The organism is Wolbachia endosymbiont (group A) of Pherbina coryleti (assembly GCF_964026875.1).
Classification (GTDB): Bacteria; Pseudomonadota; Alphaproteobacteria; order Rickettsiales; family Anaplasmataceae; genus Wolbachia; species Wolbachia pipientis.
In genome coordinates this window covers 576,715-634,385 of sequence record NZ_OZ034706.1, presented here as the reverse complement: position 1 = coordinate 634,385, position 57,671 = coordinate 576,715, and the positions used below count along the sequence as shown (strand labels likewise).

The 57,671-nt window shown below is 34.7% G+C and carries 44 protein-coding genes and 14 pseudogenes (1 of these 58 running past the window's edge); 26 read left to right on the top strand and 32 right to left on the bottom strand.

All coding sequences use genetic code 11. The features are described from left to right. The 3 genes from AAGD87_RS03235 to purE all read right to left on the bottom strand — a co-directional run. Positions 1–1,729 carry the 5' portion of a 2-oxoglutarate dehydrogenase E1 component gene (locus AAGD87_RS03235; protein ID WP_341817756.1) on the bottom strand. 926 nt of this gene lie to the left of the window's left edge, so the window shows 1,729 of its 2,655 coding nt (coding positions 1–1,729); it begins with the start codon at positions 1,727–1,729; its stop codon lies beyond the left edge, outside the window. Between the two features lie 891 nt (positions 1,730–2,620). After that, the gene (gene mutL / locus AAGD87_RS03230) at positions 2,621–4,438 is read right to left on the bottom strand and encodes a DNA mismatch repair endonuclease MutL (protein ID WP_341817755.1); all 1,818 of its coding nucleotides are present in this window, start codon (positions 4,436–4,438) and stop codon (positions 2,621–2,623) included. Between the two features lie 7 nt (positions 4,439–4,445). Beyond that, entirely contained in the window at positions 4,446–4,937 is a 492-nt protein-coding gene (gene purE, locus AAGD87_RS03225) for a 5-(carboxyamino)imidazole ribonucleotide mutase (RefSeq protein ID WP_174515715.1), read from the bottom strand. Between the two features lie 436 nt (positions 4,938–5,373). On the opposite strand from purE, the gene AAGD87_RS03220 reads away from it, so the two are divergent. From AAGD87_RS03220 to AAGD87_RS03180, 9 genes are all read left to right on the top strand, one after another. Further along, a complete protein-coding gene (locus tag AAGD87_RS03220; RefSeq protein WP_010081926.1) occupies positions 5,374–5,670 on the top strand; it encodes a helix-turn-helix domain-containing protein in 297 nt (98 codons plus the stop codon). Positions 5,671–5,730: 60 nt separating this feature from the next. Beyond that, entirely contained in the window at positions 5,731–6,138 is a 408-nt protein-coding gene (gene rpoZ, locus AAGD87_RS03215; protein ID WP_007548528.1) for a DNA-directed RNA polymerase subunit omega, read from the top strand. A 28-nt stretch (positions 6,139–6,166) separates the two neighbouring features. After that, positions 6,167–6,412, top strand: a complete 246-nt coding sequence (locus tag AAGD87_RS03210; protein WP_007548527.1) for a monovalent cation/H+ antiporter complex subunit F — start codon at positions 6,167–6,169, stop codon at positions 6,410–6,412. A gap of 6 nt (positions 6,413–6,418) precedes the next feature. Next, on the top strand, positions 6,419–6,706 hold the full coding sequence (gene mnhG / locus AAGD87_RS03205) for a monovalent cation/H(+) antiporter subunit G (RefSeq protein WP_155969497.1): 288 nt from the start codon (positions 6,419–6,421) through the stop codon (positions 6,704–6,706). Between the two features lies 1 nt (position 6,707). After that, the gene (locus AAGD87_RS03200; protein ID WP_015589497.1) at positions 6,708–7,235 is read left to right on the top strand and encodes a DUF4040 domain-containing protein; all 528 of its coding nucleotides are present in this window, start codon (positions 6,708–6,710) and stop codon (positions 7,233–7,235) included. Beyond that, positions 7,228–7,647, top strand: coding sequence for a Na(+)/H(+) antiporter subunit B (locus AAGD87_RS03195; protein WP_006279705.1), 420 nt, complete (start codon positions 7,228–7,230; stop codon positions 7,645–7,647). The genes AAGD87_RS03200 and AAGD87_RS03195 overlap by 8 nt, the downstream gene beginning before the upstream one ends. Next, positions 7,644–7,955: a cation:proton antiporter subunit C gene (locus tag AAGD87_RS03190; protein ID WP_006279706.1), complete on the top strand. Its 312-nt coding sequence runs from the start codon at positions 7,644–7,646 to the stop codon at positions 7,953–7,955. The genes AAGD87_RS03195 and AAGD87_RS03190 overlap by 4 nt, the downstream gene beginning before the upstream one ends. Positions 7,956–8,093: 138 nt before the next feature. Then, complete coding sequence (gene rpoD, locus AAGD87_RS03185; protein ID WP_264339220.1) at positions 8,094–10,046, top strand: RNA polymerase sigma factor RpoD; 1,953 nt, start codon at positions 8,094–8,096, stop codon at positions 10,044–10,046. Between the two features lie 140 nt (positions 10,047–10,186). Continuing rightward, positions 10,187–11,167, top strand: a complete 981-nt coding sequence (locus AAGD87_RS03180) for an SGNH/GDSL hydrolase family protein (protein ID WP_010082050.1) — start codon at positions 10,187–10,189, stop codon at positions 11,165–11,167. A 174-nt stretch (positions 11,168–11,341) separates the two neighbouring features. Here AAGD87_RS03180 and AAGD87_RS03175 read toward each other — a convergent pair whose 3' ends face one another. The 3 genes from AAGD87_RS03175 to carB all read right to left on the bottom strand — a co-directional run bounded on the left by AAGD87_RS03175 (position 11,342) and on the right by carB (position 15,768). Beyond that, the gene (locus tag AAGD87_RS03175) at positions 11,342–11,602 is read right to left on the bottom strand and encodes a hypothetical protein (RefSeq protein ID WP_007548520.1); all 261 of its coding nucleotides are present in this window, start codon (positions 11,600–11,602) and stop codon (positions 11,342–11,344) included. Between the two features lie 73 nt (positions 11,603–11,675). After that, positions 11,676–11,936, bottom strand: coding sequence for an IS110 family transposase (locus tag AAGD87_RS03170; RefSeq protein WP_010082049.1), 261 nt, complete (start codon positions 11,934–11,936; stop codon positions 11,676–11,678). Positions 11,937–12,312: 376 nt separating this feature from the next. After that, positions 12,313–15,768, bottom strand: coding sequence for a carbamoyl-phosphate synthase large subunit (carB, locus tag AAGD87_RS03165; RefSeq protein WP_341817754.1), 3,456 nt, complete (start codon positions 15,766–15,768; stop codon positions 12,313–12,315). 138 nt (positions 15,769–15,906) lie between these two features. Here carB and AAGD87_RS03160 point away from each other — a divergent pair, with 138 nt between their 5' ends. Beyond that, positions 15,907–16,068 (top strand): hypothetical protein, encoded by a 162-nt coding sequence (locus AAGD87_RS03160; protein ID WP_238514577.1) that lies wholly within the window; start codon positions 15,907–15,909, stop codon positions 16,066–16,068. A gap of 685 nt (positions 16,069–16,753) precedes the next feature. On the opposite strand, the gene AAGD87_RS03155 is transcribed toward AAGD87_RS03160, so the two are convergent. The 3 genes from AAGD87_RS03155 to AAGD87_RS03145 all read right to left on the bottom strand — a co-directional run bounded on the left by AAGD87_RS03155 (position 16,754) and on the right by AAGD87_RS03145 (position 19,521). Then, positions 16,754–17,698 carry an IS110 family transposase gene (locus tag AAGD87_RS03155; protein WP_264336326.1) on the bottom strand — a complete coding sequence of 315 codons (945 nt, stop codon included), beginning with the start codon at positions 17,696–17,698 and terminating at the stop codon, positions 16,754–16,756. Between the two features lie 265 nt (positions 17,699–17,963). Beyond that, positions 17,964–18,719, bottom strand: a complete 756-nt coding sequence (locus AAGD87_RS03150; protein ID WP_012673418.1) for an SDR family oxidoreductase — start codon at positions 18,717–18,719, stop codon at positions 17,964–17,966. Further along, positions 18,706–19,521 (bottom strand): YihY/virulence factor BrkB family protein, encoded by an 816-nt coding sequence (locus AAGD87_RS03145; protein WP_341817753.1) that lies wholly within the window; start codon positions 19,519–19,521, stop codon positions 18,706–18,708. Before AAGD87_RS03145 ends, AAGD87_RS03150 begins: the two co-directional genes overlap by 14 nt. Before the next feature lie 136 nt (positions 19,522–19,657). On the opposite strand from AAGD87_RS03145, the gene AAGD87_RS03140 reads away from it, so the two are divergent. From AAGD87_RS03140 to AAGD87_RS03130, 3 genes are all read left to right on the top strand, one after another. Beyond that, a complete protein-coding gene (locus AAGD87_RS03140) occupies positions 19,658–19,984 on the top strand; it encodes a TrbC/VirB2 family protein (protein ID WP_264339217.1) in 327 nt (108 codons plus the stop codon). A 17-nt stretch (positions 19,985–20,001) separates the two neighbouring features. After that, positions 20,002–20,358 carry a TrbC/VirB2 family protein gene (locus AAGD87_RS03135; protein ID WP_250295293.1) on the top strand — a complete coding sequence of 119 codons (357 nt, stop codon included), beginning with the start codon at positions 20,002–20,004 and terminating at the stop codon, positions 20,356–20,358. 216 nt (positions 20,359–20,574) lie between these two features. Beyond that, positions 20,575–20,919 (top strand): TrbC/VirB2 family protein, encoded by a 345-nt coding sequence (locus AAGD87_RS03130; RefSeq protein ID WP_264339216.1) that lies wholly within the window; start codon positions 20,575–20,577, stop codon positions 20,917–20,919. Between the two features lie 770 nt (positions 20,920–21,689). Here the strand turns inward: AAGD87_RS03130 and recF are convergent. From recF to AAGD87_RS03115, 3 genes are all read right to left on the bottom strand, one after another. Next, positions 21,690–22,787, bottom strand: coding sequence for a DNA replication/repair protein RecF (gene recF / locus AAGD87_RS03125; protein ID WP_182309709.1), 1,098 nt, complete (start codon positions 22,785–22,787; stop codon positions 21,690–21,692). A gap of 16 nt (positions 22,788–22,803) precedes the next feature. After that, entirely contained in the window at positions 22,804–23,271 is a 468-nt protein-coding gene (gene bcp, locus AAGD87_RS03120; RefSeq protein WP_341817751.1) for a thioredoxin-dependent thiol peroxidase, read from the bottom strand. 189 nt (positions 23,272–23,460) lie between these two features. Further along, positions 23,461–24,888 carry a sensor histidine kinase gene (locus tag AAGD87_RS03115; RefSeq protein ID WP_265044050.1) on the bottom strand — a complete coding sequence of 476 codons (1,428 nt, stop codon included), beginning with the start codon at positions 24,886–24,888 and terminating at the stop codon, positions 23,461–23,463. A 66-nt stretch (positions 24,889–24,954) separates the two neighbouring features. On the opposite strand from AAGD87_RS03115, the gene AAGD87_RS03110 reads away from it, so the two are divergent. The 4 genes from AAGD87_RS03110 to AAGD87_RS03095 all read left to right on the top strand — a co-directional run bounded on the left by AAGD87_RS03110 (position 24,955) and on the right by AAGD87_RS03095 (position 27,985). After that, positions 24,955–26,130, top strand: a complete 1,176-nt coding sequence (locus AAGD87_RS03110; RefSeq protein WP_264339213.1) for an aspartate aminotransferase family protein — start codon at positions 24,955–24,957, stop codon at positions 26,128–26,130. A gap of 15 nt (positions 26,131–26,145) precedes the next feature. Further along, positions 26,146–26,652 (top strand): ribosome maturation factor RimM, encoded by a 507-nt coding sequence (rimM, locus tag AAGD87_RS03105; protein ID WP_182309759.1) that lies wholly within the window; start codon positions 26,146–26,148, stop codon positions 26,650–26,652. 62 nt (positions 26,653–26,714) lie between these two features. After that, complete coding sequence (gene efp / locus AAGD87_RS03100; RefSeq protein ID WP_341817749.1) at positions 26,715–27,281, top strand: elongation factor P; 567 nt, start codon at positions 26,715–26,717, stop codon at positions 27,279–27,281. Between the two features lie 8 nt (positions 27,282–27,289). Further along, on the top strand, positions 27,290–27,985 hold the full coding sequence (locus AAGD87_RS03095) for an inositol monophosphatase family protein (RefSeq protein WP_012673414.1): 696 nt from the start codon (positions 27,290–27,292) through the stop codon (positions 27,983–27,985). 148 nt (positions 27,986–28,133) lie between these two features. Here the strand turns inward: AAGD87_RS03095 and AAGD87_RS03090 are convergent. Next, positions 28,134–28,277 (bottom strand): annotated as a pseudogene (locus tag AAGD87_RS03090) (IS4 family transposase); the annotation flags it as partial. A 104-nt stretch (positions 28,278–28,381) separates the two neighbouring features. Continuing rightward, positions 28,382–29,547: pseudogene (locus AAGD87_RS03085) on the bottom strand (IS4 family transposase); the annotation flags it as partial. 91 nt (positions 29,548–29,638) lie between these two features. Between AAGD87_RS03085 and AAGD87_RS03080 the strand changes: the two are divergent. After that, positions 29,639–30,229, top strand: a pseudogene (locus AAGD87_RS03080) (aminotransferase class I/II-fold pyridoxal phosphate-dependent enzyme); the annotation flags it as partial. 57 nt (positions 30,230–30,286) lie between these two features. Further along, a pseudogene (locus AAGD87_RS03075) lies at positions 30,287–31,596 on the top strand (IS4 family transposase). A 17-nt stretch (positions 31,597–31,613) separates the two neighbouring features. Here AAGD87_RS03075 and AAGD87_RS03070 read toward each other — a convergent pair. From AAGD87_RS03070 to AAGD87_RS03050, 5 genes and pseudogenes are all read right to left on the bottom strand, one after another. After that, positions 31,614–32,264, bottom strand: a pseudogene (locus tag AAGD87_RS03070) (aminotransferase class I/II-fold pyridoxal phosphate-dependent enzyme); the annotation flags it as partial. A gap of 71 nt (positions 32,265–32,335) precedes the next feature. After that, complete coding sequence (locus tag AAGD87_RS03065; protein ID WP_341817748.1) at positions 32,336–36,082, bottom strand: hypothetical protein; 3,747 nt, start codon at positions 36,080–36,082, stop codon at positions 32,336–32,338. Positions 36,083–36,120: 38 nt separating this feature from the next. After that, positions 36,121–38,016 (bottom strand): molecular chaperone HtpG, encoded by a 1,896-nt coding sequence (gene htpG, locus AAGD87_RS03060; RefSeq protein ID WP_182309722.1) that lies wholly within the window; start codon positions 38,014–38,016, stop codon positions 36,121–36,123. 110 nt (positions 38,017–38,126) lie between these two features. Continuing rightward, positions 38,127–38,888 (bottom strand): annotated as a pseudogene (locus AAGD87_RS03055) (recombinase zinc beta ribbon domain-containing protein); the annotation flags it as partial. An 18-nt stretch (positions 38,889–38,906) separates the two neighbouring features. Further along, positions 38,907–39,404, bottom strand: a pseudogene (locus AAGD87_RS03050) (helix-turn-helix domain-containing protein); the annotation flags it as partial. A gap of 113 nt (positions 39,405–39,517) precedes the next feature. Between AAGD87_RS03050 and AAGD87_RS03045 the strand changes: the two are divergent. Beyond that, a complete protein-coding gene (locus AAGD87_RS03045; RefSeq protein WP_341817747.1) occupies positions 39,518–40,414 on the top strand; it encodes an Rpn family recombination-promoting nuclease/putative transposase in 897 nt (298 codons plus the stop codon). Between the two features lie 20 nt (positions 40,415–40,434). Next, positions 40,435–40,974 (top strand): pyrimidine dimer DNA glycosylase/endonuclease V, encoded by a 540-nt coding sequence (locus tag AAGD87_RS03040; RefSeq protein WP_182309724.1) that lies wholly within the window; start codon positions 40,435–40,437, stop codon positions 40,972–40,974. A 184-nt stretch (positions 40,975–41,158) separates the two neighbouring features. On the opposite strand, the gene AAGD87_RS03035 is transcribed toward AAGD87_RS03040, so the two are convergent. Further along, positions 41,159–41,317, bottom strand: a complete 159-nt coding sequence (locus tag AAGD87_RS03035; protein WP_341817746.1) for a hypothetical protein — start codon at positions 41,315–41,317, stop codon at positions 41,159–41,161. 448 nt (positions 41,318–41,765) lie between these two features. Next, complete coding sequence (locus tag AAGD87_RS03030) at positions 41,766–44,054, bottom strand: hypothetical protein (protein WP_341817744.1); 2,289 nt, start codon at positions 44,052–44,054, stop codon at positions 41,766–41,768. Positions 44,055–44,430: 376 nt separating this feature from the next. On the opposite strand from AAGD87_RS03030, the gene AAGD87_RS03025 reads away from it, so the two are divergent. Next, positions 44,431–45,942 carry a cytoplasmic incompatibility factor CifA gene (locus tag AAGD87_RS03025; protein WP_341817743.1) on the top strand — a complete coding sequence of 504 codons (1,512 nt, stop codon included), beginning with the start codon at positions 44,431–44,433 and terminating at the stop codon, positions 45,940–45,942. 62 nt (positions 45,943–46,004) lie between these two features. Next, positions 46,005–46,865, top strand: coding sequence for a hypothetical protein (locus tag AAGD87_RS03020; RefSeq protein ID WP_341817742.1), 861 nt, complete (start codon positions 46,005–46,007; stop codon positions 46,863–46,865). Here the strand turns inward: AAGD87_RS03020 and AAGD87_RS07790 are convergent. Beyond that, positions 46,852–47,187, bottom strand: a pseudogene (locus AAGD87_RS07790) (IS4 family transposase); the annotation flags it as partial. The gene AAGD87_RS03020 and the pseudogene AAGD87_RS07790 sit on opposite strands and share 14 nt — an antisense overlap. Here AAGD87_RS07790 and AAGD87_RS07785 point away from each other — a divergent pair. Next, positions 47,170–47,325, top strand: a complete 156-nt coding sequence (locus AAGD87_RS07785; RefSeq protein WP_410541886.1) for a hypothetical protein — start codon at positions 47,170–47,172, stop codon at positions 47,323–47,325. The pseudogene AAGD87_RS07790 and the gene AAGD87_RS07785 sit on opposite strands and share 18 nt — an antisense overlap. Here the strand turns inward: AAGD87_RS07785 and AAGD87_RS03015 are convergent. The 7 genes and pseudogenes from AAGD87_RS03015 to AAGD87_RS02985 all read right to left on the bottom strand — a co-directional run. Next, positions 47,292–48,265 (bottom strand): annotated as a pseudogene (locus AAGD87_RS03015) (IS4 family transposase); the annotation flags it as partial. The gene AAGD87_RS07785 and the pseudogene AAGD87_RS03015 overlap by 34 nt on opposite strands. A gap of 220 nt (positions 48,266–48,485) precedes the next feature. Beyond that, positions 48,486–48,767, bottom strand: a complete 282-nt coding sequence (locus AAGD87_RS03010) for a type II toxin-antitoxin system RelE family toxin (protein ID WP_010082215.1) — start codon at positions 48,765–48,767, stop codon at positions 48,486–48,488. Then, positions 48,751–48,951 (bottom strand): hypothetical protein, encoded by a 201-nt coding sequence (locus AAGD87_RS03005; RefSeq protein ID WP_007303020.1) that lies wholly within the window; start codon positions 48,949–48,951, stop codon positions 48,751–48,753. Before AAGD87_RS03005 ends, AAGD87_RS03010 begins: the two co-directional genes overlap by 17 nt. A gap of 61 nt (positions 48,952–49,012) precedes the next feature. Then, complete coding sequence (locus AAGD87_RS03000; protein WP_010082216.1) at positions 49,013–49,510, bottom strand: phage major tail tube protein; 498 nt, start codon at positions 49,508–49,510, stop codon at positions 49,013–49,015. Between the two features lie 11 nt (positions 49,511–49,521). Further along, on the bottom strand, positions 49,522–50,709 hold the full coding sequence (locus AAGD87_RS02995) for a phage tail sheath subtilisin-like domain-containing protein (RefSeq protein WP_174515985.1): 1,188 nt from the start codon (positions 50,707–50,709) through the stop codon (positions 49,522–49,524). Continuing rightward, the gene (locus AAGD87_RS02990) at positions 50,702–51,262 is read right to left on the bottom strand and encodes a hypothetical protein (protein WP_155968663.1); all 561 of its coding nucleotides are present in this window, start codon (positions 51,260–51,262) and stop codon (positions 50,702–50,704) included. The genes AAGD87_RS02995 and AAGD87_RS02990 overlap by 8 nt, the downstream gene beginning before the upstream one ends. Before the next feature lie 6 nt (positions 51,263–51,268). Next, positions 51,269–52,162 (bottom strand): annotated as a pseudogene (locus AAGD87_RS02985) (hypothetical protein); the annotation flags it as partial. 90 nt (positions 52,163–52,252) lie between these two features. Between AAGD87_RS02985 and AAGD87_RS02980 the strand changes: the two are divergent. Continuing rightward, positions 52,253–53,562, top strand: a pseudogene (locus AAGD87_RS02980) (IS4 family transposase). A gap of 9 nt (positions 53,563–53,571) precedes the next feature. Here the strand turns inward: AAGD87_RS02980 and AAGD87_RS02975 are convergent. After that, a pseudogene (locus tag AAGD87_RS02975) lies at positions 53,572–54,534 on the bottom strand (hypothetical protein); the annotation flags it as partial. A 156-nt stretch (positions 54,535–54,690) separates the two neighbouring features. Next, positions 54,691–55,098, bottom strand: a pseudogene (locus AAGD87_RS02970) (IS4 family transposase); the annotation flags it as partial. 216 nt (positions 55,099–55,314) lie between these two features. On the opposite strand from AAGD87_RS02970, the gene AAGD87_RS02965 reads away from it, so the two are divergent. After that, the gene (locus AAGD87_RS02965; protein WP_209472550.1) at positions 55,315–56,262 is read left to right on the top strand and encodes an IS110 family transposase; all 948 of its coding nucleotides are present in this window, start codon (positions 55,315–55,317) and stop codon (positions 56,260–56,262) included. Positions 56,263–56,455: 193 nt separating this feature from the next. Here the strand turns inward: AAGD87_RS02965 and AAGD87_RS02960 are convergent. Then, positions 56,456–57,438: pseudogene (locus tag AAGD87_RS02960) on the bottom strand (IS4 family transposase); the annotation flags it as partial. Positions 57,439–57,671 lie beyond the last annotated feature (233 nt).

The window sequence follows — 57,671 nt, the reverse complement described above, 5'->3', positions numbered from 1 at the left end:
GACGGTGCGAGAAAGTTCCACGACCAGAGTCTTGTCCTGATAAACGCACTCCTATTCTTTCTGTGAGCAGTGATACAAACGCAAGACTTTCGGCAGTTGCCCAGTCTATATTACTACCAAAATTTATGCTGTCTATTCTGCCATCGAGTATTTTTCTAACCTTATTGTTAATGTTAAAGTTACTTGGGATATTGCTATTTATACGCACACCTAATTTTTTCAGCTCATCTGGCGGAACACCAGAATCCGTGTAGTATTCGCTCAAATCGTTCAGCTTTGCTCTTCTTAATTTTGACCACACTCCACCGAACCAGTCAGCTTTTTTTGGAGTGTAAGCCGCTGATTCAGCAAGACTTTTATCTAATTTTGCCCTGAATTCACTGCGCAATTTATTTACTTCATCGCCATCTAATACTTTCTCTGCAGTCAATTTTTCTTCATACAATGTTCCAGGAGTTTTATGCTTTGATATCGCCTTATACATAAGTGGCTGAGTGAAATTCGGTTCATCACCTTCATTATGGCCATATTTGCGGTAGCACATTATGTCAATTACTACGTCCTTTTTAAATTTCTGCCTATATTCCATCGCCAGACTTGTAGCAAAACTCACAGCTTCCGGGTTATCTCCATTGACGTGAAACACTGGAGCTTCTATTGATTTTGCTATATCAGTGCAATAAAAAGAGGATCGTGCGCAACATGGGTTAGCAGTAAAACCAACTTGGTTATTAATGACAATGTGCACAATGCCATCCACTTTATAGCCTTCAATATTGCTTAAGGTTAAAGTTTCAGCAACCACTCCTTGACCGATGAAAGCCGCATCACCATGAATTGATATGCCAAGCACAGATCTTATATTCTGTTTTGCTCTTATTCTTCCAGCCAAAACCGGATTTACCGCTTCAAGGTGAGATGGATTAGGGCATAAACTTAAATGTATTTTTTTGCCACCTGAAAGTGCTCGATCAGAAGAGTAACCAAGGTGATATTTAACATCACCGGACACCTCAAGACCACTTGGGTATGCAAGATTGCCTTGAAATTCAGACAGCATTGCCGCATATTCTTTCCCCATCACTTTGGTTAGAACATTGAGTCGTCCGCGGTGAGCCATGCCAAGGACTATTTCTTCAATACCAAAAACCGTAGAATCACTAATGATTTTTTCAATTGCAACGATAGCTGACTCTCCACCTTCGATAGAGAAACGCTTATACCCAGGAAATTTCATATGGAGAAATTGTTCGAACATCTCAGATTCGATCAAGTGCCTCAGTATTTCTTTTTTGTCTTGTGAGCTCAGCGTATAGGTTTGATTTTCGATCTTTTCCTGCAGCCACATTTTCTCTTCATAAGAGGAGATATGCATAAATTCAAAGCCAATATTCTTGCAGTAAATATCTCTATAGATTCTAGTATCATCCGTAGGAGATAGATTCGAATATTTCTGATAATCTATTTCTTTATTTCCACTTGGCGATAATGGATCAAGGTCTGCAAAAAGATGACCATAAGATCTGAAGAAATTTGCCAAATCAGAAGCCGAATCATCCACCTTAGTTGCATGTTGTGCACCGCAAGTCTCTGCTTTATTAACTTCTAAATTGCTTGAAAAAACTCTGTGCCAATCCTTCCCGATTGATTTATCGCCCTGCAGATAACGGCTATACATTTCTTCCACAAATTCTGCATTATCACCATAAAGGCAGCTTAAACTCGACATAATTACTATAAAAAGTATCAAATACTTATAAGTATAACTTAAGTTTTTTAAAAAAGAACTTTTTTAGTTTCTATACGTCATACCGCGATTCATTCGCGGTATCTCTTAACATAGATCCCGCTAACACGTAGCGGGATGACGATTGTCAGGGTGTCATTCCAGCGCGTGACGCTGGAATCCAGTTTTTATTTGCAGCCTACTTGACTCGAAGCTAAGTTTTCTGGATCCAAATAGTCAAGGCACTGGGATGACAAAAAAAGGAGCACTGGAATGACAAAGCTATAGGTTGCAAGCGAGACGTCATACCGCCGCGGCGCTAACAAGAGATCCCGCTAACACGTAGCGGGATGACGGTTGTCGTTTAGCTATAAACATTAAGAAATTTACTAAGCGAAAAAAAAGGCAAAAGAAGCCCCGTGGTGGTTGGCTATTTACCATGTACTAAAATATCGGCGTTTTTTTTATTCTAAAACGCTTGATTAAGAGCGATTTAGCTGCTTTTAACTTGCAACTAACCTACACCGCAAGTGTTTAAGAAATTTACCAAGCAGGAAAAAAGGCAAAGAAACCCTAGGGTAGCTAGTATTCAAATTCTCCCTTGTCAATTTGACGTTTTTTGCTGTCTTAAACGCTTTGTAAGCGCGTTTCGGCTTATATAGGTAAAAACCCAGAAATTTTTAAAGACATGCGATGCACGTAGTGCGAAAAATTAAACATGAGACGCCAAATACCCTAAGTTTTTTGTCATTAACCTGCACAGATTGCGAAGATAAATAAATAGCTTCACTTCCATGATAAGGGGGCTGACGGAGTTTGTCAAGGAAGTTTTTTCGTTTCTATGAGCTACTTGGATGACGAGAAAGGAGCACTTACATATTTATGGCAACCTCATTACCTACGCTCAAAAAGTTTTTCAATATCACTGAGTTTCATTTCTATATAAGTTGGTCTTCCGTGGTTGCATTGCCCGGAATATGGGGTTTTTTCCATTTGTCTAAGCAGCACATTCATTTCTTCTAATCTCATTTTTCTACCCGCTCTAATTGATCCATAACAAGCGATAGTGGCCAATATTTTGTTCACTTTATCTTCTACTGGCAATGTATCTTCTATTTCCGTTAATCTATCAATTATGTTAATTAGCATCTCTTTCACATCTATTGCTCCCAAAATTGCAGGGATTTCTTTTACTATCACTTTATTTTCTGGTTTGATCTCAATATCAAAACCCATTTCAAATAACTTATCTTTATAGACTTCAATCATCTCCATTCCGGCTTGATTTTTGATTTCAACCGTTTCAGGAAGAAGTAGTTTTTGTCTTTTTACACTTGATTTTTGTTTTAAGCATTCATATACTAGCCTTTCGTGGGCTGCATGCTGGTCGACTATAATCAATTTGTCTCTTACCTCGGCAATAATGTAAGTATTATAGACCTGACAGCGTGCAAACCCGAGCGGGTGGCTCTCTATCAAATCAACTTGCTCTAACACCTTTTTTTCTAGAACCATAGCCTCCGCTTGTGCTGGGAATTTCTGTATGCCGGTATAATCAAACGATTTTGACTGTTCTGATAAGCCTTTTGCTTTTTCATTTGGAGAAGCAAATTCTTTTATTAGTTGATTTTCAAAAGGACTTGGCCTTCTTTCATTTTGAACATTAGGTTTATCAAAAGGATCTGGCAATGTTGAATCCATTTTCTGGTCATGCGCTGGAAAGGTGCCTATCCTTCTTGACAATGCTTTAATTAATCCTCTTGTCATTATCTCATATATGAGCTTTTTATTCTGAAACCTTACTTCTGACTTATTTGGATGCACGTTTACATCTACTTGATCATAAGGTATCTCTAAATGTAACGCTGCAAAAGGATACCTATCGCTTGGAATAAAATCATGATATGCATACCTAACTGCGCCAATAAGTAAATTATCTTTAATTGGCCTTCCATTAACAAACGTATAGATCTGAGTGGACTTACCACGATTGACGGTCGGCTTACAGATGTGTCCCGTAAGTTTAATGTCGTCGTCTTCTTCATTGACCTCCAAAGAATTGCCCTGAAATTCTTCTTCTACTTCACACAATCTATGAAATAACGAAGTCTGCTTAGCGTATTTTAAGAGCTTTTTATTACCTGAAGTGAGAGTAAACCCTATATGATAGTTAATCATTGCTAGGTTGTTTACAATATCAACAATGCTTTGAGTTTCTGCTCTTTCGGTTTTTAGAAATTTTAGTCTATTTGGGGTAGCGAAAAACAAATCTCGTACTTCAATATGTGTCCCTTGTGATAAAGAGTAAGGAGTTTGCTCCCCTATTTTCTCTCCACCCTCATAACTTATAGACCATGCTTCACTTGCTTCTCTTGCCTTAGACGATAATTTTATCCTACTTACTGCTGCTATTGAAGGCAGAGCTTCTCCTCTAAAGCCAAGATGCTTGATTTCTATCAACTCATTGTCGCTCAATTTTGAAGTAGCATGGCGCATAAACGCAAGTTCTAAATCGTTTTTTTCTACTCCGTTACCATCATCTGTCACAATAATAAGGTTACGCCCACCACTTTCTATTTTAATCTCTATTTCTAAACTTCCAGCATCTATTGCATTTTCCACTAATTCCTTTACTACACTTGCTGGCCTTTCTATCACCTCCCCCGCTGCTATACGGTTTATGGTTTTTGTGTCTAAAAGAATTATTGCCATAGATTTATTATGAAACTGGTTTTTCTTTTACTTCTTTGGTCTGTTTCTCTCTCCACTTTTTTAACCTACCTGCAATTTCACTGTTGGAAATTGACAATATAGATACGGCAGTAATGGCAGCATTATATGCTCCATTTTCTCCTATAGACATGGTTGCAACTGGAACACCCTTTGGCATTTGAACTATAGAGAGTAGACTGTCCAGCCCATTTAATTGTTTACTATGCACAGGAACACCGATAACTGGTAAACAAGTTAGTGACGCAACCATACCAGGTAAATGAGCTGCACCTCCTGCACCAGCTATAATAACCTTAAAACCTTCTTCTTGTGCAGATTTAGCAAAATTGAAGAGCCTTTCTGGCGTTCTATGTGCAGATATTATGAATATGTCATGTGAAGCTTCTAATGCTTTTAACATATCAACGGTATGGACCATAGTGGTGTAATCTGACTCACTTCCCATAATAACAGCAATATCTTTTTTTATTTTTGTCATATTCAACACAATTTTACTTACTAACTAAATAATGTTCCAGCTAAAAAGCAACAAATATTTAAATTATATTATAAATATAATATATAGAATTCTCGTTAAAATAGAAATTTTAAAAATTTAAACAAATATTTATATTAAGATATAGAGATATAAACTTCTTATGTAAGATAAATTTATAAAATAATTATTTTTGTATTTCAAGCTTTGTAATCTTAGCTTATTCTTTCTATAAATGGTTTTTTCAGATAGACTGATGGTAAAATGGTAATTTAAAATTACTAGAAATTTGATAAAAATATTAATATATAATCAACTTAAAGTTTTAAATATTGATATCATATAATTATTGACAAGTTACATGATATTAATATCTTGGTATATTAAATATTATGTTATAATATTTAATAAAGTTAATTGATATGTGAGTGTAAGAATTATGGAAATAATATCGTTAAATAACTTAGACAGTGCAGGAATAAAAACAAAGTTGCTTTATATAATAAATAAAATTATAGAAAAAAATGCTTGGACTCAGGCTTTTGCAGCTGAGAAACTTGGTATTGATCAGCCAAAGGTATCGCAAATTAAAAATGGTAAAATAGATGGTTTTTCTTTAGAGCGATTGTTAGGATTTCTAAAAAAACTTGATCATGAGATAACAATCACGATGACAGAAAGCCAAGAAATAAAATCTGAGGCAGAAAAAGTAAAACATGAAGTTGAATCGCAATAGATACAAAGTTGACAACTTGTTTTTTGTGATATAGTATAAAACTTATTAAGGTAGTATCTTATGGCTGAGTCTATTGTAGAAAAGTGTATAGAACGGGTAAGTAACCGTTTCAAATTGGTTCTGTTGGCAAGTCAAAGAACACATGATTTAAATACAGGGGCAAGTAATCCAATTCAAGCAGCTAAGTTTAAAGGTCATAAAAATACCATAGTTTCCTTACATGAAATAGCAGGAAAACAGGTGGATACTCATGAGCTGTTTAGCCTTTTGGTAGGTAGATGCAAGGAATACATGAAAGGAAATATGAATAATGTTTACAGCAGTAATACAAGTAAGCTAGCGAATTTATTAAATTTTTCTGATAACACAGATCTTGATGCAAGTCAAGAAAGCCAAGATTATGAAGTGGATGGTGAAATAGATGATGAAATAAATGATCAAGATGGCGATGAAGAAGTATCCGTTTAGAAATCTACTGAAGTCACATAGTCTTTAAATGATTTGCATTGCTATCTATACACTGTTGTTCTGTATGAGTGTAATGTTGTGTTGCATAGTGTCTAAGTCAAATGATGTGTACAATAAGGTTTTAGCGTTCAATAATTTCTCAACGCAAGTAGTTGTACTTATAACAGCAATATCAATCATTCTGAATAATTTTTTTTTAATTGATATAGCATTGTTGTATGCTAGCGTTAGCTTTATATCAACTATAGCACTAATGAGATTAATGTTGTTTTGATAATTTATGATAGGATCCATTTTCATATTTTTAGGTATTTGTTTGATAATTATTTCAAATATAGGGGTGATCAGATTTCCTGATTTCTATACTAGGTTAAATGCAGCAGGTATTACAGATTCTAGCGGTGCAACGTTATTGTTAATTGGTTTTGCTTTGCAGAATGGATTTTCAATCAATACTGTTAAAATAGTATTATTAATTTTTATAATATGGGTAGCTAACTCAACTAATAGCTATATTTTAGCGCGCACTCATTATAAAGTTAAGAAAAAAACTGTTAAAGAAGGCTAAGGTGTTAGAAATATTAAATGTAGTGTTACTTTTGTTGTTACTAACAGTTACGGTTTTTATAGTTTTCTCGCGACATTTAGTCGTAAGTGCTGTTCTAATGTGTGTATTTAGTTCACTGATTGCGCTTATATACTTAATTATGAATGCACCTGATGTTGCAATTACTGAAGCTTCTGTTGGTGCGGGGCTCAGTACAGTTTTTACGTTTGCAGCACTCTCCTTGATAAAGAATCATAAAGTAAATCTATCTCATAACCCTATAACGCTTTTTTTTATGTTATTTCTGGCTGTATGTTTGTCATATTTTATGATTCAATTGCCAGATTTTGGCAGCCACAATGCTCCGATCCACTTGCATGTTGCTCCTTATTATGTGGAAAATACCGAAAAAGCTACCGGTATTCCTAATATAGTGACAGCTATTTTGGCAAGCTTTCGTGGTTATGACACGTTTGGAGAAACTATAGTAGTTTTTACTGCTGCGCTTTGTATAACGTTGATATTAAAAGAAGAAAAAGAAAATGATTAAAGATCCGATATTAAATGCAGTAACATTTTTGATGATACCTTTTATCATTTTATTTGGTTTATACATACAATTTCACGGTGATTACACTCCGGGTGGAGGTTTTCAAGCAGGAATAATTATTGCCTCCGGGATAATATTATATTCAATGCTATTTGGTGTATCTACAACTCTAAAAGCAATACCTTATTCTGTGATTAGATTGACTAACGTGTTAGGTATTTTAATTTATGGAGGAACGGGCGTTGCAACAACTTTACTTGGCCAAAATTTTTTATCTTATGATATCTTGTTAACCAATAATAGAACCGGTCAAAAATTAGGTATTTTTTTGGTGGAATTAGGTGTAGCATTTACTGTCTGCTCCTCTATGTTAATTATATATATAAATTTTGCTCGTAGGAAAAAACAATGACTTTATATAATTATACGATTATTATTGTATTAATGGTGCTAGGTTTATATATTATTATAAACGATAAAAATTTAATCAAGAAAATGATAGGGGTAAGCGTCTTCCAAGCATCTGTTTTGTTATTTTACATATCTCTAGGATATATAAAAAGTTCCTTGCCTCCTATATTGGTTTCAAATTTTTATTCATATAGCAATCCTATACCCCATGTTTTAATGCTTACTGCTATAGTGGTTGGAATTGCAACATTTTCAGTTGGATTATCCATAGCAGTAAAAATGGAAGAAAAGTATGGAACAATCGATTAAGACAAGTGTACATAAATTAACAGTATCTTAAACTATATGAAGTAACAAATAGCCACAAGTTAAAAGTAAAATTATAGACTTGCTCGTTGTAAGTTTGTTTGTTAATAAGAAATAAAATTATAAACTATAAAGGTAATGATGTCAACTATTAATGATGCAGAAGATAAGAAAAAAATTATCAAAGATCTGGTAACTAAGAGTATAAAAAAGGGTGGTTTTATCACCTTTGATGATATAAATGATAAATTATCAGATGAAAATTTTTCGTCTGACTTTATAGATGATGCTATATCTTTATTGCAGGATTCCGGAATTAATGTGCTTGAAAGTAGCGAAGATGAAGAAGATATTCCTTCCAACAGTGATGATAGTAAACTTGATGATGATGACACATCGCCAAATGTTACTGCAACTTTAGTACAAAATGATGATCCAGTGAGGATTTATTTACAAGACATGAGCTCCGTAAAGCTTTTATCAAGGGCAGATGAAATCGAGATAGCAAAAAAAATTGAATCTGAAAAGCATAACATGTTACGTGCAATAATTGAAACATCAGTAACATTAAAGGTGATAAAAGTATGGCGTGATGATTTAAGTAATGGAGCTCTCTTACTGAGAGAAATTATAGATCTGGATGCAATTTATAACTCTGATTTTAATGTGGTACCCAAAGAAGAAAGTGAAGAGAGTGAAGAAAGTGCTGAAGATGTTGAGGATTCTGAGGATGTTTCTGAAGATGCTGAGTACTGTAGTGATGATGAGAAAGATAGTAAAAAAAGTGATGATGAGAAAGACGGTAATAATGAAGATATAAGTTCAGTCAATTTAAATGTTTCTATTCTTGAAATGGAAAGTGACTTATTGCCAAAGGTCATAGTTGCATTGGATGAGATAATTACTTTAACAAATGAAGCGTTGATATTAAGAAAAAATTCTAAAAATTTCTCTAATGAGCTAGAAAATTTGTATAATCAAATATGGTCTATAGCATTACAAATTAAGTTAAGTGATGCTGCTGTTGCCAGAATTACACAAGAACTTTATAAGATAAATAGATCCATTACGCTTGAAGAGGCTAATCTTATTGCTGAGGCTAGAAAATACGATATCGATAGAGAAAGTTTCTATAAAGTTTATGATGACGTGCTTTTAAAGCACGAATTGAAAAAGATAAGTCTTTTAAAGATCAATGAAAATCAGTCCTCTTTTACAGGTGAATTAAAAAACAAATTTTTAAGGTTTATAGACAATAACTCTGAACATATAGCTAGTACCTTGAACGGTATTAAGCAGCATATACAGGAAGATAACGTACAAGAATTTAAGGAGCTAATCAAGAGAATACAAAAACACGAACGAGAAGTCTCTGAAGCAAAGCAAGAAATGATTAAGGCTAACTTAAGGCTAGTAGTTTCCATTGCTAAGAAGTATTCAAAAAGAGGCCTTGATCTGCTTGATTTGATACAAGAAGGCAATATTGGTCTTATGAAGGCCGTGGATAAGTTTGATTACAAACGTGGATATAAATTTTCAACTTATGGCACTTGGTGGGTAAGACAATCAATCACTAGAGCAATACCTGAGCAGTCTAAAGTAGTTAGAATACCAGTTCATATGGTGGAAATTATCAGTAAAATCAACAGAGCATTAAGAAAGATGACTCATGAGATGGGAAGAGAGCCGACGTTAGAGGAATTGAGTGTAGAACTGACAATGCCACTGGAAAGAATACGCAAAGTTATGAAAATAGCAAGGGATCCAGTAAGTCTTGAAGCTCCAACAGGAAAAGATGATAGTAGTACCTTTGGTGATTGTATAGAAGACAAGCGAGTCTCCAGGCCAGAGGATGCTGCAATACTTGCTGACTTGCGTGGCATTACAACCAATGTTCTTGCAACTTTAACACCAAAGGAAGAAAGAATTTTAAGAATGCGTTTTGGCCTTGGTAAAGATGGGAAGGAACATACCTTAGAAGAAGTAGGAAAAATTTTTAATGTAACACGTGAGAGAATTAGGCAAATAGAGGCAAAAGCACTGCGCAAGTTGAAACATCCAAGCCGTGCTAGAAAACTTAGAGGGTTCTTTTAAGTATACGTGTCAAGTTAAGAAGAAGCTGATTTTGCCCGGAAAAAGTGGAGAGCAAGTTAGGCCAAAGTTGTATAATTTCACCGCTATTTTTCTTTTTCTATGAATCTAATGAAACAACATGCTAATCTACGGTAAATATTATGACAAACAAAAATGACAATTCTAATTCAAAGTATAGAAATTTTTATGTTCTGGGTGATAGCTTATCCGATAATGGCGCAATCATTGGAATTTTAAATAATTTATCCTTTGCAAAAAGCGTAAAATTTGATGATCCTTTTTATCAAGGAAGATCTTTTAGCAATGGCCCTACTGCTGTTGAATATATAGCAAAATATTTAGATTTAGATGAATTTAAACCTGGGTGGAGTTATTCATTTTTTGGGAGATGCCACGAACAGCAAGGTCAGAATTACGCAGTTTCATATGCAACAGCATCTGAAATTTTTGACCCTATTTTTTCTTATTTCTTCAATAAATTTCGTTTAGCTAACCAGCTAGATGCAGTAATTAAACATCATCCAGATATAGGTAAAGAAGATTTATTTTGCATCATAATCGGCGGAAATGATGTTATGGTTGCCACTGCTTATGACGATACTAAAGCGGAAGAAGTGTTGGAACAAGCAGTGAGTGAAATATGTAATGCACTTAAGGTTCTAAATGAACATGGTGTTAAGCATGTAGTTGTTGCAAATGCACCTGAAGTTGGCTCAATACCAGCTTTTAATAGAGATGAAGAAGCAAGGGAATTAGCTACAAAGCTCACGGAGAGTTTCAATGCAAAACTGGCTAAAGGCTTAGATTATATGAAGAAAAGTACAAATCTTGAAATAAAAGCATTTGATCTTAATTCTAAAATGAGAAGTATGTTTAGCGAATACAAGAGCAAAGGTTTAAATTGTCAAGATGCATGCACATCGAACATTGCAGACCAAGTTGGGAGATTTAAAGAAAATATAAAAATACTCTTAAAGTTGATATTTAAAGGGGAACTTGACGTTCACTATAACCCTGGGTGTAGCAAAGAAACACTAAAGGATTATTTCTTTTTTGATTATTTCCATCCAACTGCGGAACTTCATCATGAAGTTGGTAATGAAGTGTATGAGTTGATTTGACACAGTTTTTTGAACATATCCTTTTAAATAGTAACCAGACTGCATTCTGTGATTTTTAGCAAAACACGATCTTTCATTTGAGCTTTCTTCAATTTAAAATAAATACAGAAAATTGCTGCCTATAGCTAAACTGACTTAGATTTACCGATAATTTGAAAAACCGTCATCCCGCTACTATATAGTTATTGATATATATTTTCTTTTAAGCTCTTGGTTTTGATCGATAAATGTAATCATTTCATCTTCTAAAGTTTTAATTTGATTACGTAAAATTGCAAGAAGTTCCTCTATTTGTTTGATTATAGATGTATCAGTTACCTGTTGGATTTGGGTTTTTTGTATTTTTGCTATTTCTACAAGTTGGTTTCTACGAGATAATTTTTGTTTCAAGCAATCAATATTACCATTACTAACTGTTAAAGGAGTAACACGCATATCTGTATTATTAATATAACGTGAGATGATACTGCAGTCTATTTTATCAGTTTTTGTAGTAATACCAAGGCTTTTAGCATAGTCTCTCCCACCTTGGTTGAATGACGTACACCTCAAAACCATTGCTTAGTAAAGTATAGGCACATAATTTTTCGTATCCACCAGTTGCCTCAAGACCAATTTTGGTTACATTATGCAAACGTAAAAAGTCCAGCATTTCATCAATGGATTGTACATTGTTTTCAAATATTTTATAATGCTCAAGTGGGTGAATGTGGAGATCTAATTTACTTTTGCTAACATCAATGCCAGCAATAATGTTTGATGAATTCATAATTCCTCCGTAATAATAACATATACTGCATTTTCCAGCCTTATATACGAGCCTAAAAGCTCAATCAGTTGTTCGGAACTTTCAGTATAATAAACCAGAGAAGAGAACCTTGCTGAACAACGATTCTTATAATCAAGGGGCGTGACGGTTCCTCTTCTCTGTGTGTCTTTAATATCACTACTTTGATATTTATAAAGACTTGTTCTTAACATATAAGGGAAGTGTCCTCTAGGTAAGATTGTGGAGTATTCGTTGCAGCATTTGGCTGTTCAATTACGCTAGTTGATTCTTTAGGTATACTATTTCCTTCAAAATTTCCATCTTTTTATTATGTTCTCTTTAGCATTTTGAGAGTGAATTATTCTAGTTTTGATATTTAACCGTTTTGTATCTGCTGTAATGATTTCACTTCCAATTTGCTATTCTTTACATATTGAATTGCAAGCACTAACGCTTTACTCCCAGAAGCTGTGGTACTGTAAGCTATATTTTGCAAAATAGCAGTTCTCCTGATATCTTTGCTATCTGAAACTGATTTCACACCTTTTGAGGTATTGATCACTAGATTTATTTTTCCATCTTTGAGCATATCAACTATGTGGGGTCTGCCTTCTCTCACTTTATTTACAGTTTGTGCAGCAATGCCATTATTATTCAGATAAGAAGCTGTACCTTTGGTTGCATATATTTCAAAACTCAGTTCTTTCAACATTCGTACAACAGGCAATATATACTCTTTATCATCATCTTTTACTGAAACCAGAGCTGTTCCTTCTGTTGGTAACTTGTATCCTGCAGCCATGTGCATTTTTGCAAGTGCAGCTTCAAATGATGAGTCAATTCCCATCACTTCTCCTGTTGATTTCATTTCAGGACCAAGTAGAGTATCAATTCCCGAAAAACGCGTGAATGGAAAAACAGCAGCTTTAACTGCAAAATGATTGAAAGGCTTGTTTTCCTGATTCAATTTTTTACCCAAAATAACCTGAGTGGCAAGCTTTGCAATAGGAATATTGATTACCTTGGAAATAAAAGGAACGGTTCGACTAGCCCTTAAATTCACTTCAAGTATGTATACATCACTAGACCTCTTGCATAACTCGATTTCTGAAGGCAATTTTGTCGTCAAAGCTTGTCTGCGCTCCTCAAATACATTCGAGTATTCTGTGGTGCTCATCTGCACTTTTCCTAAAGATTTCTCATCACAAACAGGTTCTGCAAGAGGTCTATTCTCTTGAACAGCAAACTGAATGTTTATCAGACCTTTCACTTTTAATGCTAATGCTATTCTCTCAGTTTGGAGCTCGATCTCTTTTATTACTTCGTCACTCAATGTATTTGTCGGTATTGAGCATGTTGAATCACCAGAGTGGATACCAGCTTCTTCAATATGCTCCATGACCGCTGCAATGAAAACTTTTTCCCCATCACATACAGCATCAACGTCAACCTCAACTGCATTGACTAAAAATTTATCAAGAAGCAGCGAACCATGCTCAAAGATTTTAGTTTGATCTAAGACGTACTCTTTAAAGCTCTGAGTATCGTGTCTAATCGACATAGACTGACCGCCGAGGACATATGATGGCCTGACTACTAGTGGAAACCCCACCTTTTCTGCGTTGGTTAACGCTTCTTCTACTGAATGGCAGATAGAACTTTCAGGTTGTTTTAAATTAAGTTGCAAAGCAAGGTTTTTAAATCTCATGCGATCTTCTGCAAGGTCAATAGAATCAAACGAAGTTCCCAGAATTTTGAAACCTCTCTCGTTAAGCACTTTGGCTAACTTTAAAGGTGTTTGACCACCTATTTGAACTATCACACCAACCAGTGTGCCATTTTCTTGCTCTTTACTTAGTATTTCAAGCACATCCTCTGCAATCAGTGGGGCGAAATATAAACGATCAGCGGTATCGTAGTCAGTTGAAACAGTTTCTGGATTACAGTTGATCATTATTGTTTCATACCCCATTTCTTTGGCGGCAGAAGCTGCATGTACGCATGCATAATCAAACTCAATACCTTGACCAATGCGGTTTGGACCACTTCCTAAAATGACAACCTTTTCTCGGTCAGAAATATTCGCCTCACATTCCGTTTTATTTTCAACATCACCCTCATAGCAGCCATACATATAAGCAGTGCTTGATTCAAATTCAGCTGCACAGGTGTCTACGCGTTTATAAACTTGTTTAATGCCAAATTTTTTTCTTATTTCTTCGATTTGTTTTACTCGATCTCCAGCGTGTAACGCTGGCTGGATCCCAGTGTCACGCACTGGGATGACATTAGAGGGTACTGGAATGACAGAGGTAGGTCTATTACTTAACTTTGCTAATCTTGCATCTGAAAATCCCATTTTTTTCAGCTCTAACATTTCGTACGCAGTTCCAGGAAATCCATTTTCCTTGATTTTTTGTTCAGTTAATATAATTTGCTGTATATTTTGCAGAAACCATAAGTCATATCCTGTAATCGAATTTATTTCTTCTATGCTAATTCCGTGGCGCATTGCGTCAGCAGCAATCAGTAATCTGTTTGGTAGCAATTTTGCTAATTGAGATTTTACGTGATCAATATCAATGTTCTCAGGAAACACTTCATCAAGTCCTGTAAGATCAGTTTCAAGTGAACGAAAAGCTTTCTGCAGTGACTCATTAAAAGTGCGGCCTATAGACATTACTTCTCCCACTGATTTCATGGAGGTTGATAGTTCACAATTCGTTCCTTTAAATTTCTCAAACTCAAATCGAGGAATTTTAGTGACGATATAATCAATCACTGGTTCGAATGCTGCTGGTATTATTGGAGCACAGTCGTTACGTATTTCGTCGAGCGAATAGCCAATAGCAAGTTTAGTTACAACTTTTGCAATAGGATAGCCTGTTGCTTTCGAAGCAAGTGCAGAAGAGCGAGAAACCCTTGGATTCATCTCAATCACAACGAGGCTTCCATCTTCTTTAGGATTCACTGCAAATTGAACATTTGCACCACCGGCACTAACATCAATTTCTCTCAGCACTGCTATAGATGCATTTCTCATCTGTTGGTATTCTACGTCACGCAGAGTCAAAGCAGGAGCAACAGTTATGCTATCCCCAGTGTGCACTCCCATCGGATCAACATTTTCTATCGAACAGACTATTATGCAGTTATCTTTACAATCGCGGATAACTTCCATTTCATATTCTTTCCAGCCAATAATTGATTCATCTATCTGAACTTCATTTATTGGCGAAATTTTGAGAGCACTTTCTGCGATATTGAAAAACTCCTCTTTATTATATGCTATACCACTACCTGCGCCACCAAGAGTGAATGATGAACGGATGATTGCTGGTAATCCAACGTAGTCCAAAGCCTTTTTTATTTGTTCTTGATTTTTTATAATGATACTTTTGGGGTATTTCAGTCCTATTCTATCCATGGACTGGCGGAATAACTCTCTATCCTCTGCTTTTTTTATTGCTTCTCTATTTACCCCTATTAATTCTACGTTGTATTTGTCTAACACTCCATCATCTGCAAGTTTTATTGCACAATTGAGCGCTGTTTGCCCGCCCATTGTTGGCAATATTGCGTCTGGCCTCTCCTTAATTATAATTTTCTCTATGATTTCAGGCAGTACCGGCTCAATATACGTCGCATCAGAAAACTCAGGATCTGTCATTATAGTTGCGGGGTTGGAGTTAACCAAAATGACTTTATAACCTTCGCTTTTTAATACTTTACAGCTTTGCGTTCCGGAATAATCAAACTCGCATGCCTGACCTATAACTATTGGGCCTGCTCCTATTACTAATATAGATTCTATATCTGTGCGTTTCGGCATAATTACAATAACGGTCTCTATTCAAGTAATGTTACCAATCTTTCCTGTATATGTGAATTTTTATTAAACCTATTAGCTAATTACTTTTAGGCTTGACGCATAACTGTACGAACATTGCAATTTGCGTGGCAGATTCCAGTGCTTGACACACAGCTGTACAAACATTCATTTTTGAAGGTAAATTGCACAGCAAATGATGTCATTCAAGTAGCTGACACTGGTTCCTTTATGACGGCAGTGCCCAGAGGTGTCATCCCAGTCTGGGATGGCTTTGTTGCATCGCTACTTATGAAAGGCTAACTATAATTAGGATTATAAGCAACTTATTGAAAATCTTGTTTTTTTTGCAATCAATCTGATCAAATTTAAGAATAGTAACTTGTTATTTATATTAATAAATTTAATTCTATTGAAAATAGCTAAAGCATTGAAATTCTTGAATTTTAGCCGGATTAGTGAGTGGTAGTGAAATTTCTTTTACTCAAATTTAGGTATTCACTGACCGTTCTTGTTATAAATACCAGAATAATAAGCTACTGATATTCTCCACCTTTTTTATCTTTAATCCATCATAGCTAGCGATGCAACAAAGCCATCTGGGATCCAGAAAACTTAACTTTAAATAAGTGGCTGCATAATAAAGACTAGATTCCAGTGTCAAGCACTAGAATGACACCATAGAGGCACTGGGATGACATCCTTCCTAGTGGAGATTACTCTCAAATCACAATGTTCATATCAACTATGTTTTTTAAAATTTTTTGAATTTAGTTTCATTACAACTTTTGTTTGTAATTTTGTTTTTTATTCGAGTAAAAAGTGCATTTTTGACAATAAAAACCCTAACTTAATCATAGAAAAATTTTGTATCAAACAACAGTTACTGCTTAGATCTTATGGTTAACGAATATGTGTATAAATACTTTAAATGTGTGTAGACGTATTTATCCACATATTCGTTAACCTATTTTCTATGCAGATTTTTTTAATTCACATTGACTGCTTCTTTAAGCCTCGCATTGGCAATTACTATGATTTTACGCATTAGAGCTGTCATAGCCACCATCTTCTTTTTACCTTTACCAACAAGCCTTGAATAGAAGGCACCAAGCGCAGACTTAGACCTTGAAGCAGACATCGCAGCTGTAAAAAGCTTTTCACGAACGTTGCTTCTGCCACCACTTATTCTGCGATAACCAATAGTTTTACCACTTTCTTTCGGATGAGGTGCAACTCCAGCAAGACTTGCAATTTCTCCCCTACTTACATAACCAAGTTCTGGCATTAGACACAGAAAATCTTGAGATAATTTTGCACCTATTCCTGGAACTGTTTTAAGGATTTTTTGGCGCTTTTGTAACTCTGGATTCTCATCAATAATTTTTTGTATGGTATTGTTGAGCTCATCTATCTGGCTATTAAAGAATTCAATAGTTTTCTGACAGCTTTCTTTTATATGGTCGTTTTCAGGTGCTGCAAGCCTAGATTTCTCTTGAGCTCTCATTTTTGTAATGTCATCACGACGTTGACAAAGTGCAACTAAGGTTGTTTGTTCTTTTGACATAGGTGCAAATAGAGATAGAGTACTATAGCGTTCAAACCCATACTGAGCAAGGGCTCTTGCATCTGATTGATCAGACTTTGCTAAAGTTCCATGAGATAGAACAAAGCTTTTTACTTTGCGAGTATTAGCTCGATGTACAGCAATATCTTTATCAACAAGAAAATGTGCTAAGCCAAGCTCATATTTTCCAGTGTTTTCCAGAGTTACTAAAGAATTAGGTAAGATATTTGAAAAATCTTGAAACAATTGTTGCCAGCCAGCAGTATCATTGTCGAATTCGACAGCGTTCTTCTGTTTGTGAACTGCAACAACATTTTTAAATTTTCCAATATCAATGCCAATAAAATTTTGATAAGATGTAATCATAATAACCTCGATTAGTTTTAATTAATTTAAGATTGTAAACGGGTGCATACATATGTCCCATGCAACTATTCAAACGTATCGAGAGATGGGCTAGTGTACCTTGATCCGAACGGTTATAATACCAACAGTTGGTCGGTCGCACACGCCCGTGATAACTCTATTCCTATAGTGAGTAGGGTTATCTTCCCTCTTATCTCCTTTATATCATATTTTTAACTTACAACAGTTGTGGGCTTAACGGTATCTTTGCAGATACTATGGTAATTTATTCGGGAGATTTGCTGAGCGGTAAGATTTTTCCTGATATGCTGCAGTCTTCAGAAGCTAATTCCACAAATTTATCTGTCAGTTTATCAGGTGACACCAATTCAGATCCAGGAAATGCCTGCTCACTACCCACAGGTCCTTCCGTGTATACAGCATTTACACATAATTTTGTATGTTTTGTCTCAGATGCATATATCTGCACCATTATTTCTAGTGCAACTTTACTTGCAGCATACGGCATCCAATATGGATAAGAGGAAGGAGAAAGTGTCACTTCTGAGGTCATGAATATCGCTCTTCCAGCATTAGACTTTTTTAGCATTGGATCTAAGTTTTTTAGTAAGTACCAATTGGCAGTAAAATTTGTATTCATTACGTTCTGTAGCTCTTCAATCTCACAGTCATGAATGGGGTTCAGTTTGCCTAAAATTCCAGCACACGCAACTAATATATCAAGTGCTCCAGATTCTGATAATTTCAGGCTTTCTATCATGTTTGTCAGTATCTTTACATTCTCAAAGTCTAAAAGATCAAGCTGAATTAGTTTCACAGAGCCTTCTTTAAATTCTTCAAGCTCTTCAATTTCATTATATAGTGGCTTGAGATTATCAAGAGATCTTGAAATCAGAATCACACATGCACCTTCTCTTATAAACCTTTTTGCAACAGCAGAGCCTACTCCACCTGAAGCTCCGGTGATTAAAGCTACTTTACCTTCTAACTTACCCATTTCTTTCTCCTTAGCGAGATCCATTGAAATATTTTAGCTGAAAATTGAATTTTGCTCCATATATAAAAATCAAACTTAGCATATAAAAAAATAGTAATGACACTACCACACCACCTAAACTTCCATATATCAAATCCAGTTGGTCAAAGGAAGCTTTTAAATATTGCTTAAAAGCTGAAGCAGAAATCGTCCAAAGAATAACAGCTACACAAGATCCAGGAAATACGTCTGATAAATTTTGTTTTATGTTTGGTAACATAAAATATAGCCAAGAGACTACTGCGAAAAGTACAAATTCAATAAGTAAATACCTAGTATAACTTAGCCCCTGATAGGAAAAATCAATTAGCATTGGTACTAGTGTAGAAAACACTATAGTTAGAGTTATAATAAGCGTGATTACTAAAAATTGTAATATACTTAGTACTCTTCTTAATATATAAGGCGGCGAAACCGGAACTTTATAGGCCTTATTGAGTATTGTTCTAAGCCCTTCAATTGTCGATGAAGCGGTCCAAACAGCACCTACAATTGCTAAAGTTAGTAAGCTTTGCGGCGGGCCTGATATTATCTCCCTAATACGCGGCATCAAAGATGATAAAATATCCTGTGGCATGTTATCAATGATAAATACCCAGCCAATGTTGTACTGGTCTAAAAAATTTGCGAATGTTGACGCCACAGCCATTAAAACGATGAGAAAAGGAAATATTGATAACAGAATTAAAAATGATAAATACCCTGCATGCTCCACTCCATCATTATAAATTGTGTCAATCAAAGCACGATAAAGACAATAAACGATGCTGTAAAATTTCTGTAGCACTGTAATATAAACGAACCAAGAAAAGTATTCTAAATGAAATAAAGGATACTTTTAAGCAAAAAAATCCTCACCATTTACTTAAATTTAATCAAAATGGTAGATAATCCAGCATTAAATAGAAATTATCGGAGGCATAATGAAAAATTTTCTTCTACTTGTGGCATTAATTCTCTCCTTTGCATTTGATGCAAATGCTCCTCCTACTACTTTTGTTGATACAAATGATACAACATCATCGGTGATATGCAAGATAATAGGCTATACTCACGGCATAGGTGGCCCAATGATCACAATAGTGATAATTGGTGCAGCGTTGCTTGCAATATTCGGCAGAATGCCGTGGCCAGCGCTTTTTGCACTCGGTGCATTTACTGCTGTGTTTTTTGGCGCTCCTGTAGTCGTTTCAAAAATAACACCAGGAGGTGTGATTTGTAAAGACGGTGCAGTAGCGAAGAATCCATAGAAATTATAGGAGGCATAATGAAAAATTTTCTTCTACTAGTGGCGTTAATTCTCTTCTTTGCATTTGATAATGTTTTTGCTAGCAGTGTTACTGATGACGCAACGTCAAACACAATATGCAAAATAGTAGGCTATACTCACGGCATAGGTGGACCGATGATCACAATAGTAATAATTGGTGCAGCATTGCTTGCAATATTTGGCAGAATGCCGTGGCCAGCGCTTTTTGCACTCGGTGCATTTACTGCTGTGTTTTTTGGTGCACCTGTAGTTGTTTCAAAAATAGTACCAGGCGGTGTGATTTGTAAAAATGGTGCAACTGCTTGCCCTGATGGTACCAACTGGGATACAAGTACAGGAGCGTGTAAAAAATAGGCGCTGCAGATTTAGAAAAGCATTAGCTAAACGGTGCTTCTTAAAGGAGCACCATTATTCCACAATTGTATAAATGTTGTCCAAGTGAATAACACTGAGATCCGGGAATTTTTATAAACTGATAGGATGACAAATTTACTAGAACCCTCACCATTTACTTAAATTTAATCAAAGCGATAGATAATCAAACATGAAACAGAAATTATAGGAGGCGTAATGAAAAATTTTCTTCTACTTGTGGCGTTAATTCTCTCCTTTGCGTTTGATGCAAATGCTAATACTAGTGGTGGCACCACCAACACCGTTTTTGTTGATGAAAGTGATACAACATCATCAGTGATATGCAAGATAATAGGCTATACTCACGGCATAGGTGGGCCAATGATCACAATAGTGATAATTGGTGCAGCGTTGCTTGCAATATTCGGTAGAATGCCGTGGCCAGCGCTTTTTGCACTCGGTGCATTTACTGCTGTGTTTTTTGGCGCTCCTGTAGTCGTTTCAAAAATAACACCAGGAGGTGTGATTTGTGAAGACGGTGCAGTAAAGAATCATCCATAGAAATTATTGGAGGCATAAACGTAGTTTTCTTTACTTGAAAGTGGTCAAGCTGACCACTTTCAGTGTCTATGAATACCTAATAAATTCTCTTTCTGTAATCATATCAGTTATAGCCTTTCTTATAATAGTCCGAATGCGATAAGATATGTGTTTATGGCTATAGCAGGCCAGTAGCATATTACGGTCTGTTCGGATTATTGTAAAAAGAGCTATAAAGTCTGGATTCCAGCGCCACGCGCTAGAATGACAAGGCTTATCGTCATGTCACCGCGAACCGTCATACCGCGATTCATTCGCGGTATCTCAGCCGCTAACAAGTAGCGGAATAACGGTTGTCGTTTAGCTATGAATATTAAGAAATTTACCAAATGAAAAAAAAGGCAAAAGAAGCCCTGGTCATTGTCTATTTTCAGTATTGGCGTTTTTTAAGTCTTAAACACTGCAATTTAGCTGCTTTTGAATGCAACTCACCTTAGTTTGAATGTTTAAGAAATTTACTAAGCAGAAAAAAAGGCAAAAGAAACCCCGTGTTAGCTAGTTGTCACTCTCTAATCCTGCAAAATCGGCGTACTATACTGTCTTAAACGACTTATAAGCGCGTTTCAGCTTATATAAGTAAAAACCCAGAAATGTTGTGAAGACATAAGGTGCACATAGTGTAAAAAATTAAAAATAAGACGCCAACTACGTTGTTTTCTTGCTGTTTAATCTGCACAGATGAAGATAACTGAATACCTTCAGTATCATGATAAGGGGGCTGGCGAGGTTTGTCAAGGAAGTTTTGCATTTAATTCATTTGATAATTCAAAAAACTTGAAAGAATAAAGATAGTTATTAAAATTATCTTGATTTACATCAGTTATCCAAGTTTGACATTGAATACTTAACATTTCCTCTATTAACGCCTTTCTGTAATGTTTATCCAGATGAGACATTATATCGTCAAGCAGAAGAAGTGGTGCCTTATTGTAATGAATACACCTTGCTTTTACACTGGATAAAATAATAGAAAGCAGTAATAACTTTTGTTCTCCAGTGGAGCACAGATTTATTGGTACGTTTCTTTTTTGACAAAAAACCCGAAAATTATCGTTATGCACACCAAAGGTTACTCTACCAGTCAATGAATCTTTTTCTCTGTTTTCCTTTAGACGATTCTGAAAATATTCTGCAGTATCGTCCAAAGTTAGCTGGCTGCTGAATTTCAAACTTGCCTTCGGAAAAAACTCACTGGAATGGTTATCAATTGTGTCTTGTAGTGTCTTTAAAACAGACGATCGCATACGTAAAATACTAACTGCATTAACGGCCATTATGTTTTCAAGACTAGAGAGCCAATTTTCGTCCAAGGTGTTCTCTCTCAACAGTTTACTTCGCTCACGTTTAGCTTTTCTGTGTTTCATGTAGCAGCAAGTGTAATTTTCCTCAAACAGTGAGACTATACGGTCTAAAAATTTTAATCTGTCACTTGGAGAATTAAGAAGAACATAGTCCATTTGTGGAATCAGCCATATTACATTGGATATCTTATACAGAGATGAATAACTTGATTGCGTTTTTCCATCAATTTGTATTAGTTTCTTATCAAAACTCTTTGCGATACCAATTGAATTAAAATCCATTCCATTAAAAAAATCATAGTGCACTGCCCAATCTTCATTACTGAATCTATTTTGTATCTCACTGGCTTTTGCTTTTTTCATTCCATTGCTTTTAGCAAGCAACGAGATTGCTTCAAGTATATTAGTTTTACCAATACCGTTTTTGCCAGTTATTACAACTGAGCTATCATCTGAATCCAGTTCAAAGTTTGAGTGGCTACGAAAATTATGTAATTTCAGCTTTTTTATGTAGCAATGGGTAGCCATTAACCTATTCTTTAGTTTATATTTTCTTTACTTCTTCCAGAACCTCATCAACATGTCCACTAACTTTTACATTTTTCCAGATCTTCACTATTTTACCTTTTTTATCTATTAAAAAAGTAGTGCGTTCTATTCCCATATACTTTTTGCCAAACATACTTTTCTCTACCCAAACACCATATTTTCCCAACATTTCAGCATTCTCATCAGAAACTAAAGAAAACGGCAGAGAATATTTTGCTTTGAAGTTAGTGTGACATCTAACACTATCTTTTGATACACCAATTATCACTGTGTCAAGGAAAGAAAAATCATCTATTTTATCTCTAAAGCCTTTTGCCTCCATTGTACAACCCGGAGTATCGTCTTTAGGATAAAAATAAAGAACTACATTTTTTTTATCAAAAAATTCACTCAGTGATAAATTTTCACCAGAATCTGTTAGTAAGCTAAAATCGGGTGCATTATTTCCTACTGCTAATTCCATACCTTGCTCCATTAATAACACTTCTATCTATAGTAGTATATTGTAGTCAGAGTATCAAATTTTATATATAGCTAACAGATAAGATTCTTGATGGGGGCTTATTGATGAATTTCTGCCTACCTTCTCGGCTTGCCGCTTTTGATAAAGTGTGGTTTTCGTCTGATGTAAGGCCATATCAAATAGATCCTATTAAAAATCAATCGAATCTTCACATGTTTGTTCTTCATAAAAGAAGTTCAATGTTATCGTAGTACCAAGTTTTGCTTCACTTTTAATGTCAAAAGTTCCACCCATTAACTCTACTAATTTCTTGCTTAGCGGCAATCCGATGCCCGTACCTTCGTTTCTATACCCCGAATCTGCTTGGCCAAAAACAGACATAACTTTATATATGTCCTGCTGCATTATTCCTATTCCATTGTCATGAAACTCAATAGTTAATAAGTTTTTTTCTATATTTTCTTTTATCACCATTCTTATTAAACCATCTTTGGGAGTAAACTTGATTGAGTTTGATAATAAATTTATTATAACTTGTTTCATTCTCTTGGGATCTGCAATGACTAATAATTGTTTATTAGTCATCTCTTTTTTTAAATTAATCCCGGCTTCTTTTAATTTAGGTAATAGCATATTTACGCATGAATCCATTATTTTGTTCAGGTTAAACTTCACTTTTTCTACTGTTAAACTACTTGATTCAGCTTTAGAAAAATCGAGCACATCATTAATTAAGGTAAGTAAGTGTGTTCCTGCATTATATATATCGTCTGCATACTCCTTGTATTGAGAATTATCCATTGAACCTAAAGTTTTATTTTTGATCAACTCCGCAAATCCAATAATAGCATTAAGAGGTGTGCGTAATTCATGTGTAACGCTTGCAAAAAACTTTAGCTTGTTTGCATTTTCTTGCTCTAATGTCTCTTTTATCTGCTGTAATTCAATGTTAGTTTTATGTTGCTTGGCTAGCATTTGGGTATTAGAAAAGTGCAAATAGAACATTATTAATATTAAGATTATTAATAATAGGCCCAAAAATGTTAAAAACAGGCCATATGCTATAACATAAGAATTATTGTAGTTTCGAAGAATCTTCAAAAAAAACGACGGTTTAACGCTATTTTCATGGAATATAGGGAAAATAGAAGTTAATGTATTTCCTGTAGTATAAAATATTTCTTGGTTACTTAATAGTTTATCAATTTCATCGTTTGTAAGTAACTGTTCATAATCATAATCTTGAGTGTTAAAATTACTGAATATTATTCTGCCGTTTTGATCATACAGTATTAAGCTGAAATCCTTTACTTTGCTCACTGATTGTAATAATTCAGCACGTAGTTTTACTAGTTGGTTTATGTAGTCAAAATTTTTGTATTTAATGTGATGCTTTTCTATTAGTAAATAATGGTATTTTTTTATTATGCCATTTTCCAGTACGCTTTTTAAGTTTACACTTGAATCACGGTAAGAAGAAAGGAAATTACTCCTTAGTAAATAATTACAATATATCACACTGAATAAAATCATAAAAATTGATGAGAATAATGCGATAACTTTTGTGTATTTGTTTTTCCCCAGTGCAGAAAACATTAATTTACCTATCTTATACATATCCTTACTCATTGCGAAACAACGGCTTTTATGTTATTAATAATAAAATTTAGCATATAATATTTTATGACAATTTCTCCTATTTTGCCAGTTTATTCTCCTGTTAATATAAATTTTTCTCATGGCAAAGGTATCTACCTATATGATGTTGATGGTGAGCGCTACGTAGATTTTCACTCCGGAATAGCCGTTAGTAGCTTAGGTCACACCAATTCACGATTAATTAGTGCTCTTAAATTGCAAGGAGAAAAATTATGGCATATATCAAATACCTATAATATACCTGCTGCCAATAATTTTGCAGAAAAATTAATAAACAATAGTTTCGCTGACACTGTATTTTTCTCAAATTCTGGATCAGAGGCAGTAGAATGTGGACTTAAGATTGCTAGGATCTATCAAAATGGAAAAGGCAATAAAAATCGTCACAGAATTTTAACATTTCATGGTGCATTTCATGGAAGAACCTTTTTAACTTGTGCTACAAACGATAAACAGAAATTTTCTGAATTACTAAATCCCTACATTGATTGGTGTGATAACATCGAGCCTAATATTGAGAGCGTAAAGAAAGCAATTTCAAGTGGTATAGGCGTTATATTAATAGAACCAATACAAGGGCAAGGTGGTATCAAAGTAATGAATGAAGTCTTTATGAAAGAACTAAGAAGGCTGTGTGATGAAAATGACATATTGTTATTTTTTGATTGCGTACAATGCGGTGCTGGTAGGACAGGAAAATTATTCGCATACGAACATATAGGAGTGGAACCTGATATATGTGCTCTTGCAAAGGGAATAGGCGGGGGGTTTCCGCTGGGGGCTTGTCTTGCAACTGAAAAGGCTGCTAAATATATGGCAGTTGGTATGCACGGTTCCACTTTTGGTGGCAATCCGCTTGCAACCTCAGTAGGTAATGCTGTGCTCGAAGAATTGCTCAGCCCCGGCTTTTTGAAAAATGTTGAAATTAGAGGTAAATACTTAAAAAATAAACTAGAAAACTTAGCAAGTAAATTTTCAATAATAGAAGAAGTGAGAGGGAAAGGGTTAATGCTTGGAATAAAAGTGAAAGCAGACAATCAAAAGTTTGCAGAAGAGTTAAGTCATCGTGGTTTACTCACTGTTGGAGTAACATCAGATAACGTTGTGAGAATTTTACCTCCACTAATTATCACTGAAAAAGAGATTGATGAAGGAATTGAGATTCTGGCTCAATATTTATCTGAGAAATCTTCTGATTAGATGCTTGATATTAATATGAACGACAATCTGGTATGCTTAGGAATTATTACCTCTCCTCACGGAATTAAAGGAGCTGTTAAATTAAAAACTTTTACCGAAAAACCTGAAAATATATCCTTATATGGTGAGCTAATAAATGGTGATGAGAATTATAAAATAGACTCAGTATCTGTCATAGGTGATAATTTAGTAATAGCTACAATGAGCGGAGTAAATTCCCGTAATGAAGCAGAGCTTTTAAGGAATAAGAAGCTATATATAGAAAGAAGCAAGTTACCAGAGCTAAATGATGAGGATGAATTTTATCAAAGTGACCTTGTAGATATGGAAGTAAGGCTGAAAAGTAATGAATTATATGGCTATGTAAAATCTGTGTATAATTTCGGCTCAGGGGATATATTAGAAATTTTAGTTATCAGCACAAAAAAACGTATTATGCTATCTTTCACTAAAGAGATATTTTCACATATAAATATAAAGGGGAAGTATATAGTATTAAATATGCCAGAATTTATTGACTAATAAAGACTTTGATATTTATATAAAGCTATTTATAATTGTAAGATCAAACTGAAAATGTAATTATGGCAGAAAGAGCTAACGATATCAGACCAGGTCAGGTGTTGGAACATAACGGCGGATTATTTTTGGTTGTAGGTATTATGCATACTCAACCTGGTAAAGGTGGTGCATACATACAAGCTGAAATGAAAAATATCAAGACCGGAGCAAAACACTATGAAAGATTTCGCTCTGATGCAACAATCAGAAGGGCAATTTTAGATGAAGAGGAGTATGTTTACCTTTTCACTGAAGGAAACATTGTAAATCTTATGCATCCAAGTAATTACGAGCAAATCACTATAAATTTGGATTTATTGGGAGAAAAAAAGATTTATCTACAGGATAACATGAAAATTAAAGTTGTAGCTTATCAAGACAAAATAATTTCTGCGCATGTGCCTGATTATGTTACACTTGCTGTGAAAGAAACAGATTCTGTTATTAAAGGACAAACTGCTACTGCTTCTTATAAGCCTGCAATTTTGGAAAACGTAATGCGCGTTAACGTGCCTCAGTTTATAAAAGAAGAGGATAAAATTGTAGTATATACTCCAGATGACAGCTATTATGAAAGAGTGAAAGAGTAAAAAGAAGAATGTCCATCTCATCACCACGAATTAATGTGATGCTTGATTCTGTGCGTAGTGCTTCCAGGCAGCTTATGCGCGATTTTAATGAATTACAAATCTCTAATGTTAAATCAGCAGACTTTATCAATAAAACTTATTCAAAATCCAAGCAAACCATATACGATTGCTTGCACGATTACAAACGAGACTATGATTTTATTTTTGAAGATGATACTGATCAAGAAGTAAAAGATGACACTTATACCTGGTTTATTATGCCTATAGAGGGCAGGGAGAATTTTTCTAGTTGCATGGTTTATTTTGCAGTATCAGTCTGTCTCATTCATAAAAATAAAGTTGTGGCAGCTGTAATTGATGCTCCGGCTCTTAGAGAAACTTTTTGGGCAGAAGAAAAGAAAGGTGCTTTTCTTGAGGATTTTAGATCTCGTCATATAAAAATGCGGGTGAAAAGCCGTGAAGGGGGTCTAATAGATGTAAGTGGTAATTTGTTAAATAAATTGCTGCCTGGCAATAGTAGTGTACGCTCCATCGGTTCAACAATTTTAGGCTTTGCATACCTTGCGGCAGGAAGGCACAGAGGAACAGTTTATTCTGGAGTTAACAAATATAAAACCTTGCTCGGTAGACTTTTTCTGCAAGAAAGCGGTGGAAGGCTAACAGAAGACAACGGATTGATTATTGCTGGAGATATAAAACTATAGCTAAAGTAATTTATGTTTACCTACAATTTGATAAGCGTAAAACTCGTCATTCCGCTACTTGTTAGCGGAATCCATGCTGAGATACCGCGAATAAATCGCGGTATGACGTAGGGCTGTACTAGCTATAGCATAAACCATACGCGTCAAGTTAAGAGATTGTGAGCAAATTTAGAGAGGTTAAAGTGGATACTCTAGCCCTTCTACGTTTGTCTTTTAATGAAAATCGCGACCAAGTTATAGTGAGTTTTTTAAGAAATGCTTTTAAACTATTAATTTTGGTTAATACTAAAAATATAGCACTTCTCGCAATAGTCCGAATAGGATAAGATATGTGCTTATGGCTATGGTAGAGCAGTAGCATATTATGATCTGTTCGGATTATTGTAAAAAGAGCTATAACTCTCTAACCCGCCTTTTTAGCTCAATAAATGCCTTTGTTAAGCTAAGTTCTGTATTCTTTTTCACTTCTGTGCAACCAACTATGCCGTGAAATATAAGAATTGCGCACAATTTAGCATATAGTTCACATAATACTCTGCATGGCTTTCCTTTTAGCTTATCAAGCCTGATATGGCTTTTATACAATTTAAATAATAACTCAATTTGCCACCTTACTCTGTAAATCGTTAATACTTGCTCAGCACTAATTTTATTTTCTGGAACATTAGTTATAAATATTGACCAGTTCAACAATTTTTGATTTCTTTTAGAGGATCTGCGATCTTGCTAATCTATTAGCTTTCCTTCTTCTGCCCATAGACTGTTCTTCAGTTAGTTTCTGACATATAATTCTTACTCTAATTTTTGCTTCTTTTCCTAACAATACCTCGTTTTCTAAAAATAACTTATCCTCTCAACATTCTAATAACTCCATTTTTTGATTTGTTTCTACATCATATATGTTGGTATCGACGACTTATGAAATAAGCTCCTATTTCATTGATTTGTTTAAAAGAACTTGGCACAAAATAACCGAGATCAGATATTAGCAAATCATTGCTTAATATATTACTTAAATGTTTCCTATATCCCTGGTCTGATCTTACCCCCTCCGTTAAATTAAGTTGGTCTATTATCTGATTCATGTAGTCGAAAACTAATTGTAACTTTATTCCAGACTTAGTATTGCTTTCATAGCCACTGTAGCTAGTACCATAACCTTTATACATCTCTTCCATACTGTTAGGTAGAGTAATATAGCTACTGTCCAATAATTTAACACTATTAAATTGCTGTAAGATTTTGCAATCAACTTGCAAGATATTTTTAAAGAGAATCACAGATTCATTATACATCCTTTTCATAAATTCCACTGCTTCTTCAGTAAATCTAAAATCCAAACCTTGTTTTGTTATATCTATCGAGTCCTCGTTTAGTAATTGACACATTGTTTCTACGCTACAATTATCAACTCCTATATTACCCAAGACCATGGCTTTTACGAATGATGAACCTTTTAGCTTTCTCTTTCTTTTTATAAACCTTGTTGTAATTGAGATTTTCTCTGCTTTTTCATTAAAAAATTCTTTGAGCTTTTTTGATAAGCAAGTTATTTTATTCATTGGTTCTCTCACTAAAAGTATATCTGGGAGAACTTATACCTTATTATTCTATCTCTTTCATACCTTTATTTCCTTAACTTGACGCGTATGGTATGGTTCACATGGTGGCGGAATTGCAGAAAGAGAAGGCCTGATGGATAGAATAACCGTTATTCAAGGTACACTATCAAAGGCTTTTGGAGTGATGGGTGGGTATATAGCGTCTTCAAAGAGCTTGGTAGATGTAATAAGAAGTTCCGCTCCAGGATTTATTTTTACCACTGCTATGTCGCCTGTTTTAGCAGCGGCAGCAAAGGCAAGCGTTGAACACCTAAAATCAAGCAACATTGAAAGGGAAAAGCAAAAGCAAGTCGTTGAAAAAGTAAAAAACTCACTGAGAAATGCAGGAATTAACTTCATTTTAACAGAAACTCATATAATTCCAATAATAATTGGCGACCCAGAGTTATCCAAAAAAGCATCAAAATTATTATTTGATGAGTATGGAATATACGTTCAACATATAAATTACCCGACAGTTCCAAGAGGAACTGAGCGTTTCCGTATTACCCCTACACCTTATCATACAGATGAAATGATAGAGCATTTAACAGAATCTCTTGTAAAAGTTTTTGAGAAGTTGTCTATCTCTTTAGCCTGTTTATGCTATCATACGCGTCAAGTTAAGGAAATAAAGGTATGAAAGAGATAGAATAATAAGGTATAAGTTCTCCCAGATATACTTTTAGTGAGAGAACCAATGAATAAAATAACTTGCTTATCAAAAAAGCTCAAAGAATTTTTTAATGAAAAAGCAGAGAAAATCTCAATTACAACAAGGTTTATAAAAAGAAAGAGAAAGCTAAAAGGTTCATCATTCGTAAAAGCCATGGTCTTGGGTAATATAGGAGTTGATAATTGTAGCGTAGAAACAATGTGTCAATTACTAAACGAGGACTCGATAGATATAACAAAACAAGGTTTGGATTTTAGATTTACTGAAGAAGCAGTGGAATTTATGAAAAGGATGTATAATGAATCTGTGATTCTCTTTAAAAATATCTTGCAAGTTGATTGCAAAATCTTACAGCAATTTAATAGTGTTAAATTATTGGACAGTAGCTATATTACTCTACCTAACAGTATGGAAGAGATGTATAAAGGTTATGGTACTAGCTACAGTGGCTATGAAAGCAATACTAAGTCTGGAATAAAGTTACAATTAGTTTTCGACTACATGAATCAGATAATAGACCAACTTAATTTAACGGAGGGGGTAAGATCAGACCAGGGATATAGGAAACATTTAAGTAATATATTAAGCAATGATTTGCTAATATCTGATCTCGGTTATTTTGTGCCAAGTTCTTTTAAACAAATCAATGAAATAGGAGCTTATTTCATAAGTCGTCGATACCAACATATATGATGTAGAAACAAATCAAAAAATGGAGTTATTAGAATGTTGAGAGGATAAGTTATTTTTAGAAAACGAGGTATTGTTAGGAAAAGAAGCAAAAATTAGAGTAAGAATTATATGTCAGAAACTAACTGAAGAACAGTCTATGGGCAGAAGAAGGAAAGCTAATAGATTAGCAAGATCGCAGATCCTCTAAAAGAAATCAAAAATTGTTGAACTGGTCAATATTTATAACTAATGTTCCAGAAAATAAAATTAGTGCTGAGCAAGTATTAACGATTTACAGAGTAAGGTGGCAAATTGAGTTATTATTTAAATTGTATAAAAGCCATATCAGGCTTGATAAGCTAAAAGGAAAGCCATGCAGAGTATTATGTGAACTATATGCTAAATTGTGCGCAATTCTTATATTTCACGGCATAGTTGGTTGCACAGAAGTGAAAAAGAATACAGAACTTAGCTTAACAAAGGCATTTATTGAGCTAAAAAGGCGGGTTAGAGAGTTATTTTTAGTATTAACCAAAATTAATAGTTTAAAAGCATTTCTTAAAAAACTCACTATAACTTGGTCGCGATTTTCATTAAAAGACAAACGTAGAAGGGCTAGAGTATCCACTTTAACCTCTCTAAATTTGCTCACAATCTCTTAACTTGACGCGTATGGTGAACCATACATGCCAACTGCGTGCACCTCATCCAAATAGGTAATTGCATTATGTTGATCTGCAAGATCGCATATTGCTTTAAGCGGCGCTATATCGCCATCCATTGAATATACGGATTCAAGTGCTATTATCTTTGGTGTTTTTGTGTCTACGGACTTTAACAACTGCTCTAAGCGATCAACATCATTATGTCTAAATATATGTTTTGGCCTTTTTCCTGATTTTATGCCTTCTATCATCGAAGAATGGTTCTTCTCGTCTGAAAAAATTACTACGCCAGGAATAACAGACGATAAAGTGCTAAGTGTTGTCTGGTTAGCGAGGTAGCCACAAGCAAAAGTTAAAGCAGCCTCTTTTTTATGCAAACAAGCTAAGGATTTTTCCAGTTCGACAACCTCTTTTGTTGTACCAGATATATTTCTTGTTCCCCCCGCACCAATTGATGAATTTTGAATAGCAGCAATAACTTTCTCGTTCTGCGACATTCCCAGATAATTATTACTGCACCAGACGATTACTTCCCTATTTCTTTCATAGTCCATAATGTGGGGGAGCCTACCTGGCAATGACGCAAAGTGCGTAAATTCACGGTAGCGCCCCTCATCTTTTATATCTTTGATTTTGTTTAAGAATATTTCTTCGTAGTTTACCAAGTTTTTATTCACTAATAATTAATACAATTATAATAAATTATTAAACGATAGACTACTATATTTATTCATCGTCAGCTACAGCAAGGTGTAATTTTTTGCATATCATCATTAACCCTTTCGACCTTATCGTTTTCAATTAAGGTTTTAGGCCTATAGCAGTAGGTAACTATAGCTACAATAAGACAACAAGCTCCAACTGCTATCCCCACTGCTAACATTTCTAAGTAAACAGAGATAGCTATCGAAGCTACTGCAGCCACGACTAGTGTTGAAACAACTATAGTAGACAATGTGCTTTTTTTGATATTCTGTGGAGAATCATTATCTTCTTCACTTGGATCATTATCATTTTCTATATCTTTCATGAGAGGCTTGTGATCATCCAGAGTTATAGTGGAAGCACTATTAGATTGACTTATCACCATACCTATAGACTGCACAGATACACTACTATCATCCACCCCTTTGCTATTCTGCTCTAGATTATCGGCAGGTAGTTGATCACTACCATTCTTTGACACTACACCTACACTACTATCACCTGCACTTTGCAAATTAGTATTACCTTTTTCACTTGAATCATAACTCTGTACCATAGGTTGAGCTTCCAGCAAAAGTACACCATTTTGATTACTTGCAACTTCATCAGTATCTTCACTAATAGTTTCAACCAGACAACTCACATCCCCTGAAACCTGCGCATCAACATGAATAACACGCTCTCTATCCACAAAGGATAATACTGTGCTATTGTCCACATAGCCGCTGCTTTGTAAACTCACACCACTTTTTTCCACTTTATTGTTTTCAGTATCACTACTCACAGGAGTTACCTGATCACTTATAGTAGCGCTAACATCTTGTATATCTTTATTGTTTTGATTATCAGACTGTCTACCATTACTTTGAACATTATTCACTTGTCCAGAATTTTCTTTAGCTACTAAAGGTGTTGGCACTGATTTTGGTTGTGGCTCTTGTTTATCACTATCACCTTCAAGCGTAGAACCATCCTTACTATTTGTTGTACCTAACATAGATTCTTCTGCATCATAAAAAACTTCATCACTTAGAGAAGCTTGTTTTTCCTCATCGCTATCAACTGATAACACGGTAGCACTTTTACTTTGAGGAACAAGAGCGTCCTGTGTACTTAAACTTTCAATATCATCCGTTTGTTCTGGAACTGGAGTCTCAGAAACTTCTTGTTGCTCTTGAGTATTAGAAGGCTGTGCCTTAAGTTTTGCACTTTCTTCTGGTACATGTTCAGCAGGTTGAGCATGAGCTTGTTTTTTCTCATCATCAATATTAACAGGAGCTTCGTGACTACTTGTAGTAGCGCTAACATCAGTTACTGATGATACAGCAGCCTTAGCATCAGTTCCAATGCTTTTGATCTTTTTTTCAAGAAAATCTCTAGTTTTTAAGAGTGTGTTTCTCTGATCAATGCATCTTTGCTTCTTAGTAGGACCTGGATTGATAATGTTCTTCTCCTCCTCCTTCTTCTTTTGAATTTCAGCATTTACTTTGTCTATGATACTCTTCAAAATAGGTTCATCTTTTATATTATTCCTTTTTAAGTAACTCTCCATCGTCTTAGGAATGTAGATAGCATTCAACAATTTCTGCTCTGTGCTGTTTTTATTTCTAGACATTTTCTGCTTTGTACTTTTTTTATCTCTAGACATTTTACCCCCCCTATAATCATTATCTATAGCTTCTTCTATTGAAGCCTCTTCATTGTTCATAATATTTTCTCGTCTGTCCACATTTTCTTGTGGTTGTTGACTGCCAGTACTTTCAAGTCCTGGATTTTCTGATAGAATGTCACTTGTTATAACTGGAATTTCTAATTCATCTGCAACGTTATTACTTCTTTTTCGTATTATAAAAGTTCCAGGAGTTTGGCACATTTCATCCCACAAATCTTGACGTTCATGACAGGAATATTTTTGCACATCAATAGAAAATTGCAGAATATTTCTAATTTGCATTAAACTGAATATTAGATCAATATTCTTTTGACGTTTATTGTCTTTTGGATCTTTAGTGTATTCATCATACACTATGCAAGCAGTCTGAACTAATCCATTTACAATACCTGGAAGACGGCTGTTATATTCACGTAAAGCTTCAGATTGCAATAATTTGTTTTCCTTTTCCAGATCTTCTATGCGCTTTTCTATGCTAGATTTAAAAATCTTACACTCCTCTTGAAAAATTACGTTAATTGCACCCTCTTCTGTGTATAAGTAACATACTTCCTTGACTAAGGAGTAATCTTCTTGGCCTATTGAGTAGTGTGTTGCATTTTTCAGTATATTCTGTATGACCGGCCTAATCACTTGCTCATTATGTGATACGTTTTGATGGATTTCTTTAGTGTAAAAAAGCACCTCGACTATAACGTCTGTGTTTGTGTATTCAACATTAGACAATGCAATGAGGATTGATTCGTGTATGTTATCAAATTCGTTATTTTTAAATTTTTGATTGAGATAGCCGATAACATCATTGCTGCATTTAGCACATTTTTCACACAAGTGCTCGATAAATGCAATATTACCAGCATCCAATGCAGTTTTCAGAATTAAATCATAAATTTCTTTTCTGCCACGAGCTCCTATGTTTTTCAGGATTTGTTGCCCTAGTATTGTAATAACTTTATCATCCGCAAATGCTTGTTCATATATATCGTAAATGGCATGATCTGCACTATTAGTGTATCGTTTGCACAGGTATTCAATGACAGATGTGTGTTCCTGGCTTATCGCAGTTTCTAATAAAGTAACAAAACTCTTTTTTAATAACTCTTCTGTTGAGGCTTTTTTAGTTAGCTTATTAATATATCTTTCAAATGCACCCAGCACTATCGTGATGAATTCTTCATTTTTGATCAGAGACGCTGTTTCAAGCACACCATACAAAGAATCAGGATTACTTGTTTTTAACACCTGTCCAAAATCTCTTAAAACGTATTCGACAAAAACTGCATTTAATAATTCTTGCTCTTTTCTTAATGCTATAACTGAGAAAAAACCAATCTTATTAGGTTCGACAAGTTGTATAGTTTGATCTTTTAATCTTCCATAAACTCCATCGGTACCATGGAATTTTTCTATAAAAGCTTCAATATATTTTTGACCACCAACAAAGAGAGGTAAAAGACTTAAATTTCCTTCAGCAAAAAGAAAATCCTGATATTGCTCTACTAGCTTGTCATTAGCTGCAATTGCCAATAGTACCAATTCTTTTACTGAATAATCATACTTGAAACCCTCTTGATCAAATTTATATTGTGATAGTACATTTGAATATATATGTTGATGGTTGCTTCCGTTTTGTAACTCCAAATTAAGTTGATTTGAACAGAAATCTTTGAGATTTTCATTATCCAGCGTAATAGACCTGCCTTCATAATCTTCAATATTTTGTACAACCTTGTCTAATTCTTCACAATTATCTTCTTGTATAGCTTGATTTAAGATATTTATAATCTCAGCAAAAGTTAAGTTTTTAGGAATGATACCATATGAATCTTCATCTTTTAACTCTACAGTAAACGACCTATCACAACCATCAGGAAAGTTTGCAAGTATTGCATTCTCTAAACTTAGATCTTCAGGGGGTGTGCTACATGGAGTAGCTGGTATCTCTTGACTTTCGCTATCTAAAACTTCAAACTCTTCTTCAATACCTGAATCTTCAGAATCTGGTTTTTCAAAACCATGCCAACTTTTGATTAATCTTTCAGAATTTGATTGGCCCTGTGAAGTTGTATCTTGTGATACAAAGTCTCTAAAATTGGAACCAAACATGTTTTACCTCCTAACTAGCAGCTAAGCTAAGTATAGCATTAAACAGAAATCTTGCCAAGCAAATTATTCAGTCTCTTAGCAAAGCTGCTCGCGTCATCCATCTCTTCGCCTTCCACGATGCAAGCTTGGTAAAACAATAAGTGAACCATGTCCTCCAATGTTGGGTTTTCACCACTTTCAGCATAAGATTTCATTATACTCTTTATTACAGGATGCTTAGTGTTAATTTCAAGCACCTTTGGCGTGCGGTAATTTAGCTGCTTTTGTTCACGCAAAAAACGCTCCATGCGAAGATCCATAGCACCTTCATCAACCGCTAGGCATACGGGACTATCAGTCAATTTTTTGGAAATTTTTACGCTTTTTACTGAATCTCCAAGCACTGTGGTAAAATATTGCAATATAGTTTCCTCAGTTTTTTCTTCATTCGATTTGTTTTCTTCATTTTTCTTATCTTCTTCTGAAGAGAATTTTTCCAAATCAACATCAGCGCGAGTCACAGACTTAAACTTTTGATCTTTATATTCATGAATTACACTAGTCCAGAAATCATCCACTGGATCAACGAACAGAAGAACCTCCAGCCCTTTACTGACGAACCCCTCAAGTTGCGGACTGTTTTTCACTGAATCGAGGCTATTTCCGGTGAGATAATAGATATGTTCCTGCTCAGGCTTCATTCTGCTTATATAGTCATCAATGCTGACTAATTTCTCATCACCAGTACTATGAAATCTGCAAATTGAGAGTAGTGCTTCTCTCTCATCAGTTGGCATAGCTTCACAAAGACCTTCCTTTAAAACTGCACCAAAATTGGTCCAGAATTTTGTATATTCCTCTAAATTCTCTTTTGCTTTTTTACCGAGCTCTGATATCACACGCTTAGTGAGAGATTTTCTGATCTGCTCAACAACACGATTATTCTGCAGCGTTTCTCTGCTGATATTAAGAGGCAAGTCCGGTGAATCAACCACGCCTTTCAGAAAACGCAAGTATTGTGGTATAATCTGTACGTTATCTTCAGTGATAAATACTTTATTTACATATAACTTCACAGAGCAACGTCTATCTGGATGGAATAAATCAAAAGGTTTTATAGAAGGAACATAAAGCAAATTTGTATATTCTATTGCACCTTCATTTTTATTATGCAATATCATCCAGGGCTCCCCGCCAACGTGAGCAACACTGCGGAAAAAATCGTTGTGCTCCTCTTGAGTAACGTCATTTTTTGGCTTAGTCCAAATTGCAGCCTTACTGTTTAACTTTTCACTTTTTCCTTCTTCGTCTATAAATTCAACAGGAAAATTTATGTGATCAGAGTAAGTAGTGACAATATTTTCAACACGAAATTTATCTAAAAACTCGTTTTCTTCAGGATGCATAATGAGCGTAATTTTGGTTCCGCGAGGGACTTGATTATCTGACTTGCTGATTGAATATTCCCCATCTCCTTTGGATTGCCAGATCCAAGACTCCTCTTCTCCAGCTTTTCTCGATTCTACTATTACTTCTGATGCAACCATAAAGCTTGAGTAAAAACCAACACCAAACTTCCCAATCAGCTCCACAGTTTGGCTTGAATCCTTGCTATTCTTAATCGCATCCAAGAACTTTTGCGTACCAGAGCTTGCAATTGTACCAAGATTGTCTATTAAATCCTGTCTATTCATTCCAATGCCATTATCAGTGATATATAGCTCGTTCTTATCTTTATTGGAGCTGATAGTGATTTTTAATTCGTCACTCAAATCTAGCAAATTAGGGTTTAGTTGAGATTCATAGCGCAACTTATCACATGCATCTGATGCATTTGATATTAATTCACGCAGAAAAATGTCTTTATTGGTGTAAAGTGAATGAATCACTATATTCAGTACTTTCCCTACCTCAGCGTCAAATTTTAAATTTTCAGTTTCTTGTACATTATGCATTTTGAGCTCCATTATTTGCCTACTACCCTAATAATTTAAGTATTGAATCACGATCTTTCAAGGTCACGTACACCAAAATTAATGTGGGTGTAGTTATTATGACACCCAATTTATGGGATCTCTTGCATAACAAACTTTTGGCAGCGCATTGGATGAAACGAAAAACTTCCTTGACACCCTTCGCCAGCCCCCTTATCATGACGTCCAGTACAATGTTGCAAATTAAAAATCTCTCCATCCTGTGCTGGTTCTTCGATTCTAAACGCCACTTCTACCTGGTCATAACCAATCTGAATTCGTTCTACTAATGCTTTAATGATGCCACGCTTAGTTTGCCAATCTAGCTGTTCCAAATTAGATTTTACACTGGAATAAAGACTCTTTATACTGTTGATGATAAGGTTCATTCCCTTCTCTATTGCTTTTTGATCAACTACCTTTTTCTTCTCTTCTTCTATCCCTCTTAAGCGTTCCCTCATTCCTTTCATCGTCTGTTTAAATTCTTCCTCACTTATATATCCTTTATCTCCTACATTTTCTTGACTATAATAGTCTTCCATTAACTTTTCGATGCCTTGTTTTATTTGATTTTCCCTTCTTGCAAACTTCTTATCTGATGATTCATCATTTTTATTTTCTGCAATTCTACGGTGATACTCATTTTTTATTATCTCTGGGTTTTTTAGTAAATTTTTCACCTTTTCCCATATAGCTGTTTCTAACATATCTGTACGGACCAATTTATTAGTACACTTCTCCCTACCATCAGTAATACGTATAGTACTACTACAGCGATAATAGCTAAACTTTTTTCCTTCAACTCCACATTGTGCACCACTATACGCATATCCACAGTTTTGACACACAACTAGACCTTGTAATAGATATTTCTTTTTTCCTATTTGGCAGTAGATAGAACCAACTTTTTCTTCAACACATTCATCAGCAGAGAGACCTATTGTTTTTGCAACAATATCAACAGAAATTCCTTCTTTAACCAAACCCTTTGCAATTTTTATTCTCTCCGTTTTTTTACTACTTTTCTCACTAATTTGAACAAACTTGGTTAGTAAACAAAATATCTTACGTAACTCTTGATCATTAATCTTTTTATATTCTCTTACTAAATTTAATATTTCTTCCCCCTCATCTTCAAGACAGATTTTTTCATTTGATACAGGAATAAGATCCTTAATATTAATTGATAATATCTCTGCCATAGCGTATAACTTCTCAATCGAAATTTTACGTGTTCCTTTTTCATATTGTAGTACTATTTGATACGTTACGCCGATTTTCTCCGCTAAATCTTTTTGAGTATAACCTCGCTTTAACCTCCAGCTCCTTACTTTTTGCGCTATTTGGTACCTTATCGAGATATTTGCCATAAATATTATATAGGTTAATACTACAAAATAAAGATATACAAAATGTTTGCATTTTAGTTGAATATTTCTTCATAATTGTGTATAATTATCAATGCTTTTTAACTTACTTTCTCATGGCTCTTTCTAAGTTTCTTGATCCAAAATTCGACCTGTCCTTTAAACGAGTGTTTGGCACTGAGAAAAATAAGAATATCCTTATTCACTTCTTAAATGACATCTTAGGTTTTACTGGGGTTAACGCTATTCAAGATGTTGAGTTCCTTAGCACTATTATGGATCCTGAGATTGCTTCTGATAAACAAAGCATTGTTGATGTTCTTTGTAAGGATTCATATGGAAATAGTTATATTGCGGAAATGCAACTCGCTCGTGATAAAGGCTTTGAAAAACAGGCTCAATTATATGCTGCTAAGGCTTACTCAAGGCAGGCTGATAAAGGTGGTAAGTACATTGATTTAAAGAAGGTTTTCTTTATTGCTATTTCCAATTGTAATTTATTTCCTGATAAGCTTGATTATATATCTAGCCATACCATAAGAGATGAAAAAACTAACGAGCATGACTTAAAAGATTTTCAATTTATCTTTATTGAGCTGCCAAAGTTTCCTAAGAGTAAAGAAGAGCAGCTAGAAAATGTAGTAGATCGTTGGCTATTTTTCTTTAAATATGCAGAAGAAACAACTGATGAAGATTTAAGGAAAATAGCAGAAAAATCACCAATAATAAAGCTAGCATATGATGAGTTAGGTAAGTTCCATTGGAATGAGAAGGACCTATTAGCTTATGAAGAAAGGGTAATGGATCTACAGAAAGAAGCTGCTATCTTGGAACAAAAACTCGATGATGCTACTGAAAAAGGTAGAGAAGAAGGCATCCTTATCGGACATAAAAAAGGCAGAAAAGCAGAGAAAATTGAGGTCGCAAAGAATCTACTAAAAGCAGTTGTTTCCATTGATATTATAGCTCAAACTACTGGTCTTACAGTTAACGAAGTCAAAGACTTAATTTGATTTTATCTTTTGACACCTAGATGAACATCTTTGTACTAGATGAAAACCCAGTAATTGCAGCACGAATGTTATGCGATAAGCATATAGTGAAAATGCCATTAGAAACTGCTCAATTACTCAGTAATGTTTTTTCAACAGCGTTAAAAGCACCAAACCCTTTTGTCAGTATCACAAACCAAAATATAGAAGTTCCATATAAACTTACTCACAAAAACCATCCTTGCTCTTTATGGGCTAGACAGTCAAAAGGGAACTTTTTCTGGTTAATAAAATACGGAAGGGAGCTGTGCAAAGAGTATACTTGGCGATATAAAAGAAAACATAAATCAGAAGAAGTTATAGATTGGTGTGATAGTAATAAGAATTTGCTTGTTTTTCAATCAACCGATATAAAGCCTTTTGTACAGGCGTTACCAGATCAATATAAGTCTAGTCATTCAGTAAAAGCTTACAGAGAGTACTACCTAAAAGAAAAGATGAGGTTTGCTAAGTGGGAAAAGGGTAGAGAAGTACCGGATTGGTTGCTAAGAAGAATAGTACGGCTGAAAAGCCGCAAATAAAAAGAACGCCTTAATTAGTAGAGAGGAAGGTGCATAAAAACTAAAACATCTTCTCACTTTAACTCTTAATTAGATTTGAGGTAAATTATTAAAATCCCCACTCTTTCAACTAAGCTTGATCAAATTTAAAGATGGGAGTTTATTGAATACCTTACATGCCCAAGCCATTTAAAACTCTCCAATTTTACCCAATTGATAGTATAGCCTTTCTTATAATAGTCCGAATGCGATAAGATATGTGTTTATGGCTATAGCAGGCCAGTAGCATATTACGGTCTGTTCGGATTATTGTAAAAAGAGCTATAATTTCAAGTTTATGTCTGCTGCTCAAATCTAGGCACATGCTGATTGCTCTTTTTTTATCCTAGTCCATAATTCTGGTTATCAGTACTGCGACCCAGAGGTACTCCAACATCACTAACTTCAGAAGAGCAAAGTACTCTGATAATCTGGAACTTCAAAGGAAGGTCTCGATATTACCTCTTTTATAACCTACCGAAAAGCTTAGTTCAGAACATAAACTAATCCCTTGATACGACTACTTTGCTGTTCTCTCACTATCATGCACAAAGAAATCTTGCTAATTTTTCTACTAAATTTGGTCTTTTCTTCATCTATATCTCCTTCTACACCTAGAATTTATTCACTAATCCCCTATTCTCTAGAGAAATAAGTAATGTTCTATATCACCGTCAGAGATTAATCTGCCGCACCGATAACTGATAGACCTTTTTATCTTCCCCCTTATCTCTTTTCTTGAGGTGAGTAAAACAATATATTTTTCCACATAGTTATAAGCTGGGAAACATAAAAACAGCTTCATGATCAGCCATTTTAAAAGTTTGATCAAGTTGAATATTCCTAAGCGTCGTACTTGCCTTATACGAACAATAACATCCCAATGTAAGGAGAGTCAATGCAGTAAAAGCAAGTGTAATAGATACTCCTAAATGAGACGTTGTTAAACTTATACCAACAGCAAATGCTCCAGATAATATAAAAGAAGAAGCAGCATAAATTATTTGCTTTCTACTCTGAGCTCTTGCTTCTGAGAATTGAGATTTTACTGCTGAACTTTGTTCAGAGACTCGAGATAGGTTACTAGTCCTTTTACTATAACCTTGTTTTACATTAACACCCACAGACTCAGTGACAACTTTTGAATCCATCTCATCCCGGATTAATATATCAGGATTTTCCTGCTGTTCATTAGTTAGAATAAGCTCATTATACAAATTTTCTCCAGAGCAAAAATGTGAGGGATCGATACTCAAGCATTCCTCAATGACTTCTAATCGTTCTATATTTCTTCGTAATATACTATTTGCTAATAGCAATCTCTTACATTGTGTCCCTTTTGCATCTATCTCTTGTTGCAGCTTTAATATTTTAATTTCATAGTCTTCACGTAACTCAGCTTTTCCTTCCGGTATATCTGCATTCTCCACTTGTATACACGAATCTTTGGTTTCTCCTTTTGTCTTTTCCGCTCTGAGCACATACTCATAATCATCTTCTAACCCATTTATTTTTTGCCTTAATCGTTGATTGTTCTCATTCAGACCATTTATAACTTCCTGCATCTTTTCTTTTTCATCAAATAGCAATTGCTTTTCTTCTTTCGCTGTAGCAAGTTTTTCCTTAAGTTTATCATTTTTGTCTAGAAAACCCTTATTCTCCTCTTCAAGCTCATCTACTTTTTTCTGTAACTCTTGAACCTTTTCATCTAAAGATTCATTCATCTGCTCCAATACCTTCAATCCTGATTCAATAGGCATGTTTTTAGGATAATTTTGTGCTGATCCGTTATTACAATCTCTGAAAACTCCTTCTACAACATCTATCAAAACTCGCATATTTATTTCAAGATCTATTGCTTCTTTACTTAGTGAAGTATTACTCTGCTGTTCTGCGATTTCTTTGATTTTTACCAAATTACTTACTACTACCTCCATAGGCGCAACAATTTTACTCATGCCACTTACGCCGAACTCATTACTCAGATCTGCATTACTAGTATAATCCTCACCAGTGGTAACTAGGTTAGATGGATTGGCAGGGGGTTTAATCGGGGTACTCGTATCAACAGAAGCTCCAAATGGCATGAACAGGCGACTTCGGCTGCTCTCAATCGATCTACCTAGTGAAGGTATATCACTATTATAAAGTGTTCTATCATCACTAGAGGCAACTTGCTCTTGTCTATAATTTGTAGAAGTTTCTGTTGAACTAGTACCATTTTTCTGATCTTTTCTACTGCTTTCATTCATAAAGCGATTCACCTCCATTACTGTTCTAACGTTCTTTCCAAGTTCTTCCCTTTCGGTTATAACATGAGATTCATTTTTTGCATAGTTCGTTTCGTCATATATTTGTTTATATCCTCCGTAAGATAATATCGGTTGTAGCACCTTATTCTCTACTGCCTCATCGTAGAAAATCCTCAGCTTATCACTTGATAGTATTGCCGTAGCTTCTTCTACCCCAGAATGCAATTGAGAACTTTTATTCTTGCATGAATTAACATGGTTCAGTAGAAAAATCTTAACAGAGTTTTGTTTGTATTCACTAAGCTCCTCTAATGTAATCCCCATAACTTCTTCTTTTGATTTTATGTACCCTAGAGCGTTTTCAAAGTCTTGCCTGTTAGAGGTGAGAGGTTGAGCTTTTTTTAACTTTTTAATCTTACTCCATTTTGGATTTATACCATTAACTTCAACAACTGGGGCAACACTTACAGAGTCAATCTCATTAAACACAATACCGTGATTATCTTGATCCTTCAGGAAAGCTTCTAGCTGTTTTTTAAATTCCAGTAAATTACTTAATTTACTTTCAGTAGTTTTAGACTTTGTGATTTGATCATTAACGTTCTTAGCTGCCTGGTTGTTCTTTTCATCAGTCATTATTTTCTTTTTTAATTTACCAAAGAGTTTGTCCCGTAGTTTTTTAAGTTCCTTATTATCATTACTAAATATATTGTTCATCTTGTCTTGAAAATCTCCTTTTCCTTTAAACCCCAAAACAGTATATAGATCTTCTTCACCACTCTGCTGATCGGATTTTGTATTTACAACCATAACCTTACCTAACATTAACGTAACAGAGCAGATACTGCTGAACAGAACTTAAGAGCGAGGTTAAAACCCACTTAGTTAAAGCCACCAGCACTTCTCCGGTTAATTGTATCAATATACTTCTGAAAACAACATATCTATTGACCTTATTCTTGGGAATATAAATAGCGCAATGTCAAAAAGTGCATCACCTATGGTCTCCAAAAAAAACTTAGTGGTAGCTGTTAAATCAAGATTTCCAGAAGATACCCAATAATTCCAGACATATCTCTCCAGGCCTATTTGTATATAAAATAGGTCTTTTTGGAGTAGTTAGGTATTGTAACTTAGTTACAAATTTAGTACCATAGCGTTGTTTTCATGATATAGGGAGGTTTAAATGCCAATAGAAACAGAGCGTCACGCTGCGGTACTTAAAAAACTACAAGATGTGATAAAACACGAAAATCCTGACATTGTGGCTGGAAGGAAGTTAGCTATTAAAAGGTGGGTCGAGACCTATGTAGATCACATAAAATGCTTTAAAGATGATAAGCTGGAGTTTTTGTGCCTCATATTCAAAGATGAAGGTTGCTGGGTAAAGTTAGATAAAGACAAGCCAGGTACAAGGTTAAATAATACTTTTTTGCGTGAAAGGGTTACTGAAGAAAAAATAGATGAAAGAGATAATTCGCTTCGCATAAGAATAGATAATCCACTCCGCAGATACGAGATGGCTTGTAGTTACTGTGTGGTAGATAAAATCCATCAGCTCTTTGAAGAAAGATTTAAAGCTTATAAAAAAAGGGTTCCTTCTGGTGCATTTAAAGGCAAAACTGAAACTAAAATTAACGAATACGTACGAAAATCCCTGTTAGGTAGTATGAAGAGAAATGGTGATGTATTTAACTTCTGGATCGATAAAGAATCTGGGGAATTAAAGCAACCTAGTAATGCAGAAGAGGGTTTTGACAGTGCTGTAAAACTTAAGTGGAGTGAAGGAGTAGAGTATTTTTATAATCTGTTGAAAGAAGAAGATAAAGAAAAGAAGCTCACAGAAGCTATTCTTGCTCTGTCCCGCGTTCAATCTGTTGAGAAAGATGCTCCTATTTTAGATTTTTGTGTAAATAACATAACTGATAAAGGCGTTCTTTTACAAAGATTGCTACGAAAAGATAAGGGAGTGTATGCTCTTCTTGCTGAATTAATAGACTCATGTTTTTTTGATACAGTTCATGATTTGATGCAGTGCTGGTGTTATAGAGGACTTTTAGAACAAGGAGATCATTCGGACAAGATATTCTCACAGCGAGAATATGAAGTTCTTCTTTCATCAATTTCAAATGTAATGTTGAAAAATCCTGAGTCAAGTGTTCAAGCAAGATCTCTTATTATGAAGATTTGGGAGTGTGATAGACTGAGTGAATACAAAAAGGCTGCTGTTAATACTTCTAATTATACAGTTCACATAAGTGGTATGCTTGCAGGATTAATAGTCAATTGGAAACGAGAAGATGTTTGTAAGCCTGATGGGAAAGAAGAAATAGAGAAAGAAGAAATAAAAAATATAATCTTATTTGCTCGAGATTCCTTTCCTGAAAAGTTTTCACTTTTTAAAGAAGTCATGATAGAAAATCTTAGATTATGTGGCAGAGAAGGAAAGAAGGAAGGTATGGACTACGTCAAGTTAGCAGAAGAGTTATTGTTTTCTAAGTTAGAGAGAGAACCCTTACCTGCTAGGAATGGTGGTTCCAGAGTAATAGTAGAAGCTGAAGATCCCAGTTTTTCTCGTTCTCCCATAAGACATGATGCTTCTGGTGATGGGCCAGGGTCCGAGCTTGAATCTCCTGATGTGAGTCCTTCTGGTTCTCCTGAGAGGAAAAAGCCCTTTACGCCTAGTGGTAATAAGTAGTCTTTCATCAATGTAAGTGGTTTTTCTGGTCCTAGTAAATAGAGAGGTGTTTTGCGTCTTTAGTGAGAAGTTTAGTAGATAGAGATCTTGAGGGTTTTAGACGAGAATTTGAGTCTTTTCTAGATCGTTGTCCATTTTTCTTGCATCATGTGGGTGTAGGTCGTTTCCTTCCTATATTCTTTTTTAGTATGTTTGCTACTGCACATGATGCTGGAATTTTAAGAACAGATGAAAAAGTATATTTTCGTTTTGATAATCATGGTGTTAATCCGCGTACAGGCAGAAATAGAAATACAGGAAACCTAAAAGTTGCTGTTTTGACTCGTAATCTTGACGGACAGCAGGTTGTAAGATGTTACAGCATTTCTGACGTCCCTAATAGTGATGGGTTAAGGTTCAGTACAAGGGAAAGAGATGCTCTAGTGCGAGAGATTAGACGGCAAAATCCAAATTTAATGGAAGAACACCTAAGCTTTGAGCAATACAAAGTATGCATGCATGGAAAGGGCAAGGGTCAGGGAGAGAGAATTTCAACAGTATTTGAAGTGATTCGTGAAGAAGATCATGAAGGTAGAAGTGAATTTGGCGAATATTCAGCATCTGAGGTTAATTATATTAGACGAGAAATTTTACATGATCATAGAGTGAACATTCGTCACTTAAGACGAGAAATAAGAAGACTTGATAGACATGACAGAGTTGCGGCAGGACTTAGACGCGCCAGAATAAGGCAAGGACTTGATAGAATCATTACTTTTGCACAAGTAGCACCAGGTCAACAACGAATTGACAATTTTATAGAGATGATAGCAGGAAACGAAAGGCAAGATGTAAGAGATAGAATGTACGAAGAAATTTTGCCATACATAACTCGAATCTATCGTCGTTACGCAGACCATACGCGTCAAGTTAAGAGATTGTGAGCAAATTTAGAGAGGTTAAAGTGGATACTCTAGCCCTTCTACGTTTGTCTTTTAATGAAAATCGCGACCAAGTTATAGTGAGTTTTTTAAGAAATGCTTTTAAACTATTAATTTTGGTTAATACTAAAAATAACTCTCTAACCCGCCTTTTTAGCTCAATAAATGCCTTTGTTAAGCTAAGTTCTGTATTCTTTTTCACTTCTGTGCAACCAACTATGCCGTGAAATATAAGAATTGCGCACAATTTAGCATATAGTTCACATAATACTCTGCATGGCTTTCCTTTTAGCTTATCAAGCCTGATATGGCTTTTATACAATTTATAGCTCTTTTTACAATAATCCGAACAGACCGTAATATGCTACTGGCCTGCTATAGCCATAAACACATATCTTATCGCATTCGGACTATTATAAGAAAGGCTATAAATAATAACTCAATTTGCCACCTTACTCTGTAAATCGTTAATACTTGCTCAGCACTAATTTTATTTTCTGGAACATTAGTTATAAATATTGACCAGTTCAACAATTTTTGATTTCTTTTAGAGGATCTGCGATCTTGCTAATCTATTAGCTTTCCTTCTTCTGCCCATAGACTGTTCTTCAGTTAGTTTCTGACATATAATTCTTACTCTAATTTTTGCTTCTTTTCCTAACAATACCTCGTTTTCTAAAAATAACTTATCCTCTCAACATTCTAATAACTCCATTTTTTGATTTGTTTCTACATCATATATGTTGGTATCGACGACTTATGAAATAAGCTCCTATTTCATTGATTTGTTTAAAAGAACTTGGCACAAAATAACCGAGATCAGATATTAGCAAATCATTGCTTAATATATTACTTAAATGTTTCCTATATCCCTGGTCTGATCTTACCCCCTCCGTTAAATTAAGTTGGTCTATTATCTGATTCATGTAGTCGAAAACTAATTGTAACTTTATTCCAGACTTAGTATTGCTTTCATAGCCACTGTAGCTAGTACCATAACCTTTATACATCTCTTCCATACTGTTAGGTAGAGTAATATAGCTACTGTCCAATAATTTAACACTATTAAATTGCTGTAAGATTTTGCAATCAACTTGCAAGATATTTTTAAAGAGAATCACAGATTCATTATACATCCTTTTCATAAATTCCACTGCTTCTTCAGTAAATCTAAAATCCAAACCTTGTTTTGTTATATCTATCGAGTCCTCGTTTAGTAATTGACACATTGTTTCTACGCTACAATTATCAACTCCTATATTACCCAAGACCATGGCTTTTACGAATGATGAACCTTTTAGCTTTCTCTTTCTTTTTATAAACCTTGTTGTAATTGAGATTTTCTCTGCTTTTTCATTAAAAAATTCTTTGAGCTTTTTTGATAAGCAAGTTATTTTATTCATTGGTTCTCTCACTAAAAGTATATCTGGGAGAACTTATACCTTATTATTCTATCTCTTTCATACCTTTATTTCCTTAACTTGACGCGTATGGAAATTCCATCAACTGTTATTGGGTTATTAAGTGTTATAGCTTGCATGTTCCTCCTTAAAAAGTTAATTAAATAAAAGTCTATATCGGCTTTTACATAACTAATTTCTTTGTATGGTGCTATAAATAGGATTAGCTTTGATAAGAATCTTTTCTGTGTTCAATTGAAGTAATAACTACTGTATGTTCTGGTACATCTATATAATAAAGTATACGATAGGTACTCACCCGTAGACTACGTTGTCCACTTAAGTTATGCTTTAATGGCTTTCCAAGTCCAATTGGATCAACTGTTAGACGCTCCATTATTGCCTTCTTAATCATTAACTTTACTTTTGCTGGAAGAGCCGGAATGTCTTTCTTTATAACAGATTCTGAATAGTCTATATTGTAAGGCTTAATCCCAGAAGGCATCTTGATGTTTAACCCTCTTTTCTTTATAGCGTTCGTCAGCAATCTTAGATAATTCCATATCTTCAATTTCTTCTTCCATTAATTCAGTTAATAACTTTAAAACGGACTTGTCTTGAGATTGTGCTACACTAACAAGTAAACCAGTTAGCTGCTCTATGGAATTTGTATGAGCTTTAGAATCCATATTAACTATATACCTACAACTTCTTATATTTTAACATTTTTATGTAATTTTGTCAACCATATTAGATCCCTAGAATCGTTTGTAGCAAGGCCATTTGATCAACGCCATTTATCTTTCTAATCATATTTTCAGCATCGATCTCTATTAATTCATTACCACCTATAGTAAGTTTATAATAATGGGCAGCTACAGTACACTTCAGCGTTGCTTTCTCAGCAGGTTTCCAGTTGCCAAAGTCAAACTCTTTAAAAATGCCTCTTAAATTGATTATTACTGCTTCAATATCATTACCTTGCATTCCTCCACGGAGCGTTAAAGATACTGAGTTTCCATCTATCAAGCCAAAAAGTCTAAATAGTTCTGAATCATACTCAGCAAAAGTAAAGTCTGCTTCAAGCTTTTCCATGCCCATGTCAATATTTATTGGAATATCCATACCACCAGCTCTGTACTCTTCGGTTTTTATGGTAAGCTTCGGCAAGGTTATTTCATCTATTTTTCCTGCATAACCCCGGCCATCAACAAATACGTTAAAATTTCTCAGTATTTTCGGTAACACTTTGCTTTCTCCTAACTTATTACACTATTATTTACGAGATGAGATTTGAATGTTATTTGCTCAGCCGGATATGGTAGTGTAAATTCGAAATCAAAATATACTTTCCCGCTTGCAATATTTGTTGGTGTATTGAGCTCTGGAGTTGCATAACATTTTCCGCTAATAATCGCTCCTTGTACTTTTAAATTGGCCAAATAAGAATTCACCCCCTCAATCACATCATCTATATAAGTTTTGGTGATATTGCGATCAACTGCCCATAAATGAGCTCGAAGTAGACTATCATTGATTAAATCTGCAGTCCTTCTCACTGACAGAAAAGCCCATTTTGAGTCATTTGAACATGTTCTATTTCCCCAAAGCCTATAGCCGTTTTGATGAATTATCGTTGTTACTTCATTTTCATTTAAGTGGTTTGCTCTGCAATTTGCATAACCTAAGCTAAAATCAATAGGCCTGCTTGTGCCAACAATACCATTTATCTCTTTATTTGAAGGTGAATGCCAGAAGCCTTGTTCGCTGTCTATTTTAGCTATTAAACCAGCTACAAATGGACTCGATGGCAAGATTTTTTCTTTTCCTTCAATAAATAACTTAATCCATGGGTCAACTACGTAAACTCTTGAGCTGCCTACACTTTTTCTCCATTTTATTGCTTCTTCATCATTAGTATTTGGTCCGTCTGCAACAATAATTGCTCTTAATTTTTCTGCTATGGAAATTAAAGCACTCACTACTGGATTTACTCCATCTATTTCAGGTAACTGATGAGTAAACTGAGGTGCAATTAATATTCTTGGAGCAACATGAACTATACTTTCACTACTGAGGAATGCCTCTATCCCTTGATATTCTCCAGTCTCTTTATCAACTCCACCGATTATACTTTGAATAGTTTCACTTTCTTTGAGCTTTGGATCGCTGTTTTCACTTTCTTTAACTCGAATAACTACTACTGTTGCACCAATCTGGGAAAATATTCCATTTATTGCAGAAGGTAAACTGCCACTCTTTCCGAGCTTTGCTGCTTCCTTTAAGCTTCCTGCAACTAACACTGGTTTATTTAGCGGAAATTTTTGCTCATCTGCTTCAGGTGCAGTACCAATTACACCTATCACTGATGATTTAGCTGTACGTACTGTCTTTGCTCCTGAGGTTACCTCAATAACATTTACGCCATGTAAAAATTCTTCAGCCATTTCTTTGTATTTTTTTCCTGAAATCATCTAGCAAAGTCTGTAGCTCATTTTCACTTTTGGCTTCTTCAATCTTTCTTTTGGCTAAATCTTCAAGCTCTTCACATTTAATTATTGCTTTTACTGCTTTTTTCACTTTTTCCTCAATTATTCTTGCCATTTCAATAACCGTAATACCACGGACTTTTGCTAAAGGTTCTATAATTTCTTTATCCTTTTCATCTATAGATTCTGGTGCTGCTAGAATGCTTTTTGCGGCTTCCGCTTGAATCTCATAAGATTTAGCTTTTTGGTGAGAATGACCTGCATATTGGTGAGTATGATTATCATAATAGAAACGCATACTATCAAATGCACAAAGCTTCGCATTATCCAGTAACTCCTTTTGTATATCTTCTTTAGTACGCTGAGCAATTTTTCCTCCTTCTGTTAAACAATAGCTTTTTTGCCAATCAAAATCTTCTGGTGCTTCATACCAATCATTTTCAGTTGGCTTGCTTTCAAGTGTTGTTGTTTCTACTTGTTTATCATTTTCAAATCTAATGTAGATAGACATTGTTTGTTACCTCCAAATCTCATACGTGTTAGATAATCCTGGACATTGCCAACCCCTGAGCGTCCTTTCCACATCTACCTCAAGCCCTGTGGTGAGAAAATTGCTACGTATGTTATAAATCCCCCACTGAATAAATTGACCATAGTTGTGTACATAATTTGATGCAAGCATACCTTGACTAACTTGTGTTCTGGAATACAGATAAGATGATGTGTAAAGTAATATTGCAACTGTTTTTCCTGCTGGAATCTCCACATTACCAGATCCGGCTAACTTGCTATCAGAACTCGTGTATTGGTAAACATTTTTCCATACTATTTTTGAAATACTTGATTTATTAGAATTAGTGTTATCAGGAGTTCCCACAAATAATCCTGCTCCCCCATACTCCGTACTCGAATACGATGATCCAACAAATTCCATTGTCTTATTTATGTTCACATTGGTTGTATTTTTTACAAATACTACTCCAAGTGCAGCATACGGGTAATAGTATATCTCATCATAACTACCCGAAAAACTTTTTGTGCATAACTCTCCGTAAATAAATGTTCCTTTACTTCCCTCTATAAAACTTAGTTGTCTTGGCCGATAAAAACTAACGTAATCTGTATTGTACGTATGGCTACCTGCTAGTAGTTGTAACATATAGTCAGTTTTTGTTATATCACTACTCCACTTTCCAAGCTCTGTCGTAAAAGTTCCGTGGCCAAAATAATTATTTTTTCTGCCAAGTACACCAAATAAGAAAGGTAATGACCCTGGTTCAACCATGTTGCGCTTTCTTATTTCATTTATAAGAGACGCTTTTAACTGTTCATCCCGAGTTTTTACCTCATTCAAGATGTTTTCAATTCGAGTTTCTATTTCCCTAATAATTGATGAGCCACTTGGCACATCCATACGCGTCAAGTTAAGGAAATAAAGGTATGAAAGAGATAGAATAATAAGGTATAAGTTCTCCCAGATATACTTTTAGTGAGAGAACCAATGAATAAAATAACTTGCTTATCAAAAAAGCTCAAAGAATTTTTTAATGAAAAAGCAGAGAAAATCTCAATTACAACAAGGTTTATAAAAAGAAAGAGAAAGCTAAAAGGTTCATCATTCGTAAAAGCCATGGTCTTGGGTAATATAGGAGTTGATAATTGTAGCGTAGAAACAATGTGTCAATTACTAAACGAGGACTCGATAGATATAACAAAACAAGGTTTGGATTTTAGATTTACTGAAGAAGCAGTGGAATTTATGAAAAGGATGTATAATGAATCTGTGATTCTCTTTAAAAATATCTTGCAAGTTGATTGCAAAATCTTACAGCAATTTAATAGTGTTAAATTATTGGACAGTAGCTATATTACTCTACCTAACAGTATGGAAGAGATGTATAAAGGTTATGGTACTAGCTACAGTGGCTATGAAAGCAATACTAAGTCTGGAATAAAGTTACAATTAGTTTTCGACTACATGAATCAGATAATAGACCAACTTAATTTAACGGAGGGGGTAAGATCAGACCAGGGATATAGGAAACATTTAAGTAATATATTAAGCAATGATTTGCTAATATCTGATCTCGGTTATTTTGTGCCAAGTTCTTTTAAACAAATCAATGAAATAGGAGCTTATTTCATAAGTCGTCGATACCAACATATATGATGTAGAAACAAATCAAAAAATGGAGTTATTAGAATGTTGAGAGGATAAGTTATTTTTAGAAAACGAGGTATTGTTAGGAAAAGAAGCAAAAATTAGAGTAAGAATTATATGTCAGAAACTAACTGAAGAACAGTCTATGGGCAGAAGAAGGAAAGCTAATAGATTAGCAAGATCGCAGATCCTCTAAAAGAAATCAAAAATTGTTGAACTGGTCAATATTTATAACTAATGTTCCAGAAAATAAAATTAGTGCTGAGCAAGTATTAACGATTTACAGAGTAAGGTGGCAAATTGAGTTATTATTTAAATTGTATAAAAGCCATATCAGGCTTGATAAGCTAAAAGGAAAGCCATGCAGAGTATTATGTGAACTATATGCTAAATTGTGCGCAATTCTTATATTTCACGGCATAGTTGGTTGCACAGAAGTGAAAAAGAATACAGAACTTAGCTTAACAAAGGCATTTATTGAGCTAAAAAGGCGGGTTAGAGAGTTATTTTTAGTATTAACCAAAATTAATAGTTTAAAAGCATTTCTTAAAAAACTCACTATAACTTGGTCGCGATTTTCATTAAAAGACAAACGTAGAAGGGCTAGAGTATCCACTTTAACCTCTCTAAATTTGCTCACAATCTCTTAACTTGACGCGTATGGTTGCATAAATTGGCTCTTCTTTGGGCGATTTTGAACTCTGCGAATTTTCTATTAAAATTTTACTCTTCTTCTCTTGATAATTTGATATCTCTTTGTATACAGACTCTTCATTTAATGAACTTCCATAGCCTGAATCTTCTCTCTGCTCATATAAAGGATTTTCCTTTTGCTTTTTCTCTTGATAATTTGATATGTCTTCATATTCAGACCCCTGATCTAATGAACTTTCATAGCCTGAATCCTCAGAAGGATTTTCCTTAGCATCAGGCATACTAAAACTATTAGCTCCTTTTAGTAAAGAAGATGTAGACTTTGCCTTGCTTTCTCCATCTGAGGATATTTCTGATTTAAAGCGTACCTTCCTCGAATCTGGAGCAGCCGGAGGTGCTGTTGTTGGTCGCTTTATTTGCCTCATGCGATTACCACCTAATTTTTCTTTCGGCTGTTCTTCTTTTCGCAGCTCAAAAGTACCTTCCTTTTGCTTTCTACCTTCCAAACTCACTTCGTGTGATCTATCTTTTCCTTTACTCTTTTCACTTTGTTCTAAATTTAAAGAATCTTTTAAAATATTATTTTTTCTGAAATCTTTTTCTAATTGTTCCAAGAGATCAATTTTTTTTAAAATTCTTGTATACTTAGCTGCTGTTTCTAAAGTGAAACTTGACAACTCATCATTTACAAAATTACTTATACTACTGTTCTTGGTTGGAAAATTTTTTCCCAAAATTCTATTCATTAATGTTTTAAAAAGACCTAATGGCTGTTCTACATAATTGTTCAAGTCAGTATATATAACAAACTCAGCTATACCTTTTGCCTCACCTGTAAAACCTTCTAATGCATGAGATAAATCCCTTAACGTTTTGTTATATTGTTTCTCTGCATTTCCTAGCTTTACAGCTTTGATCAGAGAATCGAGATTTTTTTTATAGTTCTCACTTTTAAATGGATTATTCATACTAATTACAGCTCATTATTTATTGAAATATAGATCTAAAATATTAAGATCTAGTAAATATTACTTTTGTAATTCATGTAGAACTATAGCTATAATAAGTAAGATTCCCTACGTCATACCGCCGCGGTATCTCCAGATCCCGCTAACAACTTACTATTACCCACAAATATGAGGTTCGTGAGCAAGTCGCCATCCTTCTGCTAAATCAAAGAGACGTTTATATCCTTTCCAAAGAACATAAGGTCCTGGTTCTGGGTCATTTTTTCTTGCTAAATGGCCTCCAAGTTCATGAAACAGCTTCTTTTATGTTGGGAACTACACTTGGACATGGTTTTCTGTGTATTTTAACGTATAAAACTTTCCATTCCTCTTCAGCTAATAAGGTAGTACATGGTAATGTTGGGTTAGCTCTTGCAATTGATGTAATAAAGAAGATCCTCCAAGCAATAATACTCATAACTGTTAGATATCTCATTAGTCTTTCTGCTATTCCAAGCCTACATTCTTCAACTTTGAGACCGAATTTAAAATTTTATGTAATATCTCTATTTTCCATCTAAGGCAATTGTAAGTTAAAAACGTGATATAAAAGAGATAAGAGAGAAAGATAACCCTGCTCACTAGGAATAGCGGGCGTGCGCGACCGAAAGGAAATTGGTATTACAACCGTTGGTATCAAGGTACGCTAGCCCTATCTCTCGATACGTTTGAATAGTTGCTTGGGACATATATATGCACCCGTTTACAATCTTAAATTAACTAAAACTATCGAGGTTTATTATGGTTACATCTTATCAAAATTTTATTGGCATTGACATCGGAAAATTTAAAAATGTCGTTGCAATTCACAAACAGAAGAATGCTGTCGAATTTGATAATAATGCTTCTGGTTGGCAACAATTATTTCAAGAGTTTTCAGATATTCTACCTAATGCTTTAGTGACTTTAGAAAATACAGGGAAATATGAGCTTGGCTTATCACATTTTCTTACCGACAAAAATATTGCCGTGCATCGAGCTAATACTCGTAAAGTAAAAAGCTTTATTTTATCTCACGGAACTTTAGCAAAGTCTGATAGATCAGATGCAAGAGCTCTTGCTCAATATGGATTTGAACGCCATAGAACTATCTCTCTATTTGTACCTACCTCTACAGAACAATCAACTTTGGCTGCACTTTGTCAACGTCGTGATGATATTACGCAAATGAGAACTCAAGAAAAATGCAGACTTGAAGCACCGGAAAATGATCATATAAAAGAAAGCTGTCAAAAGACCATTGAGTTTTTCGATAGTCAAATAAACGAACTCAATGATACTATACAAAAGATTATTGATGAAAGCCGCGAATTACAACAACGCCAAAAAATTCTTAAAACAGTTCCTGGAATAGGTAAAAAGTTATCACAAGATTTTTTGTGTTTAATGCCAGAGCTTGGTTACTTAAATAGAAAAGAAGTAGCAAGTCTTGCCGGAGTTGCACCGCATCCAAAAGAAAGTGGTAAAGCTGTTGGTTACCGAAGGATTACAGGTGGTAGAAGTAACGTTCGTTCAAAGCTCTTTACAGCCGCTATGGCTGCTACAAGGTCGAAATCTATACTTGGCGCCTTTTATTCTAAGCTTGTTGAAAGTGGTAAGAAGAAGATGGTGGCTATAACAGCCCTAATGCGTAAAATTATAGTAATTGCTAATACAAGACTTAAAGAAGCAATTAATTTGCATACTTAAAAATCTTCACAACGGTAACTGAAATTGGCTAATGAATATGTGCGTCCACACAGACTTAAAGCACATATTCATTAGCTTAAGCAGAAATTGCTGTGGTAGCTGTTTGATATAAAATTCTATTTCTATGACAAACGGGTTTTTATTGCCCATATAATTTGCAAAATTACACAAATAAAAAAATTTTTAAAAAACATAGTTGATACCAACTAATTTTTTCAACAGCTTCATCGAAAGTATTAACTGAAAGATTCGTTAATAGCATCCATTCTAGCGGTTTTTTTTTAAGGGAAGGGGAGTTTTCTCAACAACATAAACTGCATAAAGTGGTAATTTAGGTAGTTCTTCCGTCTTATGCCTAATATTATTCTTAGATGGATTCATCATAAACTTTCCAAATCTAACTTCCAAACGTGCTGTTCTTTTTGGCTTATTATCTTTTACAGGAACTTCAACTTCTACCGTACCTGTACAATGAGAGGATTTAATAAATGCCCATAACTTCTGCTCACCTTTTTCAGGATATCGAGATTTTCTATTTACTGCTCTATCTCTGCATGCTCTAACTAGCACTGCCGAATTAAGATTATGTGCAAGCTCAAAAAAGTCATATATATCTGCTTCTCTATCGCATACAGTTATAGTCTCAGTTTGAGTTGGATCAATAATATTATTTGTTTTTCTTAAAGTTTCCAACCACTTTACGCTTTCTTTATCTTCAATGCGATCGCTCTTTTTTTTAAGGTTCTCAGTTTCTTCAGGTCTTGAATAAACTTTTTGATCTAGTATCCCTAGTACCAAACCTTCTATACTAACGGCAAGAGCTGTATGCATTATAATACCTTTTGCAGTATCATAACTGGACAAATTTGCTAATCCGCTTGTTTTTTTATGGTTATTATATACAATGTAACTGGTATCTTGAATGACAAGAACCCTCTTGTGAGCTTTTGTTCTCTCAACCGTCTTATTAATATGTGTAGCTAAAATATCACTTTCTTTTACATTCTCATTTTGAAAAAAACGGTATGCTGCTTTTGCTTCTGACCAACTTCCGCATGCCTCATTAATTGAGCTTTCAGGTAAACTTATCAAACTATCAGCAATCTTTACTAATCGGTCAGTTAATCTTTTATCTCCAAATTCATTTTTAGCCCATTCACTACTTTTACTTGCCATTTTACACCCTCAATATTTGCAAACTTTAATATTGTAATATTTTACTTTTTAGTCCATTTATATTTGTGGGTAATAGTAAGGAATGACACCGTCTTGGATGGAAACCAGTGTCAGCTACTTTCATGACACCATCACAAGGTGAAACTGGATCGCAGTGGGCTTTGTTGCATCGCTCAAGTGAAAAGAACTGGCAGTTACTGACAAAATTCATTATAAATAGCCATTTAACTGTT

Excerpts from the sequence above, each read along its gene's own strand:
- AAGD87_RS03035 (WP_341817746.1), bottom strand. The coding sequence starts at position 41,317 with ATGTGCCTAGATTTGAGCAGCAGACATAAACTTGAAATTATAGCTCTT.
- AAGD87_RS03175 (WP_007548520.1), bottom strand. The coding sequence starts at position 11,602 with ATGCGTGTTACTCCTTTAACAGTTAGTAATGGTAATATTGATTGCTTG.
- htpG (WP_182309722.1), bottom strand. The coding sequence starts at position 38,016 with ATGCATAATGTACAAGAAACTGAAAATTTAAAATTTGACGCTGAGGTA.
- AAGD87_RS03220 (WP_010081926.1), top strand. The coding sequence starts at position 5,374 with ATGGAAATAATATCGTTAAATAACTTAGACAGTGCAGGAATAAAAACA.
- AAGD87_RS02965 (WP_209472550.1), top strand. The coding sequence starts at position 55,315 with ATGGTTACATCTTATCAAAATTTTATTGGCATTGACATCGGAAAATTT.
- AAGD87_RS03180 (WP_010082050.1), top strand. The coding sequence starts at position 10,187 with ATGACAAACAAAAATGACAATTCTAATTCAAAGTATAGAAATTTTTAT.
- AAGD87_RS03190 (WP_006279706.1), top strand. The coding sequence starts at position 7,644 with ATGACTTTATATAATTATACGATTATTATTGTATTAATGGTGCTAGGT.
- AAGD87_RS03025 (WP_341817743.1), top strand. The coding sequence starts at position 44,431 with ATGCCAATAGAAACAGAGCGTCACGCTGCGGTACTTAAAAAACTACAA.
- AAGD87_RS02990 (WP_155968663.1), bottom strand. The coding sequence starts at position 51,262 with ATGTCTATCTACATTAGATTTGAAAATGATAAACAAGTAGAAACAACA.
- mnhG (WP_155969497.1), top strand. The coding sequence starts at position 6,419 with ATGATAGGATCCATTTTCATATTTTTAGGTATTTGTTTGATAATTATT.
- rpoD (WP_264339220.1), top strand. The coding sequence starts at position 8,094 with ATGTCAACTATTAATGATGCAGAAGATAAGAAAAAAATTATCAAAGAT.
- AAGD87_RS03140 (WP_264339217.1), top strand. The coding sequence starts at position 19,658 with ATGAAAAATTTTCTTCTACTTGTGGCATTAATTCTCTCCTTTGCATTT.
- recF (WP_182309709.1), bottom strand. The coding sequence starts at position 22,787 with ATGGCTACCCATTGCTACATAAAAAAGCTGAAATTACATAATTTTCGT.
- AAGD87_RS03170 (WP_010082049.1), bottom strand. The coding sequence starts at position 11,936 with ATGAATTCATCAAACATTATTGCTGGCATTGATGTTAGCAAAAGTAAA.
- purE (WP_174515715.1), bottom strand. The coding sequence starts at position 4,937 with ATGACAAAAATAAAAAAAGATATTGCTGTTATTATGGGAAGTGAGTCA.
- AAGD87_RS03155 (WP_264336326.1), bottom strand. The coding sequence starts at position 17,698 with ATGATTACATCTTATCAAAATTTTATTGGCATTGATATTGGAAAATTT.
- AAGD87_RS03005 (WP_007303020.1), bottom strand. The coding sequence starts at position 48,951 with ATGGATTCTAAAGCTCATACAAATTCCATAGAGCAGCTAACTGGTTTA.
- AAGD87_RS03110 (WP_264339213.1), top strand. The coding sequence starts at position 24,955 with ATGACAATTTCTCCTATTTTGCCAGTTTATTCTCCTGTTAATATAAAT.
- AAGD87_RS03095 (WP_012673414.1), top strand. The coding sequence starts at position 27,290 with ATGTCCATCTCATCACCACGAATTAATGTGATGCTTGATTCTGTGCGT.
- AAGD87_RS03010 (WP_010082215.1), bottom strand. The coding sequence starts at position 48,767 with ATGCCTTCTGGGATTAAGCCTTACAATATAGACTATTCAGAATCTGTT.
- AAGD87_RS03065 (WP_341817748.1), bottom strand. The coding sequence starts at position 36,082 with ATGTTTGGTTCCAATTTTAGAGACTTTGTATCACAAGATACAACTTCA.
- AAGD87_RS03130 (WP_264339216.1), top strand. The coding sequence starts at position 20,575 with ATGAAAAATTTTCTTCTACTTGTGGCGTTAATTCTCTCCTTTGCGTTT.
- AAGD87_RS03150 (WP_012673418.1), bottom strand. The coding sequence starts at position 18,719 with ATGGATCTCGCTAAGGAGAAAGAAATGGGTAAGTTAGAAGGTAAAGTA.
- efp (WP_341817749.1), top strand. The coding sequence starts at position 26,715 with ATGGCAGAAAGAGCTAACGATATCAGACCAGGTCAGGTGTTGGAACAT.
- AAGD87_RS07785 (WP_410541886.1), top strand. The coding sequence starts at position 47,170 with ATGGCTTTTATACAATTTATAGCTCTTTTTACAATAATCCGAACAGAC.
- AAGD87_RS03040 (WP_182309724.1), top strand. The coding sequence starts at position 40,435 with ATGAACATCTTTGTACTAGATGAAAACCCAGTAATTGCAGCACGAATG.
- mutL (WP_341817755.1), bottom strand. The coding sequence starts at position 4,438 with ATGGCAATAATTCTTTTAGACACAAAAACCATAAACCGTATAGCAGCG.
- bcp (WP_341817751.1), bottom strand. The coding sequence starts at position 23,271 with ATGGAATTAGCAGTAGGAAATAATGCACCCGATTTTAGCTTACTAACA.
- AAGD87_RS02995 (WP_174515985.1), bottom strand. The coding sequence starts at position 50,709 with ATGGCTGAAGAATTTTTACATGGCGTAAATGTTATTGAGGTAACCTCA.
- carB (WP_341817754.1), bottom strand. The coding sequence starts at position 15,768 with ATGCCGAAACGCACAGATATAGAATCTATATTAGTAATAGGAGCAGGC.
- AAGD87_RS03115 (WP_265044050.1), bottom strand. The coding sequence starts at position 24,888 with ATGTATAAGATAGGTAAATTAATGTTTTCTGCACTGGGGAAAAACAAA.
- rimM (WP_182309759.1), top strand. The coding sequence starts at position 26,146 with ATGAACGACAATCTGGTATGCTTAGGAATTATTACCTCTCCTCACGGA.
- AAGD87_RS03135 (WP_250295293.1), top strand. The coding sequence starts at position 20,002 with ATGAAAAATTTTCTTCTACTAGTGGCGTTAATTCTCTTCTTTGCATTT.
- AAGD87_RS03030 (WP_341817744.1), bottom strand. The coding sequence starts at position 44,054 with ATGGTTGTAAATACAAAATCCGATCAGCAGAGTGGTGAAGAAGATCTA.
- AAGD87_RS03045 (WP_341817747.1), top strand. The coding sequence starts at position 39,518 with ATGGCTCTTTCTAAGTTTCTTGATCCAAAATTCGACCTGTCCTTTAAA.
- AAGD87_RS03210 (WP_007548527.1), top strand. The coding sequence starts at position 6,167 with ATGATTTGCATTGCTATCTATACACTGTTGTTCTGTATGAGTGTAATG.
- AAGD87_RS03195 (WP_006279705.1), top strand. The coding sequence starts at position 7,228 with ATGATTAAAGATCCGATATTAAATGCAGTAACATTTTTGATGATACCT.
- rpoZ (WP_007548528.1), top strand. The coding sequence starts at position 5,731 with ATGGCTGAGTCTATTGTAGAAAAGTGTATAGAACGGGTAAGTAACCGT.